The following is a 51,213-nucleotide window of genomic DNA, read 5'->3' as shown; positions in this document are numbered from 1 at the left end:
CACGATCCATGGCCGCGACTGTCGTTTCCCCACGAACAGCCCAACGACCACCCAAGCTGAAAGTCACATGATCAACAACTTCTGTTAGGACCTCTAAGGGTGCAGCTCCAGGCTGATGTGCGGGGACAGCGCACGGAGGAAGTCCGCCGCGTCGAAGACCTCGCCCGCGGAGACGACCCCGACCGCGGCGGCCCGCCCGTCGAGGACACGGCCGAGCGCTTCCACCACCAGCGGCGCGGTCACGGCGTAGATGTCCTGTCCCCGGGCCACGGCGCGCCGTTCGGTGTCACCCGAGCGCACCAGGACGTCGACGAGGAAGGTCTGGGCGGATCTCCCGCGCTCGTCCACCGCGGCCGGCGTCGGCGTGTCCGGGGCGGCGATGTCGCGGGCCGCCTCGACCGTCATGTAGGTGCGCACTTCGGGAATGGTCAGATGGCTCGGTATGGTCACGACGTCGGCCATCGTGAACTCCGCGATCACGGGACGCGGTCCCACGGGGTCGGGGAAGGGCCAGTCCTGGGTCCGGGTGGCGTCGTTCGTGTACTCCAACCGCCCGCCGGTGTAGCGCACCCGCCGGCCGTCGCGCCGCTGCCGTGAGACGGCGCCTGCCGTGCGGGTGCCGGCGGTGGGATGCCAGTTGCTCAGTCCGTAGGCGATGTGCGCCTCGTCGGCCACCGTCCAGTCACCCATCGCGGCGGAGGCGAGCAGGTCGCCGAGTCCGCCGAAGAAGGCCATCGCCGGGACGATCACCGCCCCCGCGTCCCGGGCCCGGTCGGCGAAGTGGGCGAAGGTGTCGGCGTTGGCCTCGATCTCGGCCGCCACGTCGAGGTACGGGAGCCCCGCCCGCAGGGCCGCCTCGATCACCGGTGCGGCCGTCACGGCGAAGGGGCCGGCACAGTTGATCACGGCCGCCGCTCCGGCCAGCGCACGGTCGAGCGAGGCCGGGTCGTCGACCGACGCCGGGCGGGCTTCCAGCCCCGTCTCGTATGCCAGCTCCTTCAGCTTCCCGACGTCGCGACCGGAGAGGACCGGGCGGAAGCCACGCTCCCTCAGCTCGTCCACCACGAACCGCCCGGTGTGCCCGTACGCGCCGAACACCGCCACTGTCTGGCCCGACTCCATGAGTTCTCTCCTGTACTCGAACGACCCTCTGCGCTCTGACACGAACATCCTCACGAGAATCGGCGCCCGCCACTACCGTCCGGAACGCCATGGCCCATACAATTCCGGACATGACCACTGTCGCGCTGGCCGCCACCGACGGCATGCTGCACTTCGAGCTGTCCTTGGCGTGCGAGGTCTTCGGGACCGGCCCGGCGGGCATGGTCGATCCCTGGTACCGCCTCTCGGTCTGCGGCCCGAGCGCCGTGCGGGTCGGCCGCTTCCGGCTGGAGCCCGACCACGGACTCGACCGCCTCCCGCACGCCGACACCGTGATCGTGCCCGGGTGGGCCGACATCGACCAGGATCCGCCGGCCGAACTGATCGACGCGGTGCGCGAGGCCCACGAGGCCGGCGCGCGTGTGGCCTCCCTGTGCACGGGCGCCTTCGTGCTGGCCGCCGCCGGCCTGCTGGACGGCAAGCGCGCGACCACGCACTGGGCCCACACAGCGGAGCTGGCCCGACGCCACCCACGGGTGACGGTGGACGCGGACGTCCTCTACGTGGACAACGGCAGCGTGCTCACCTCCGCCGGCAAGGCGGCGGCCATGGACCTGTGCCTCCATCTCGTCCGCCTCGACCACGGCTCGTCGGTCGCCAACAGGCTCGCCCGCCGCCTGGTCGTGCCGCCCCACCGGGACGGCGGGCAGGCGCAGTTCGTGACCACTCCGGTCCCCGCCCCGGACAACCACCCGCTCGCCGAGCTCTTCCCCTGGGTCCTGCAGCGGCTCGACCACCCGCTCACCGTCGAGGACCTGGCCCGCCAGGCACGCATGAGCTCGCGCCACCTGGGCCGCCACTTCAGGTCGGCGACCGGCACCACCCCGCTGCAGTGGCTGCTCACCCAGCGCATCCGCCACGCGCAGGAACTGCTGGAGACCAGCGACGACACCATCGACGCAATCGCGACGGCAACCGGCATGGGCACCGCCACGACGCTGCGCCGGCACTTCCACCGGACGGTCGGTGTGCCGCCGGACGCCTACCGCCGCACCTTCCGCTCGCAGACCCGGCTCGCCCGGACGGCGCCGGAACCCACCATCGCCGTTCGCCGCCCCTAGGGCCTTCCCGTCCAATCCGGCGCGCCCCGTCCAATCCCGTGACCGCTTCGCCCGACGGCGAACCACCCCGTCGAGCCGACCGACGTTCGCCAGGCGTGCGAACCACCCAACTCCCCACGGGGTTCGGCGTGATGTGGCAGTATCCGCTGGCATGACGCCCTCAGCCGTGTGGTCGTTCCTGTCCGGTCGTCGCCTGTTCGTCGCGCTGGTGGCGCTGGTCGTGTCGGTCGCCTTCGGCACGAGTGATGCCGGCTCGATGACCGGGGGTCCGGACGTGTCGAGGGCCGCCGCGACGCCCGATCGCGCTCGCTACGACGTGACGCTGCGCTCCGACGCCGACGGCAGCCACTGGACCGGACGGCAGCGTGTGTCGTTCCGGAACGCGTCCGACCGTCCGCTGCGCGAGGTGTACCTCCGTCTGTGGGGCAACGGCGAGGACCAGTGCGGTACACCCGATGCGCGCTCCCCCGTCACGGTCTCGCACGTGGACGGTGGCACACCGGGTGGTCTCGCCGTGCACTGCACGGCCCTGCGCATCGCTCTGCCGGAGCCGCTCGCCCGCGGTCAGCGGACGTCCGTCGCCTTCGACGTCTCCATCACCGTTCCCGACCGCAACGCCCGCTTCGGCCGCGAGGGCGCCTACCGCTTCCTGGGCAACGCGCTGCCGGTGCTCGCCGTGCGTGACGCGAAGGGCTGGCACCTCGACCCGTACGTGGCGCTGGGTGAGAGCTTCTACGCCCTGACGGGCGACTTCCGGGTCCGTCTCGACCATCCGTCGGAACTGAAGGTTCCCGCGACCGGTCACACCCGCGCCCTTCCGGGCGGTCCCGGCCGTACGGTCACGCTCAGCGTCGCGAAGCGGGTGCGGGACTTCGCCTGGGCCGCGGGTCCGTTCCGTACGGCGACGGAGACAACGCCCGGAGGCGTGCGGGTGAAGTCGTACTGGACGCCCGACACCCCCGCCGCCGGCGTGCGCCTCAACCGCGTGGACGCCGTCGCCTCGATCAACCGGTTCGGCAGGGAGTTCGGCCGCTACCCGTACGGCGAGATCGACCTCGTGATGACCAGCCGCTTCGGCGGCGGCATGGAGTACCCCGGCCTCGTCCTCCTGGGCACCACCGAGGAGGGCAGCGCCGTCGTCCACGAGGTGGCGCATCAGTGGTGGTACGGCATCGTCGGCAACGACGAGTACGCCTCACCCTGGCTGGACGAGAGCTTCGCCCAGTACGCCAACGCCCGGTACTACGGCTGGGACACCCGCGACTGCTGGTCGGACGTCTACTGGCCCGACGACAGCACCGCGCTGACCGGCTCCATGGCCTACTGGTCACAGCACCCCGGCGAGTACCACCTCGTCTACACGGCCGGGCCCTGCGCCCTGGCCGACCTCGAACGCACGCTCGGCGCCGGCGCCATGGCACGTCTTCTCAAGCGATACGCCCAGGACCACTGGTACGGCGTCTCCACCACCGCCGACTTCAAGAAGGCCGCCCAGGCCCTGACGGACGAGGACCTCGGCCCCTTCTGGGAGACCCACCGCATCCGCTGACGGCCCGTCCCGCAATATGCCGAGCCGGGCCGGAATGGCGGATTGGCAACCGTGTGCGGTGGGCAGGGTGCCCAATGGTGTCATGCACACGACTCCCCTTCCCCCACAAGGAGGTCGATCATGCACGTCCGTACCCTGACCGGCGGCCTGACCGCGGCTCTGCTGGTGTCCCTTCCCCTGCTGAACGGCCAGGCCGTGGCCGCCGAACCGACCGGTGGCACCACGCTCCCCCTGTCCGCCGCCCGGGTGCTCACCTACGACGCGAGCGGCTCCGCGGAGTTCGCGTCCGCGGTCGACCGGGGCGCGGCGATCTGGAACGAGAGCGTCGACGGCGTGGAACTGCGTCCCGCCACGTCCGGGCAGCGCGCCAACATCCGGATCCTCGCCGACAACGGCTGGCCGCGCGCCCTGCCCACCTCCCTGGGCAACGGCACCGTCTACATCGGACGCCAGGCCGTGAACCAGGGCTACAACACGGTGCGCATCTCGTCCCACGAACTCGGTCACATCCTGGGCCTGCCGGACCGCAAGCCCGGCCCCTGCTCCAGCTTGATGTCGGGCTCCAGCGCGGGTGTCCCGTGCACCAATCCCTACCCGAACGCGGCCGAGAAGGCCGAGGTCGAGGACAACTTCTCGGCAGGCTTCTCGGCGGCCTCCCGGGCACCGGTGCCGACGCCGCGGGCCGTCACGGTCGGGGACTGACCGGGCGCACGGGCCTCGCCGCACCAGCCCCGGTACACCCACCGCGAGCCCCGCCCCGGCCTCCAGGGGCGGGGCCCCCTCGGGGCGCCCGCGGGTCGGCACTGGGGCACCGCCGGATCCGGGCCTAGGATCGGAGGCGTGGACATTCCCCATGACCTGATCGTCCTTGAGCGGGCGGCGGACGAGCAGCGTGCGCGCCTCGCCGGACTCGAGGGCGAGGAGTTCGACGTGCAGCACCGGGCCTGGCAGGAGGCCGCCCAGGCCGCACAGGCGGCGATCGCCGATCACGCCACGGTCAGCGGCCAGTCGGCGGAAGCCGTCGAGAGCGCGGTCAAGCGCGCCATCCGACGGACGGAAGAGGACCCCGCCGAGTAGTCCGGCCCCCGGCACCCGGGACGAGGCACTCCGCCGCCGGTCGCGGGGTGAGGGCGGCAACCGCCGGGCCGTGGCCGAACGCCGGCCTCCCGGGCCGGACACCACGGGCCGACGCCGGCCTCATACCCTGAGCGGAAGGACACTGTCTGCGTCTTCCAGGAGAGCTCCTCGGACACCCCCACCGCTGCCCGCTCTCCTGGAGGACCATTCCGTCGTCGCCAGCGGGACTCTGCACCATCCGCCTCTGCCGCGCCGTTCTCAAGGCGGACGGCACACTGGCCAGCCCGTCATGAGCTGGATGGACGAGCGCGTCGGCCTGCCGTACACGGACACCGGCCCGGAGGCCGCCCGCGTCACGACCAGTTCCGGCTACATCAGTCACCGGACGACGGGGAACTTCCGTGGCACGGCGGCCGACTACGCGGGCATGCGGCCCCTCGCCCCGGACACCTGGCGGTGGACCGACGACGACGCGGAGATCGCCGAGCTCGGCACGCGGCGCGAGCTCCTCTCCGACCTCGTGCTGCCCGGCGACGTCCTCGGAGAGGTCACCGATGCCGCGGCGCGGCGCGGCACACGGGCATCCCCGCCGGCGTACCCGTGGTCGCCACGGCCAACGACAAGGCCTTCGAGGCCCTGGGCCGCGGACTGCGCATCCCCGACACACTCCTCGTCTCACTCGGCACGTACGTGGCGGGCATGGCGACCGGGCCCCGCAACGTCACGAACGTCACCGACTTCTGGGTCGACTACGCCTCCGTGCCTCGTTCCTACCTGTACGAGTCCGGCGGAGTGCGGCGCGGCATGTGGACGGTCAGCTGGTACCGCGACCTGCTCGGCGAGTTCCACATCTACCGGTCGATCCTCGAGGCCCTCGCGATGACGATCCACGACACGACGGCACGCATGGCGGAGGAACTCGGCACCACCTACCGCGAGGTCATCGTCTCAGGTGGCGGCTCACGCTCCGATCTGATGATGCGGATCCACGCCGACGTGCACGGCGTCCCGGCCCGCCGCGCCGAAGCGTCCAGTGCCGCGCCGGCGAAGTCTTCCTCCCGAACCGGGACGACCACGACCTCTACCGCCGTCTCGGGGCGGTGTACCGGGACGTCCGCGACCACACCGACGCGCTCTACCGCCGTACGTACGACATCTTCGGTTGAGCGGAGCCGTCGGCTAGCCGGGCGTGATCACCACCGTGACCGTCCGGTTCCTCGCGGCGGTCTCGTGCGCCGCGTCGCGCTGGTCCGCGCTGGCCGTGGTGAAGGCCGTGAGGGGCTTGCCGCTGGCGGCGCTCAGCTCCCGGGCGGCGATGAGAGCACGCCAGAGGGAGAGGACGGAGCCGCCGCTGGTCGGGGCGCCGGGCACGGTGGCGGTCTGGCCGTAGATCTCGACACGCACCGTCCGCCCGGCCAGACGTTCGCCGAGTCGGGTGAGCCGCTCGGCGCCGGTCGGGGTCAGCCGGGCACCCTCGGAGAAGAGCCCGTCGGTGAAGGTGACCTCCACGGAGCTCTCCCGCACCACCGGGCTGATGCCCGGTGCCCGCAGCGTGTCGGCCAGCGCCGTGGCCGCCTCCGTCCGGCGGGCCGTCTCACGGACTTGGTCCCGTGCCCGCTCGGCCCGGCGCTCGGCGTCGAGGCGCTCGGCGAGCTGTTCCGCGCTTTCGGCCCGCGACGGACCCGGCTGCGTCGTGCCCGCGCCAACGCCGTCGGTGAGGACGACCGCGCAGGCCGTGACCGCGGCCACGGCGCAGACCGCGGCGGCCAGTGCCGTACCGGCGCGGTGCCGGGAGAGTGCCGCTCGCGGGCCGCGTCGGCCGAGCCGGTCGATCCTCGCCAGCCCGGCCGAGGCGGCCGGATCCCCCGGTCGCCGTTCCTGGACCCGATGCCAGTACTCCGCCGACCGGGCCAGGTCTCCTCGCTGCGCGTACACACGGGCCAGCAGGTCGAGTACGTCCCGATGCGTCGCGACCCCGGGCTCGTCGGCCTCGTGCAGCAGGCGCAGGGCACCATCCGGGTCCCCGGAGCGGGCCGCCGTCCGGGCACGCGAGACGAGCAGCGCGACCCGGAGCGACTCGGCGGCAGGGGCCGTGGCCCCGGCTTCCTCGACGCCGGGTTCCGGACGGCCCGGCCGCGCGCCGTCCGTCACCGTGCCGTCCCCGCCGGCGGACAGGATCGCGCCGGGCGGGACACCCGTCGGGATTCGGGATGTGGACACCGTCGACTCCTTGTGGGCTGACTAGTTGATGCCGCCGGAGAGCCGCTCGGCCTCCTCGGCGGCTCCCGGGGGCAGCAGTCGGCGCAACCGCTCGTTGACACCGGCGAGGGCGCGGCGGTCGCCGGCGGCGACGGCGCGGCGGCCCTCCAGGATCGCGGCGTCCGCCTGGGCGCGGGAGAACATCTCGTCGCGCATCTCGACCAGCGCGTGGAAGACGGCGTACTCCCACTGGTCGGTGCGGCGCAGCAGTTCGACATGGAATTCCCCGGCCCGCTTGATGAGCCGCCGCAGGTCCGCCGGGGTCGCGTCGTCGCCGAGCGAACTGGCGCGGTCGCGCATGCTCTGCAGCTCCCGCCGGTCCGACGGGCCCCCGCCGACCTGCTCGACGATGTCCTCGCAGGCGCTGAGCAGATCCCACAGTTCGCGTTGCAGTCCCGGGATCTCGATCGCCTCCTCGATGTCGTCGAGCTGTGCCTCCACATCGCGGATCCGCCGGTCGCTGGTGACGGCGGCGCCCGTGTCGACGGCCGCCGCGTCGACCTCCTTGCGCAGCTGGGGGATGGTCTTCTGATCCGAGAGGTCCTCCAGCCGGGTCCGTGCCTGCTCGGAGTGGATCTCCTCGGCCTGGTCCTGGAGGAGGTGCGCCCGCTGTTCCAGATCGTGCAGGCGGTCCACGAGTTCGGAGTGTTCGGGGGCGAGCAGCTCGGATCGGTTGATACTCGCCTCGAACTGCTGCTCGAGCAGGGGGATGTCGGCGGTGACGAGGACCTCGCGGTTGCTCGCCTGGATCTCGAAGGTCACCTCGACCTCGCTCTGGGCGGGCAGGTCGATCCGGATGTCGCGCGGGCGGATCTCGAGCAGCCCCACCCGGGTGTTGCGGTCGGCGCGCCTGCGCTCGCCCTCCAGCAGCGGGATGCGGATGACGGCGTCCGGCTGGGTGCGGCGCAGCGGGATGGTCGTCCGGTAGGGCTTGGTCACCTGGGCCGGCAGTGTGGTGCCCTTGCGCAGCAGCGGGTCGAAGGTTCCGTCGGCCTTGCCGATGCCGAGGGTGCCGGTGAGCACCGCGTCGCCGGGGACGACGGCCGCGTGGGTGATGGAGAACGTGTCCCCTGCCAGGTTCCGCCGGGTGCCGGAGTTGTCGGTCAGCTCCACGGTGAAGCGCGACCTGGCGTCGGCGTCGATGGCCACCTCGGTGTAGAAGGTGCCGTCCGCGCCCAGTTCGGTGCTCGGGCCCCGGAACGGCGGCCGACCGTCGGGGTTGCTGAGGGTGACGGTGAACCGGGCCCAGTCCACCGCGCCACCGCTGCTCACCTTGCCGGAGACCGGGATACCGGTGGTGTCGACGGACTGTGCCGGATAGTGGAGCTGGATCGCGAATTCGCCCGGCGCCGCCTTGTGCGGCTTCTTCGGCAGCCGGACCGTACGGGCGAACACGGCGGCTCCGCGCGCGACCACGGTGGTGGGATCCTGGCTGTGGTCGAGGCGGATCCCGGGGCCTTCGACCGGATCGGCGAGCAGTTCGCGCAGCCCGGGGCTGAGCGTGGCTCCGCCGACCAGGAGCAACCGGTCGATGTGGTCGGGGCGCAGCGAGCTGTGGGCCAGCGCGTCCCGGCAGAGCCGGATGGCGCGCGTGTAGAACGGCAGCGCCAGATCGTCCAGGGCGCCCCGGGTCAGGGTGAATTCGAAGGGCTCGGTGCCGCCGCTGCCGTCGTCGAGGTCGGCGGAGATCTCGACCGAACCGGCGCGGGACAGCGCGATCTTGGCGTTCTCCGCCTCCAGCTTGAGCTTGGCGAAGTTCTTGCGCCAGCGACGGCGGTTGTTGCGGCTGAAGTCCGCCAGGCCGAGGTCCCGCCGCACCGCGGGGGCCAGCAGGTCGTCGACCAAGGCCCAGTCGATGAGCTTGCCGCCGAGGTAGGGGTCACCGGCGTGCTGGATCAGCTGCAGCTCGCCGTCGCGCTTGCTCATCAGGGCCGCGTCGAAGGTGCCGCCACCCAGGTCGAACACCATCCAGTGGGCGGAATCGGAGGTGTCCTGCACGCCGTAGGCGATGGCGGCGGCGGTCGGCTCCTGCACCAGCGGGCAGTGCTCGCCGAGCCCGGCGAGGGCCGCGGCGGAGCTGGTGGCGTTGTTCTGGTTCAGGGCGAAGGAGGCCGGGACGGTGATGACGGCCGCCTCGGGCTGGTAACCGTACTCGTGTGCGGCGTCCTGCCGCAGGGACTTGAGCACCTCGGCGGAGAGCTCCTCGGGCGTGAGCGAGATGCCCGTACGCTCGAAGAGGCGGCCCGCGCCCGCCGCCCCCATCTCCAGTTTGAACTCGGCGTACGCGTTGTCGGGATCGCTCTCCGTGCGTTCCCTGGCCCGCCTGCCCACGTGGATCACCCCCTCCTTGGGGACCCACACGGCCGAGGGCGTGAAGTCCCAGCCGTCGTTGTTCTTGATGACCCGAACACCGTCGTCCTCCGCCACCGCGATGGCGCTGTTGGTGGTGCCGAGGTCGATGCCGAAGTCGATGGTCTCGCGCATGGTCGTTCTCCTTGGTCACGTGCCAGGGTGTGGTTCGGGTGCGGGCCTGCCGACGATGACCTGGCCCATCCGGATCCGTTCGCCACGGAAGTAGACCGACGGCCGTACGGTCTCCAGCACGACCTCGCGGTCCAGTTCCGGTTCGTCCTGGAACACCAGGACCTCCAGGGACTGTCCGGAGTCGAACGGCTTGCCGTCGTGCTCCTGGATCTCCAGCCCGTCGTCGGCGAGCGCCTGACGGCTCGCGTGGACCTGTCGGCGCACTTGCCGCAGGTCGGCCGCGGAGAGGGGGCCGGTACCCTGGTCGAGTTTGCGCTGGGCGCGCCAGAGGCCGATGGCCGCACCGAGCAACGCGTCCGTTCCGGCGCCCTCCGGGGTGCGGGCCCGCTCCGCGAGGGCTTCGGCGGCCTCGACCTCGGCGAGCACGGCCGCGGCCCAGTCGGCCTGGGCCGGCTCCAGCAGCGGCCGGGGGACGCGGAACTCGGGCGGGTGTCTCAACTGGCCGAGCAGGGCGCGCACATCGCGTACTCGCCGGTGGACTCGGGGTGTCATCGGTACCTCCTCCTGGCCCGGTGGATCCGGAACCGCGCGTACCACTCCGTGAGCTTCTCGGCGGCGCCGTAGAGCAGGCCCACCACGAGGAAGGCGCCGACTCCCGCTTCCCACCCCCTGTTCACCCACAGCGCGGTCACCGCACCGATCATCAGGGCGACGAACAGGCACCCCCACCATTCACCGCCCGAGACGGTGGACGACTGCCCCGAGGCGGCGCCCGTGGCAACGCCCCCCAGGGACCAGTCGTAGATGACGTTCCAGTTCTCCTTGAATTCCCTCACGTGGCGTTCCGGCGCGATTTCGTACGCCCTCTCCGCGAGTTCGACCACCGTCCTCTTCTGCTCGGGGCTCGGCCGGACGGACTGGTGGTAGCCCAGCATCGCCACCGCGAGGTTGCCCACGCCCACCGCGACGATGTGCGCGACGTCGTCGTACCGCCAGTCCGACACGAAAGCCCGGAATTCCCCGAACCGTTCGAACGCCGGGAGCACCCTCTGCCGCACCATCAGGTCGGCGTCCCCGAAAAGCCGGGCGTCCTTCTTCTCGTTCGTGGCCCGCAGTGCGTCGATGACGTCCTGGACCGTCTCCTCCACCGTCTCCTCGAAGAGTTCGCCGAAGAGCCCCGAGAACGCCCTGTGTTCCGCCCAGCCCGCGCAGACCCGGGCAAGCCGCGGCCGGAAGTCCGGGTCGGCGGCCAGTTCCCGGAACGGGGAGACGAGGAGGCCGGGCAGCGCGGCGAGGAAGTCGTCCGCCGTGTGCTCACCCAGCCGGGGATCGTCCAGCTCCGTGAGCCGGTGGGCGATGTGCCGGCGGAATTCGGCGCGTTCCAGCAGCAGCCCCCAGCCGCCGGCCGCGCCCTGCCAGAGCGTGTCCCGTCCGTCCGTGGCGGCGTGGACTCGTCCGGTCTCCGCCTCCAGCGCCATCGCGTGGAAGCGCACCGCGTCGTCGTGCTCCTCGTGCACGGACGCGGGGCAGCCGCACCCCGGCCCGGGTTCGCCCCACAGCCACAGGAGTTCGTCGACCAGCCGACGCCTGGGGTCCTGGAACTCCTCGAACGCGGCCCGGACTTCCTCTTTGCGGTACCCGCCCGCGATGGGTGAGTCCGGATCCGCGGGCCGGGTGCCCTCGACCGCGAGCCGGGCCTCCAGCCGCTGCCGGTGCTGCCGGACGGCGCGCCCTTGCGCCTTCGCGGGGAGCCCGGTGACGGCGAAGGCGTTGTCGCGGTACAACCGCGCCCCCGCCAGATCCGTGAAGCGGGACAGGTTTCCGGTGCCGTTCCGGGCGTCGGACGGCTCGCCCCTCCGGTCGCCCGCAGTCGTCTTGTCCATCCGCTCTCCATACGTCCGCTGCCCGTACGTCCGTTGCCGGTGCGTCGCACCCCTCACATGACCACCCCCCGGCGCCACGTCATCAGCCGAGCCATGTGCCGTTCCCGGAGCCGGGGATGCCGGCTGACGGTCTCCTCCAGCTGATTGGCGGCATCGGCCAGTCGTCCCGGCATCCGGGAAAGCTCGATGACCGCTCGCACCCGCTCCTCGACGGACCGCTCCACCGCCGCCCCGTGCGACGGCGGTCCCACCCCCGCCGACGGCCGTAAGGCCTTGGCCCGTTCGGCGACCTCACGGGCCGTGGCGGGCCGGTCCGCCACGTCCACGTGCAGCATGTCGGCGACCAGGCGGTCCAGTTCGGGTTCCACGCCGTCGTTGAACGCGCTCGGCGGCAGCAGTGGCTGGTTGAACCGCTCCAGAGAGAAGGACTGCACCGGGTCGCCGCCGTTGTACGGGAAGTGGGCGGTGAGCAGGAAGTACGCGATGGTGCCCAGCGCCCAGACGTCCCCGGCGCACGAGTAGCCCGTGCCCCGGCGCAGCACCTCCGGCGGCATGTAGGCGACGGTCCCCTGGGCACTGGCCGCCATCGTGCCCGGGTCGGTCTCCTTGGCCAGACCGAAGTCGCTCACCTTCACTCTCAGTCCGGACTCGTCGTAGGTGATGAGCACGTTGGCCAGCGACAGGTCACGGTGCACGATCGGGTGCTGCCGTTCATGTGCGACGGCGAGCCCCTCGGCTGCCTGCCGCAGTACGGCCGCGGCCTCGCCGACCGGTACGGCGCCGGAGTGCGAGTCGACCAACCGCTCCAGGCTGCCGCCGGCCACGTACTCCATGGTGATGTAGCCGCGCATCCCCTCGGAGGTCTGCACGGTGCCCGCGTCGAACACCCGGATGATGTTGGGGTGTCCCAGGGTGGAGAGGATGCGGGCCTCGTCGAAGAGCCTGGAGGTCGCCTCCAGCGAGGCCACGTGCTTGAAGATCTTCAGCGCCTGCCAGCCGAGGATGTGGTGCCGTACCCGGTACACCTCGGCGAACGCGCCCTCGCCCAGCCTGCGGTCCACGACGAGCGCCGAGTTGATCCGCTGCGCACGGATCAGCAGTGTCCCCTCCACGCCCGTCGTGTCCCCCGTCATCCGCCGCGCCCCTTCCGTGCCCTCGGTCGGCGCCACCGTGACACGCGCCTCCCGGGAGGGGTCCCGGGAGGCGCGCCGGTTCAGGAGTGGGTGACCTCGATGCGGGAGATGCGGACCTCGCCGTGGTTGTCGTCGGCGCACGGCTCGGAGTTGTCGCAGTTGGCCTGCGTATAGGCCCCTGCCTTGAAGTAGTTGGTGTCGCCGTCGTGCGCGATCGTGGTCTCCAGACGTCCGTTGTAGTACACGGCGATCCGTCCGTTCTCGGCCACGAACTCGGCCTCGAACTCGGTGCCCAGGTCGTAGTCGTCGGTGACGAGGTGGTGGTGCCGGTCGTCGCCGTCGGTGATGTACAGGCTGCTGCCTTCGAGACGGAAGACGGTGACGTCGTCGTCCCCGCCGTGGACCTGCGCGCCGACCAGGTACGGCCGCTCGGCGGGCAGCGCCGTGAACGCCTCCCTGACCACGAGCGTGTGGGTGCCGTCCGTGGTGGACCAGGCGGCCTCGTCCTCGCCGCCGTCGGTCATCTCGCGCAGTTCGGCGCGCGGGTAGCTGGAACCTCCGGTCGTCACGCCGTTGACGGCGGCCCGGAAGCTGACCGCGTCGCAGCCGGATCCGGTCCGGAACCAGGGCTCGGCGGAGTAGGTCGCCAGCTCGGGCTGGGTTATCTCGGTGGGATCCTCGTCGTCGCCCGTGGGCAGGGTCAGCTTCCAGTCCGTCAGGTCGAGGACGTCGGCGGGGTGCGCGCACCGGGCAGCGGCCGCCCGCTCGTGCGCGGCCCGGGTGTCGGCGTGGGCGTTCAGGGTGAGCGTGGCGGTCGTGACGGCCGCGGTGATGCCGGCGAGCACGGCGGTCCGGGTGCTGGGCATGGCGGGTCTCCTCGCGTCGGGGTGTTCGGTACGGCCCGAACGCGCACGGTAGGCGCCCCTGTCGGGACCCCTCCCGTGCTTCACGGTCCCGGGTCTGTCCACGCTGCGCGCGACTGATGAAGGCTCTGGGTAGAGACTGTGTGCGGCCCGCCGTGCACAGTAGGTTCGAGGCATACGCGCGGCCCCGGACCGTGGCCGTGTGCGTACCGGACTCGACCGAGAGGGAAGATCCGTGCGTTCCGGTGAGGAGTTCGCCGACCGCTATGTCCTCAAGGAGGTCATCGGCGCGGGACGGGGCGGCGACGTGTGGCTGGCCCACGACACGGTGGTGGGCCAGGACGTCGCACTCAAACCGGAGCGGACGGACGGCGAGAGCGAGACCGCGCTGCGGCGGCTGCTGGGCGAACCGCGTGCCATGGCCAAGTTCCGTGACCATCCACACGTGGTGACCCTTTTCGACGTGGTGACTGTCGAGCAGGACGGGCCCGGGTCGCGGACGTACTGGTTCGTCATGGAGTACGTCCCCGGCGGCGGCCTGGACCGGTGTCCCACGGTCTCTCCCGAGCGGGCGGCCCGTATCGGCGCCCAGCTCGCCGACGCGCTGGCCGCCCTGCACGAGGCGGGCATCGTCCACTGCGACGTCAAGCCCGCCAACATCGGCGTCACCCGGCACGGGACCGCGAAGCTGCTGGACTTCGGCGCCGCTCACCGGGTCGGCGGCACCGAGACCATCACGGTCGACGGCCCGTTCAGCTTCACCCCGGACTTCGCGGCCCCCGAGCTGGCCCGGGGCAACCTCCCCCGGCCCGCCTCGGACGTGTTCTGCCTCGCCGCGACCCTCTACGCGCTGGTCACCGGAGCGCCCCCGCGCGGGGGCGCGCCCGACGACGCCGCCGCACCCGCCGGGACGGCCAAGGACGGGGAGGAGTCGGAGCGCCTGCGGTACTGGAAGGCCGAGCAGGGCGTCGTCGAGCTGGACTCCGCCGCCGTGGGTCCGCTGTATCCCGTGCTCACCGCCATGCTGCGCCGCGACCCCCGGCAACGCCCCTCCGCCGCCGAGGCCGGGCGCCTTCTGGAGCAGGCCGCCGGATCCGAACCGGCATCCTCCCGAGACACGGCCACGACCGTCACCGGACGTCGAGGGTGGCGGCGACCCCTGATCGCGGCCGCCCTGGCCATCAGCGCCTTACTGGTGCTGGGGCCGGTCCTCGTCCCCGGCACCGACGGCGGCAGGGCCACGCCCCAGCCGGGCCAGAGCCGGCCGGCGGACGCCTCGGACGGCGAACCGCACGCACTGGTCGGCGATCCGCACACGGCCGACGTGTGCGCCCTGGCCGACCCCGCCGCGCTCGACCGGTTCGGCGACGCGAGGGTGGACGCGGACTACGGAAACTTCGACCGCTGCGACATGCTCGTGCACGTCGACGACAAGACCCGGATCGACGTCTCGACGCGCCTCCTCGAAGGCCCGCCCCCGGAGGGGACGACGCCCTCCCGCACCATCGGGCGGATCGGCATCCGGGAGGAGGAGTCGGGGGGCGAGGAGTGCAATCTGCTCCTGACGTCCGACGCCGAAAGCACGCTGGTCCGGGTCCGCGTCAACATGGGCAGGGGCTCCGTGGTCGGCGGCACCGCAACCCTGTGCGCGGTCGCCGGCAAGGCCGCCGAGAGCGCCGCCGAGGTCCTCGACCGGGGTCCGCTCCCCCGCCGTTCCCCGCCCTACCCGCGCACGTCGCTGGCCTGGGCGAACGCCTGCGCTCTGCTCGACGCCAAGGCGCTGTCCGCGGTTCCCGGCCTCAAGGTGGACGTGCCGGACGTCGGCATCGTGAACTGGAGCTGCGAGTGGTCGAGCGACGTCGACGAACTGGATGCCGAGGTGGCCTTCTTCCGGGACCAGCCCAGGTCCGCGGCGGACGGCACGGCCCTCAGCCTCGCCGGATACCGCGCCGTGGCGGAACCGGGTGACGACGGGGACACCTGTTCGGTCTTCGTCGAGTACCGCAGGTACAGCGGCCACAACGCCGAGACCGCCGCCGAGATGGTGCGTCTGGACATCACGGGGCAGCGGCCCATGGACGAGCTCTGCGGGATGGCGAAGGACCTCGCGGCCTCGGCCGCGGCGGAACTCCGGGCGCGATGACGTAGCGCCGGTCCACTGCTCCGCCGGCCCCTCATGACGTGGGGTCGGGCCAGGGTTCGTCGTCCTCCATCAGCTCCAGGTCCGGCGGCACGAGCGTCGTCGACTCCACCAACCCCTTGATCAGGTTGTGCAGCAGGCTGTTGTCGCCCGGGCGGCCCTGCGACTTGTCGTGCAGCAGCGGATACCGGAAGCCGGTGCGGTGCAGGCGGTGGCGTACGACCTCGATCCGGTGTTCGATCCTGCGCTCGGTCCAGTTGGCACCGGGGTGCAGGTAGCCGAGCTGCTTGGCGGCCGTGGCGTACGTCAGGGGGCGCGGCTCCTCCTCGTACAGCAGATATCGCTGGCCGAGGACGACCAGCAGCAGCCGTTCGTCGTCGTCGAGCGCCCACGTCTCCGGCCGGACGGTCTCGGCGCGGCGCCGCGACACCGGCCCCTGGTCGTCGTGGCCCGCCACGTACAGCTCGACCAGATGCTCGCGGTAGCCGGAGCCCTTCACGAACAGCGGGGTGTAGCCGGTGGCGAGCGGGATCGCTTCGGAGCTGAGGTGCATCATCCGGCCGCGGGGCAGCCGGACAAGCTGCTGCCCGGTGTTGCGCAGCCACCACAAACCCTGACGGTATGTCAGCTCGCCGTGCCGACGGCTCACCCGCAGGTCGTCCACGCCCACCCCCAGGTCCACATCGGGCTTCTCGCCACGCCCGAAGCAGACCGTCAGCCCCGGGCGGGGCGGCGCGCTCAGCTCACCGGTGACCGTGCGGGCGTGCAGAGTCCCGGGCGTGGTGGGCGCGACACCGCGCGCGAGGCTGGCGGAGAGGGGCATCGCTGGTCTCCTCGGTTCTCGGCGTACGGCGTGCCGACCAGTGTCCGCCCCCTCCGCGGGACCCCTCCCGAACCGGGCCGCGTCCGTTCCCGCGTCCCGCGTCCCGCGGCCGGGCACGGGGCTAACATGGCGTCCCGTGATCGTATGGCTCAATGGCACCCATGGTGCGGGCAAGACAACGACCAGTGCACTCGTGCAGCAGTTGATCCCGGATTCGCGGGTGTTCGACGCCGAGAAGGTCGGCGAGACACTCATGGACATCACGCCGGGGCTGCCCGAGACGGACAACTTCCAGCACTGGCCGCCGTGGCGGCCGCTCGTCGTCGAGACCGCCCGCCGCGTACTCGACTACACCGGCGGCACTCTGGTGGTGCCCATGACCGTCCTGGTCGAGCGGTATTGGCGCGAGATCAGCACGGGCCTCGCCCAACATCGCATCCCAGTACGGCACTTCGTCCTCCACGCTGACCAGAAGACCCTCCGCGGGCGCATCGAGGGGGCCTCTCCCGTGCCCTCCCCCTTCCGCCTCAGGTACCTCGAGCCTTACGCCGAGGCGGCCCGTACATGGCTGCACGGCGAGGCCGAGGTCGTCGACACCACGCACCTCACGCCCGCCGAGGCGGCTCTGCGGATCGCGGGGGCCGTCAGGAGTTGAGGTCCGCCGCAACGCGGGCACATTATGTTGATCTTGTGCAGCTTCGCAGTCGACCCCATGGAACCCGGACGAGGCGGCCCATCTCGCTGGGCGGCGCCAGGCGGCGCCGTGATAGCACGGAGTACCAGATGGGAAAGGGCTCACGATCATGGGTATCTTCAGCCGTCGCCAGACCGCCGTCATCGAACAGACCCCGGCTGTCGACACCGGCGTCTCAGGCGCGAAGGCCGCGGCCCGGGGTGTCGCACTCGACCCCGCACTTCGCGCGCTGACCGGGCGATGGACCATCGACCGACCGCACAGTCGCATCGGATTCTCCGTGCGGCACGCGATGGTCACGACGGTGCGAGGAGCTTTCGCCGACTACGACAGCGCGTTGTACTTCGACGGAGCCCGGCCCTCCGAGTCGGGGGCCGAACTCGTCATCCGGGTCGCCAGTGTCGACACGGGCGTGGAACAACGGGACGCGCACCTCATCGGCCCCGACTTCTTCGATGTGCGCCGCTACCCGGAGATGGCCTTCCGCAGCACCTCCACCGTCCACGAGGGCGGCGAGACCTTCCGCATGACCGGGGACCTGACCATCCGCGACGCCACCCGGCCCGTCGAGCTGCAACTCGACTACCTCGGCTCGGTCATGGATCCGTTCGGCGCCGAGCGGGCCGGCTTCGACGGCACCACCACCATCGACCGTACGGAGTGGGGCCTGGTCTACAACCAGCGCCTGAAGGCGGGCGGCACCATGGTGAGCGAGAAGGTCCGACTGCAGTTCGACATCTCCGCGATCCGGTCGGGGTCATAGGGCCGGGCGCGGTGCCCGCTACGTGAAGCGCTGGTTGTCCGAACCGTCGCAGTTCTGGATCCGCAGCGGCTCGCTCGGGCCGGCCAGGGTGAGGCAGAGCCCTCGCGCGGACGCCGGCCGGATCGTGGCCCCGTCACGGACGAACTTCTGATGCGTCCCGCCGTGGCAGTTCCACAGGACCAGGCCCGTGCCGGCCGGATACCTGGTGTCGGGGACGTCCAAACAGCGGTCCTGGGTCAGCTCGGTATGGATGGTGCCCCGAGCCGGGTCGTACCACCAGCCCTGGTTGCGGCCACCGTGGCACTCCCAGCCGAGGACGCGGGTGCCGTTGGCGCTCTCGGCGGCGTCGACGTCCATGCAGGTGCCGGTCGCCCGGTTGGTCAGCGGTCGGTAGGCCGTGTCCCAGGCGTACGGGAAGAGGACCGGGTTGCCGGAGGAGTCGACGTCCGCGCAGCTCGCCTCGTCGGCATCCGAGCCGTACAGCTGCGTGAGGCAGGAAGCGAAGGCGGCGTGGCCGCGCTTGTTGGGATGGAAGGACTGGCGGAGGGAGTTCTCGTCCGGCGTGCCGGGCTTGGAGAGGTCGATGAAGGCGCCCCGGGCCCAGGTGTCCTCCATGCAGACCTCGTGGCCGTGGAAGAGCCGTGAGTTGTCGAGGTAGATCGCGCCCGTGTCGGCCGCGGCCTCGCGCATTCCGCGTTCGAAGGCGGGGACCGCGCTGTTGCGGCCCCAGACGGTGTCGGAGTCGTAGCCCAGGCCGCCGCAGGCGAGCTTGCCGGAGAAGGCCGGGTTGTCGCGGAAGTCGGGGCCGATGGGGCTGGGATAGCCCATGACGACGAGTTTGTAGTCGCCGTCGGCGTAACCGGCGTCCCTCATCACGCTCTTCAGGTCGCGCACGGTCTGCTCGACCTTGGGCACGAGAGCGTCGACGCGGTCCTGCCAGCCGGTGGCGTACTTGGCTTCGCAGGGGCCCTGGAGGAGGAGGTAGCGCGTGACGCAGTCGGTCATGACGGGGCCGAACTGGAGGTCGTCGTTGGCTCCGGCGACCAGCAGCACCATCTTGACGCGGGTGTTGCGCGCCTTGATCGCGAGGCTGTCGCTCTGCACCAGTTCGTCGGCATACTGCTTGGTCCCGCCGATGCGGATGTTCCCGGTGTACGCGCCGGAGCAGGACACGTTGAGCGTGAGGTCGGCGGGGATCCCGGTGCGGTGGATGGCGGCGTCCGGCGAGCGGTGGCACCAGTTGTCGGGGCCGTTGGTGCCGGGTTCGTAGGTGCCGATTCCCTCGCCCGAGATCTCGCTGTCGCCGAGTGAGATCAGGCTGGTCTTGCGGTCGCCGAGAGGTCGTTCCGCCGGATTTCCGTACAGCTCGGTCGCCTCGGCCGCGCGGATGGCCTCCAGTTCGGGGGAGAGCGGTACGGAGGAGACGGTCTCGGCGGAGCCGGGCCGGGCGGCCTGCGCGGGGGCGGCGGCGGTGAGGGATCCGCATGCCACCGCCACCACCGCGGCAGCCGCCGTCAGCCAGTGGTGTCTGTGCCGTTTGCCCTTCACTGCACCTCCTGGTGGGTTGAGGGGTTACCAGGGGTTGTACTGACCGGTAGGCGGCGTGGGAATACTTGAAACAAGACAACTGCTCAACTTTTGCGCTCGCCCGCGGCTCGTCGGCAGCCCGTCCGCGGTTCGCCCTCGGGTCATCGTGGCGTGCGCGGAGTCACGACGACGGTGACATGCGCGCCGGGCCGCGCCCGCACGCGCGCGATCGCCGCACGGTCCTCCGGCAGTACGGGTGTGACGGTGCGGGTGGCGCCGGTCGACTCGATGCGCCAGCCGCCCGCCCGGGGCGGCACGGAGATCTCGGTGACACCGCCCCCGGCCCGGTACGACAGCCGGAAGGCTCCGCTGTCCGGCTCGTACACCTCGGCGGTGACCCGGCCGGCGACCGCCGGAGCGTACGGCGCCGCGGTTTGCTCCTTGTTGGTCCGGAAGCGTCCCTCCGCGTCGACGGCGCAGTATCCGCCGCCGTAGCACCACACGTAGCCCGCCCAACCGGAGCTGTAGCGGTTCAGGGACGACAGGGCGTCACGGTAGAAGCGCCTCATGTTGGGCAGGGAGTTGTTGAGCGGCCCCCACTCCCCCACCACGACGGGGACGCGGTACTGGCGCGGATAGAGGGTCACCGCGGACTCGTACGCCTCGATCCAGCCTGCCGAAGGGTCGTAGTCGGCGCCCGCCTCCATCGCCGTGTTGTAGAAGTGGGGCGCGTAGACGGCCTTCGGGTCGTCGATCCGCCCCAGACCGGTGGGGACGCCCTCCCCCACGATCGGGGTCGGTTCGAAGAAGATCCAGGAGTCGTCGTCGACGGAACGTACGGCGTCGGCGAGGCGGTTGTACAGGGGGGTGAGCTGATCGCGCTCTATGCGCCGGGCCGCCGTCGGCAGGTCCTCGCCCTGTCCGATCTCGCCCATGGGCTCGTTGATCAGGTCGTAGCCGAGGACGGCCGGATGGTCCCCGAGGCGTCCGGCCAGCACCCGCCACATATCCGCCTGCGCGCGCCGCAGGTCCGGGTCCTCGTAGAGGTGGGTGAACGCACGCTGCACGGCCGGTTCGAAGTACTCGGCGAACCAGTCGTCGGGGTGCGGTTGGAACGGCAGCCCGTCGGTCCTCGTCGCCCACTCGGGGATGCCGCGGTGCCCGAACGCGGGCCCGAAGACGTCCTGGTGCGCGTCGATGAGGACGTGGACGCGGTGCTTGTGCGCCCAGTCCAGGACGCGCTCGATCCTGTGGAGGTACCGCTCGCTGTAACGGCCCGGCTCGGGTTCGAGGTCGTCCCAGAAGACCAGCAGCCGCGCGAAGTTGAAACCCCGGGCCCGCAGGTCCCGGAAGTGACGCTCGCCGATCGCGGACAGAGCGGCCTCGCCGCGGTGGGTCTTGTCCTCGACGTTCCAGCCGCGCAGGGTCAGCACGCGGCCCCGGTCGTCCGTGAGCCGGGGTATGCCGAGGGGCGGGTCCCGGTGGTCCTCGGCGGCGGCCTTCGCCTGGGCGGTTCCGGTGGACAGCAGGACGACGCAGACGAGCGCGGCGCACAGACGGCGGTACATGGGGCCTCCGGCACGGTCGGTCGACAGTGCCGCAGATCACATCAGGAAAGCTGAGGATTGTTCAAGAGTGCGGGTGCCGAAGCCCGCCGCGGCCCGCCTCGGCGTCTCAGTCCTCCGCGATCAGGGCGGGAGTCGACCGGGTGAGCACCTCGCCGTGGAAGAAGGCGGGGCTGCGCCGACGCATCACGCACATGATCACCACACCGAGTGCGAGCAGCCCCACGCCGATCACGAAGACGGAGCCGACCCCGAGGACGGACGATCCGCTGCCGTAGGCGGGGTCCCACATGTCGGCCAGCGTCTTGGCGAAGACGGCCGCGAGCAGGACGCCACCGACGACCGGGAAGAGCCCCTTGAACATCAGGTCGCGCCCGGACTTCAGCAGGTCGGCGCGGAAGTACCAGGCGCAGGCGAAGGCCGTCAGCGCGTAGTAGAAGCAGATCATCAGGCCGAGTGCGTAGATCGTGTCGACCAGTACATGCTCACTGACCAGTGACATCACCGTGTAGAAGACGCCCGTGGCGATGCCCGCGGTGACCGTGGCACGGCCCGGGGTGCGAAAGCGCGGGTGGACCCGGGCGTAGGAGGCGGGCAGTGCCTCGTACGTCGACATGGCCAGGACCGTACGGGCGACGGGGATGAACGTCGTCTGCAGGCTGGCCGCCGCCGAGGCGAGGACCGCGACGAACAGCAGGACGCCGAGGCCCGGGCCCATCACGGGGCCGGCGAGGGCGGCGAAGACGTTGTCCGACGTGTCGGGGTTGGCGAGTCCGAGGCCCTGGTCACCGGAGCCCACGGCCATCTGCGCGGCGACGCCCGTGGCCAGATAGGAACCTACGAGCACGATCATGGCGACGAGCGCGGCCCGGCCCGGCGTACGGCTGCTGCCGCTGGTCTCCTCGTTGGCCGTCAGACAGGCGTCCCAGCCCCAGTACATGAAGATCGACAGCGAGAGGCCCGCCGTGAAGGCGGCGAACGACTGGACGGCGAACGGGTTGAGCCACGACCAGGAGAAGTCGGCGGAGGTGGGGAGATCAGCGCTTCCGGCCTTCGAGAAGGCCATTGCCACGAAGACGGCCAGCACCAGGAGTTGCAGCGCCACCAAGGCGTACTGCAGGCCCTTGGTCGCCGTCATCCCGCGATAGCTGATCACCGTGGCGATCGCGATCAGCGCGAGGCAGGTCACGATGTGCACGAACTTGTTGCCGTCCAGTTCGGCCACCGAGGCACTTCCGGTGATCTCTCCCGCGAGCAGCCAGAAGTACGAAGTCGCCACGCCGGCCAGGTTCGACAGCACGATGATGGTGGCGATCACCAGGCCCCAGCCGCACATCCATCCCACGCGCGGACCGAAGGCCTGCACCGTCCAGGTGAACGACGTGCCGCAGTCGGGCATCGCCTTGTTCAGCTCGCGGTAGGCGAAGGCGACGAGCAGCATCGGCAGGAAGCCGGCGAGGAACACCGCCGGCATCTGCACTCCCACCTCGCCGGCGGTCGAGCCGAGCGTGGAGGTGAGGCAGTAGACCGGGGCCACGGTGGAGACGCCGATGACGGCACTGCCCATCAGGCCTACGGAGTTCCCGTTGAGGCCCTTGGCGCGCATACCTTCGGCGGAGGCACCGTCGCCCGGCTCGGGGGCCTCCAGCCGCACGTCGAGCTGAGTCATGAACAAGACGTTAAGTCCTGCGGTTTCCGTGGTGGCTGTTCCGTGACCCGCCCTGCCATGACTCACTTCACCATCCAATTACAGGCCGACCCCGAGGTTCTGCCTGCACTACCTAGGGGAATGACCCACATCACTCGCATCTCCCAAAGGGCGAGCGACGGCTGTCCGATATTCGGTTATCGCAGAAGTGGCCGATTCACGACGTTCGGGCATGCCGCATGACCTGCGTCACACTTCCGCCAGTGGCAGGGGGGACGTGCTCACAGGCGGGCCGGCGCGCCCGCGCGCTTGTAGGAGCGCATCAGGAGCGAAGTGTCGCCGAGTGCAGTCCAGGCACGCCGCTGAAGGCGCGGGCCGCGAACGTCCGCAGCTCGGCCATGGAGGCGTGGCTCGCGTAGCCGAGGACGTTCGTGCGCCCGGTGGTCAGCGCGAGATGGCGTACGGACGGCTCCCGCGCGAGGACGCGTACGGCCTCGCCCACCGCGCCCGGGTGGACGGTGAGCCGGAAGCGGGCCTCCACCGGGTGGCCGAGGACGGCCGGCTCCGCGAGCAGGCGCAGACGCAGCGCGTGCGAGGTCATCAGCCGGGCGAGGCGTCGCCGGGCCGTGGTCTCGCCGACGCGCAGCTCGCGGGCGAGACGGCTGAACGGTATCCGCGCGTCCTGTTCCAGCAGCGTGACGAGGGTGTGGTCGAGGGCGTCGAGCGGAGGCGGGTCCGGCAGGGGGCGGCCCTCGCTGAGCGTACGCCGTACGGAAGTGGGCTCCGGATCGAGCGGTGACCAGTCGTTCGCCGTGAGAAGGAGCCGCAGGACGACGGACGAGTGGACGTCCCGTACGACCTCGATACGGCCGATCCCCTCGTCGACGGCGGTGAACAGCTGCTCGTGATCGTGTGCCTGGAGTTCGGCGAAAACCTGGAGATCGCCGGTGGCGACCTCTACGGACCAGACGTCGGGCCGCCTGGCCAGGGCCGTCGCCGTCTCGTGCACGCGGCCCGGCAGGCAGGTGACGGCCAGCTCGGCGACGATGCCTTCTCCGAGGTACTCGGGCACCAGCGCTGCCGTGAACCGTACGAGGCCGGTGGCGGTCATGCGTTCCAGACGGCGCGCGACGGCGCGCTCGTGCACACCGACCCGGGTGCCGACGTCGGCGAGGCCCGCACGGGGCTCGCGGCCGAGCACGCGCAGGATCACCCCGGACTGCGGGGCCCTCCATCCCGAACCGCGGCCGGCCTCGGTCCGGTTCATGGGTCGCGCAGAGCAGTCCGCCGACCCTGTACAGGGCGCGGCGGCGGGAACGACGCCGTAGGGGCGGCCCTGCGGGTGGACGTCCCGCAGGGCCGCTCGGGTCTGTCAGACGTCGTAGCGGTCGGTGGCGAAGAGACGGAGGTTGTCGGCGACCCAGTCGGAGGTGTGCCGGAGCCCTTCCTCCAGCGAGACCTCCGGCTGCCAGCCGGCCCAGTCGCGGGCACGGGAGTTGTCGGAGAGCAGGCGCTGCACTTCGCTGCCCGCCGGGCGCAGCCGGGCGGGGTCGACGACGATCTCGGCGTCCCGCCCGGACGCGGCGATGAGTGCCTCGGCCAGGTCGCCGACGGAGATCTCCTGGCCGGTGCCGAGGTTGACGGCGTGCCCGACGGCCCGGTCGCAGGCGGCCAGGGCGAGGAAGCCGGCGGCGGTGTCGGTGACGTAGGTGAAGTCCCGGGTGGGGGCGAGTGAGCCGAGGCGGATCTGCCTGGTGCCGGAGTGCAGTTGGGACAGGATCGTGGGGATGACCGCGCGGGCGGACTGCCGGGGGCCGTAGGTGTTGAAGGGGCGGACGACGGTGACGGGGAGTTCGAAGGCGTGCCAGTGCGACAGCGCCGTCATGTCGGCGCCGATCTTCGAGGCCGAGTACGGCGACTGCGGCTGCAGCGGGTGGTCCTCGCTGATCGGTGCGGTGCGGGCGGTGCCGTAGACCTCGCTGGTGGAGGTGTGCACCAGGCGGCGCACCGCGTGCCGTCGGCATGCCTCGGCGACGTTCTCGGTGCCGACGACGTTGGTCTGGACGTAGGCGCCCGGGGATTCGTAGCTGTAGGGGATGCCGATGAGGGCGGCGAGATGGAAGACGGTGTCGCAGCCGGCCACGGCGTCCATCACCCGGCCCGCGTCGCGGACGTCCCCGGCGAGCGTCTCGACCGGGCTGTGCGGGTCGGTGAAGTGGTGGGCGAGGTGGCCCTTCTCGGCGTACGGCTTGTAGTGGACGAACGCGCGTACCTCGGCGCCGCGGGCGACGAGGAGGTCGACCAGGGCGGAGCCGATGAATCCCTCGGCTCCGGTGACCAGGACGGTGCGTCCGGTCCAGTCGAAGTCGGCGGGGGTGGGCGGGGCGGGGGTCCGCGGGATGGTCATGCCGGGGTCTCCGTGTCGGTGTGGTGTGCGGGCAGGGGTGAGTGGCCCGGGTGGGCCGGGCCGCCCGGGAGCGGTGCCGTTCGGCCGGACAGGCGCAGGACGTGCGCGGCCAGCAGGTCGGCGGCTCGGGCGTGGGTGCCGGGGTGGGCGGCGGCGGCCATGGCGGCCAGCCGGGACGGCTCGGCCAGCAGCGGCTCGACCAGGGTGGCCAGCCGGTCGGCGTTCGTCTCGGCGTCGGGCAGCAGCAGGCCGGCGCCGACGTCGGTGAGGACGCGGGCGTTGTGGGTCTGGTGGTCGCCGGGGGCGTACGGGTAAGGCACCAGGACGGCGGGGGTCCGGGTGGACGCCAGTTCGGCGACGGTCGACGAACCCGCTCGGCACACGGCCAGATCTGCGGCTGCGTACGCGAGGTCCATCCGGTCGAGGTAGGGGACGGCCGTGGCGACGCGGGCGGCCCCGGACTGGGCCAGCTGCCGCCGGGTGTCCTCCAGCGCGGCCGGACCCGTTTTGATCAACAGGTGGACGTCGGTGCGGTGTCGCCAGTGCCGCGCGAGGCCGGTCGCCGCGGCGGTGAGCCGGGCGGCGCCCAGGCTGCCGCCGTTGACCAGCACCAGCCGGCCGTCGCCGGGGACGCCGAGTGCGTGCCGGGCGGCGGCCCGGAGTCCCGGGCGGTCCAGGGCCGCCAGCTCCGCGGCGATCGGCATGCCCACGGTGTTGGCGTGCCGGCCGCGGGAGAGGTGTTCCCGGGACTCGTCGAAGGCCAGGGTGATCCGGTCGGTCAGCATGGCCGCGAACCGGTTCGCGCGGCCGGGTACCGCGTTCGACTCGTGGATCACGCTGGGCAGACCGGCCATCCGGGCCCCGACGATCACGGGTGCGCTCGGGTAACCGCCCATGCCGACCGCGACCTGCGCGCCCTGCTCGCGCAGGATCGCCCGGCACTGGGCACCGGACCTCGCCAGCGCGGCGGGCAGCAGGAAGCGTTTCGCGCCCAGCGACGGATCGAAGGGGATCATGTCCACGGTGTGCAGCCGGTAACCGGCCTCGGGGATGAGCCGGGTCTCCAGCCCGCGTGTCGTGCCGACGAACGAGACCTCGGCATCGGGTACGGCGCGCCGCAGCGCGTCGGCCAGTGCCAGGCCGGGATAGATGTGGCCGCCCGTGCCGCCGGCGCCGATCACCACCGACAGGCGGGACTGGGGTGTTCGCGGTATTCGCGGTGTCCTCATGGAGGGTCACGCTGCTGACGCGCTCTAAGAGAGATCTAAGAAGCGGCGCCCTCGGACCGGCGCTTCGCTGCGGGGCCGCCACGCTGGTCGGACGGCATAAGAGGGCTCTCAGAAATGCTTTGGCAGGCTGGTGCCGTGGCGAAGCGAATTCTGGTGGTGGACGACGAGCCGGAGGTGCGGGCCGCCGTCGAGGACGGCCTGACCGTCGAGGGGTACGCGGTACGGGGCGCCGCCGACGGTCTGGCGGCGCTGTCGGACGTGGCGGTCTGGCAGCCCGACGTGATCGTCACCGACGTTCTGATGCCGGTGCTGGACGGCCTGGGGCTGTGCCGTCGGCTGCGTGCGATCGGGGATCGTACGCCGGTTCTCGTGCTGACCGCGTTGGACGCGGTGAGCGAGCGGGTCGACGGGCTGGACGCGGGCGCCGACGACTATCTGGTCAAGCCCTTCGCGCTGGACGAGCTGACCGCCCGGGTGCGGGCGCTGCTGCGCCGGGCCGCCCCCGAGGGCCCGGACGACGGCGGCCGCCTCGCCTTCGCCGACCTGGAGGTGGACCCGGAGACCCGCACCGGATGGCGCGGGGGGCGTGCCATCGAGTTCAGCCACACGGAGTTCGCGCTGCTGGAGCAGTTGCTGCTGCACCCCGGCCAGGTGCTGCCGCGCGCGGTGCTCTTCGAGCTGGTCTGGGGCCGCGACTTCGGTCCCGACTCCAACTCCCTCGCGGTCTACGTGGGCTACTTGCGGCGCAAGCTGGAAGCGGGTGGCGAACCGCGCCTCGTGCACACGGTGCACGGCGTGGGGTACCGGCTGGACGCGGCATGAGCGGGCCGGAAGGGTCCGGCGGCGGAGGGTCGTGGCGTGCGCTGCTCGGCCGGCTGCGCGACCGCGCGCCCCGTCGGCTGCGTACCCGGCTGGCGCTGGCGGCCTCCGCCGCGGTCGCGCTCGTCGTGGTCGGTGTGTGTACGGCGGCCTTCCTGGTGCTGCGCTTCAAGCTCCACCAGCAGCTCGACCAGAGCCTCGCCCAGTCTGCGAACCTCGTCGCACGCCAGGAACAGGTCTCGGCTCCGGGTGTCGTCCGGGCGGAGTGCCGCTACCTGGGCGCTCCGGCCTGCGCGCAGATCGTCCCGCGAGACCCCGCCGACGATCCCGCCGAGCCCTACGCCCTTCCGGTCTCCGACGGGACGCGTGAGGTCGCGGCCGGCCGGCGGGAGCCCTCGTACCGCGCCATCACCGTCGCCGGTCATCCGGCCCGCATGCTCACCACCACCTACGGTGACGGCAGAGCCGTGCAGGTGGCGCTGCGTTCCGACGTGGCCGACCGGGGCGTGCGCCAGGCGGCCTGGCTCCTGGTGGCCGTGGGGGCGGCCGGTGTCCTCGCGGCGGGCGGCCTCGGCTACGGCGTCGCGCGCACGGGGCTGGCACCGGTCACCCGGCTGACGGCCACGGCGGAACGGGTGGCCGCCACCCGGGACCCGCGGCACCGCATCACCTTGCCCGGCCCGGCGCCCCGCGGCCCTGCCCGCGACGACGAGATCACGCGGCTCGCGGCGACGTTCAACACGATGCTGGAGGAGCTGGACCGCTCCGTCACCGCCCAGCGGCGGCTCATCGCCGACGCCTCCCACGAACTGCGCACCCCGCTGACCGCCCTGCGGACCAACGCCGAACTCCTCGCCCTCGCCGACCGGCTGCCCGTGGACCGGCGGGAGCGGGCCGCCGGCGCGCTGGTGCGTCAGCTGACGGACGTCACGAACCTGGTGAACGACCTGATCGAGCTGGCCCGCGACGAGGAACCGCGTCCGCTGCTCGAACAGGTCGATCTGGCCGGCCTGACCCGGCACGCCGTGGACACCGCCCGGGAACGCTGGCCCCAGGTCCGTTTCGACCTCCGCACGACCGACCGGGCATCCGGCGTCCTGCGCCCCGGCATCCCCTCCCGACTGGCCCGTCTGCTGACGAACCTGTTGGACAACGCGGCGAAGTTCAGCCCGCCGGGCGGCGAGGTCGAGGTGGTGGTCGACGACCGGGAGCTGACCGTCCGGGACCGCGGGCCCGGTGTCGCACCCGGGGACCTTCCCCACATCTTCGACCGCTTCTACCGCGCCCCCTCGGCCCGCTCGCTGCCCGGTTCCGGACTGGGGCTGGCGATGGCCCGCCAGATCGCCCGCACGCACGGCGCCACGCTCACCGCGGAACAGGCTCCCGGCGGCGGTGCGCTGTTCCGCGTCTCCTTCGGTCCCTGGCCGGAAGCCCCGCGTGCGCGGGTCACAGAGTGAGGCCCGCTCCGTGGGGGAAGACGGGATCGGCCGTGTCGCTCGGGACGTCGACCTTGCCGGAGACCTCGTCCTCGCTGTGGCCGAGGCGGTCCAGGAGGAAGTGGACCCGGTAGCTGGTGACGCAGGAGACGCCTGCGAAGACCAGGAAGCGGCTGGCGAAGTTCCAGGCGAGGTCCGGGTGCCGCTTCGGGCCGACCCCTGGCCGAGGGCGGAGCCCCGGTCGTCCTCCGGGACGATCTGCGCGACGCGCAGCGCGAGCGTGACCATCACCGGTGTCAGCAGCGAGAGCATCACGCCGAACTGGGCGAAGGCGAGGCCGAGAACCAGCCGCGCGGGGGCCGGCTGAGGGGTGCTGAGGGGCCGGGGCGGGGGGCTCGGCGCCCGGCGCGGCGTCGGGGATGACGGCCATGACGGCTCTCCAGAGGGGAGGGGGACGGCTTCCCCGCCGTCCGGCGACCACACCGCAGACGCAGACGCAGAAACAGAGTAGTCAGTAGGTTTTATGAGTCGCTTGAACCACACTCCATGAGGGCTTGCCGGAACGCGGATTAAGGTGATGGACATGGACCGCACCCAGGGCGCCAAGCCCCGTAGATCCGCAGCCCGCGGCAGTTACGCGGTGGGCGACGAGCGCCGTGCCCGCATCCTCGACGTCGCCGTCGAGCACTTCGCGCAGTGGGGCTTCCACGCCTCCTCGCTCGCGCGGATCGCCAAGGACGTCGGCATCACCCAGGGCGGTCTGCTGCACCACTTCCGCGGCAAGGAGGACCTGCTCGTCTCGGTCCTGCGGCACAGCGACGAGCAGGACGCGGCGCGGTTCTTCACCCGGGAACCGCAGTCCGCCGTCGAGGCCTTCGAGGCGCTGGTCGACCTCGCCGAGCACAACGCGGCGCGGCCCGGCCGCACCAGGATGTTCAATGTCCTGGCCGCGGAGGCGGGCGAGCGCGGCCATCCCGCTCACGGCTACTTCCTCCGCCGCTACGACACGGTGATCGGCAAGATCACCAAGTCACTGCGCACCGCCGTCGATCGCGGCGAACTCGAACGGGACACCGACTGCGAAGGCCTCGCCGCGGAGATCGCCGCCGTCATGGACGGGCTGCAGTTGCAGTGGGCGCTCGCCCCGGGGTCGTACGACATGGCGGGCCGACTGCGGACCTACCTCGACCGCTTGCTGCGCGGCGTGACCGTCGACGGCTCCGGCCTGCCCGCCCACGCCTGAAGCGCTCGCGCGTCGACGCCCGCCTCCGTGACGGCGTGCCACCGTCTGGGCGGGCGTGGTCTGCGGGGCATAGCCTGCGGCACAGTGTCACGTACGTCAGCTGTCTCAGGAGGTACCGCATGCCTCAGCTTGTGACGTCTCGGGAGTTGGACGTCATCGTGGACCACCGGCTGTTCGGCCTGGTCGACGAGGAGGGCCAGGAAGGCGAGCGGCCGGCGTCGCCGCGGTCGGTCGGCAGTTTCGTCAGTTCCAACGCCACCATGCTCTACATCGGGTCGGACGCGGACATTCTCAACGCGCGGTTGCGGCTGGAGGCATGGGACGGACCGGCGACCGCCTTCGCGGACGAGTGGCCGTCGACGGAGGTCTTGTCGCTGGACCTCCCCTCGGGCCGGTTCCTGGTGGACGAGATCGCCGCCGGAGGCAAGTCGGACGTCTTCCGGCTCCCGCATGCCGGCAGGTGGCGGGCGCGGGTGGGGTGGCGGGAGAACGCCCCTGCCCCGGACGGCGGCTTCGCGGAGCCGGGCGGCTGGGCACTGGTCCAGTTCTGGCCGGACGCGGGCTGAGACGGACCGATCCGTGTGCGGGGCCCGGCCTCGTCGGCCGGGCCCCACACGACCACCGCTCAGCGGTCAGCGGATGGGGATGTGGAACGCGTCCTGGTCGAGCAGCCGGTCGACGTCGTACCAGCGGCCGAGGCGCCGCCCGGCTTCCTGGTTGACCTCACTGTTGACCCATCGCGCCGAGTAGTGACGCTCGTACTGGGCGCCGCCGTACGGTTCGTTGGGGAACAGGTGTCGTCCCGCGCCCTCGTAGGTCGAGGCCATGGGGTACTCGTCGCAGTCGTACGGACCCTGGTTCTCCGGAAGGGTCGCCTTGAGGTCCTGCATCGCCTTGGTGGCGCAGAAGTTGCGGACGATGCGGCGGTTCTCGTCGTACCGGAAGCTCTGCTTCTCTCCCTTGGCCTGTGCGAGACGGTGGATCGGGTCGCCAGGTGTGCCGCCGGCCAGGTGCTTGTCCGCCTGCGTGGGCATCGTGGCTCCAGGGTTGGCCCGGGCGTCTTCCAGGTGGATGGCGACGCCGGCCACCTCCGCGTCGGACTTCGTGTAGGACATGCCCGGCACCGCCCGGTCGAACACGGACCCGAGCTTGTGCGACTGGAGGTACCACGCCGAGTCGAACCGCATGCCGCCTTCGGGGCTCTCGGTATCGATGATCTGGAAGTACCAGGGCAGATCGAACTCGTACTCGATGTGGAACACGCCGGTGGCGATCTGCTCCCCCCACAGCGGGTCGGAGCTGATCGCCTGGGAGGCGATGTCGAAGTACGCCTCGTCGTTCACGCGCCACTCGTTGATGGTCTTCTCGGTCTCCTCGTTCTCGTGCGCGTAGCAGGCGTGGTCGTCGTTGAGGTTGGAGTCCTCGTCGGTGTAGGTGCCCTCGCACTCGATGGCGGCACTCAGGTCCGCTCCGGAGCCGGCGAACGGGCCGGTGGTGACGATGTTCTCGACCTTGAGCCGGAAGTCCGCCCAGCGGAAGTTGGGATGGTCCTCGTGTCCGCCCACTTTGCCGTAGCCGATCAGCGTGTTCGTCGAGGAGTAGACGCCGCTGATTTTGCATTGCGGCGGGAAGAGCCCGCATTCGAAGGCGGGCATGAACAGCAGGTGCTTCTGGCAGTACGAGTAGCGGTTCTTGATCCACCCGGCGTCCTGCGATGCCGCGTCGGAGTTGGCGCCGCACTCCTCCCAGTTGGTGTAGTCGTAGATGTCGGCCGGGATGCGGCCGTTCGGGAACCGTGAGGAGTCCACCACGTAGCTCGCCGGGTCCGCGGCGAGGGCCGCCTTCTTCGACATCTGTGAAGGGCCCGCGGACGTCGACGGCTTGATGCCCAGCCGGTCGAGATTGCCGCGCTTCGTCACTTCCTCGACGAGTTTCTCCGGGTCGGCGATGAGCGCCGGGTCGGATATCACGTACGGGGTGATCTTGTAGGTGGTCTTTCGGTCTTCCTGCGGGCTCTGCGCCTGGGCCGGCAGGGCGCCGACCAGCAGCAGAGCCGCGGCGGCCAGACCTGTGAAGGCCGCCTTGAGGCGTAAGGATGTCACTGCGCTGTTCCCCCTGTGAGTGCAGTAGGCGTGCGATACGCCAGTACAAACCCACGGAATGATCGTGTACAGGTCAAGTACGGCCAATGGTCCGGCACAGCGGACTCGCCCGAGAGCCAGCTCAACGCCTTTCGCACTGCGTGTCCGCGTGTCCGAAAAGCAGGGGACCGATCGGGCCCGGGGACGGCCCGCGAGACTCTGATCAAGGTCTCGCAGGCCGCCTCCTGCCATGCCCGAGTGGTGCGGCTACCTCTGGTCGACCGGTAGGGCCAGGTCGGTGACCTGGTACTTCTTCGGGAACGCGCCTATGTCCGTCGCCTTGCCGGCCAGGATGTCCACCCCGTACAGGCGGTAGGTACCGGCCGAGCCGATGGCGGCGAAGCCGTGGTTCATGCCCGTGGCCGGGCTGTAGTAGATGTCGAAGCCGGCGTCCAGGCCCGCGTCGACGCCGAGGTTGCCGGTGGGAGCGTGGGTTCCGGCGTTGGCCGGAGACTGCAGCGAGATCCGGTCCGCCATAGTGTCGAGGTCGAACAGAGTCGTCGCGGTCCCCGCGCTGAGGTCGTTGTTGGTGTAGGCGGCGCCGGTGACCCCCACGGCGGTGGACGGCGGGCTCGTCGGGTTGGTGAGTGTGCCGTCGACGGTGGTGGTTCGCGGGGCCGCCGGGTCGTCGATGTTGTGCCGCAGGTTCTGCCCCGTGTCGGAGATGACCCGCAGCCGGTTCGCGGCCGGGTTGAAGTCCACACCGAAGGCGGTGCCGGAGAGCGCGACCGTCAGCTGGGAGGCCTTCGTCGCTTTGGCGTTCATGGTGTTGAGCGTGTAGATGCCGCCCTTGTCACCGACGCCGTACAGCCTTTCGTTCTGGACCCGGAAGTCGATTCCTACGAGCCGGGTGTCCCGGGACAGACCGGAGACCTTCCCCAGCGACCAGGCCTTGGCCGGCTTGTCGACGTTGAACTCGACCAGACGCTGGTCGCTGGTGAGACCGATCGCGGTCAGTTCTCTGTGCGAGGACGCGGCCGGCGTGCCCGGGGCTGCGAGTGCCGGGACGGCGCACAGGGCGGCGAGGACCAACCCGGCCGTCGCGACAGTACATTTACGCATCTCTTGTTCCCTCTCAGGAGGCCTCGGTCTGAATCGCCGAAGGCTCTGAAGGGGATCCGTCGCCGGCCGCTGGGCGGACTGGCGGCGACCGCGAGGGCCACCCGTCTGGCCCCCGTCCGCGTACAGCGCGTGATCTGTGCTTCGGGGCCGGCAGACGTCAGGCGTAGTGGCGGTACACGGCCTGGGCCACGCAGGCGGGCTTGTCGCTGCCTTCCGTCTCCACGGTGAACGTCAGCGGCATCTGGACACCGTTGCCCTTGACCTCCTGCACGGCGCCGACGGAGCCGTGCAGGCGGATCCTCGCCCCGACGGGGACGGGGCTGGGAAAACGGACCTTGTCCAGGCCGTAGTTGACGCTCATCGATACGCCAGTGATGCCCAGCAGCTCACCGAAGAGCGGGATGATGAGGGAGAGGGTGAGGTAGCCGTGGGCGATGGGGCCGCCGAAGGGACCCTTCTCCGCCTTCTCCGGGTCGGTGTGGATCCACTGGTGGTCGTCGGTGGCGTCGGCGAAGGTGTTGACCCGTTCCTGGGTGATCTCTCGCCATTCGGTGCGGCCGAGGTCGGCTCCGCTGAGGGACTTGAGCGCGTCGAGGCCGTTCGCGGTGGTGGGCATGAGGGTTCCGTTCCTCTCGGTGGGGCGGGCATGGGTGAGGCGGGCCGGCGGAGGCGCGTCCTACGGGCGGAAGCGATGGCCGGCGGAGGCGCTCGCGTAGCGGTCGCGCACGACGGGCTTGACGATCTTCCCCGAGGCCGTGCGAGGCAGGGTGTCCGTGACGACCACGGACTTGGGGATCTTGTACTTGGCGAGCCTGCCCCGCAGGTGGCCGAGGATGTCCGGCTCGTCGGCGACGGCTCCGGGCTTCAGGACGACGACGGCGCGGCCCACTTCGCCCCAGGTCCGGTCGGGTATGCCGATGACCGCGCATTCGCTGACGGCCGGGTGGGTGAGGAGCATGTCCTCGACCTCCGCCGGATAGACGTTCTCGCCGCCCGAGACGAACATGTCCTTGACCCGGTCGACGATGTAGGCGAACCCGTCGGCATCGATACGGGCGACGTCGCCGGTGCGCAGCCAGCGGCCGTCGGTCAAGGCGGCCTCGGTGTCGGCGGGCCGGCCCCAGTAGCCGGTCATGACGTTGGGGCCGTGGACGAGGATCTCGCCGCGGTCTCCGGGTTCGGCGTCGCGTCCGTCGGGCAGCACCACGCGGGTGTCGGTGAAGAAGTGCGGGACTCCGGCGGAACCCGCCTTGGCCGCGGCCTCCGCCTTGTCCAGGAAGAGGACTCCGGGGGACGCCTCGGTCATGCCATAACCCTGGCTGAAGGCCAGTCCGCGGGCGAGGTAGGTGTCGATGGTGCGGGTGGGCACCGGTGCGCCGCCGCAGCTGACGGTGCGCAGGCTGGACAGGTCCGTCGTCGCCCAGCGGGGCAGGGCAGCCATCGCGTCGTACATCGTGGGGACGGCGAACATGTGGGTGACGTGCCGGTCCTCGATGGTCTCCAGCACCCGCTCGGCGTCGAACGCGCCGAGCAGCACCACCCTGCCGCCCTTGAGGAGGGTGGGCAGGCACGTCATGTTGAGACCCGCGGTGTGGAACAGGGGCGCGACGACCAGGGTCACCTCGTCCGCGGCGAGGTCCGTGTCGACGAGGACATTGACGCTGTTCCAGGTGATGTTGGCGTGGGAGAGGACCGCTCCCTTGGGCCGGCCGGTGGTTCCGGAGGTGTACATGATCATGCAGGGGTCCTCGGGGGCCACGGTCTCGTCCAGGGGGTCGGTCCCGCCGGCCGTGAGCAGTTCCTCGTAGCCGAGGGCGCCGTCGCCGGGCCCGTCGAGCGCGACGCGGTGACCTACGCCGGCCTGGCCGGCGGCGGCGCGGGCGGCGTCGGCCTGCTCCGGCGCGTGGACGAGGACGGTGCTGCCCGAGTCGGACAGACCGTACGCCAGTTCCGGGGCGGCCAGCCGGATGTTGAGCGGGACGAAGACCGCACCGAGTACACCGGCCGCGAACAGCGTCTCCAGGAAGGCGGGGTGATTGGGCCCCAGGTAGGCGATCCGGTGGCCGCGTTCCACGCCCAGTGCGCGCAGGGCGTGGGCGAGGCGCAGGACGCGCTGGTGCAGTTCGCGGTAGGTCCAGGTGCGGTCCTCGTGGACGAGGGCGGTCCGGTCGGGTGTCTTGCGGGCCCGGCGGGCCGGCCACGAGCCGATGCCTTGGTTCAACACGGCGACTCCTTCAGTCCCTGGTCAGACCGAGCAGACGGGCGGCGTTCTCCTTGAGGATCTTCGGCCGGACCTCGGGCTTGATGTCGAGCTTCTCGAAGTCCGCCAGCCACCGGTCGGGGGTGATGACCGGGTAGTCGGAGCCGAAGAGGACCTTGTCCTGGAGCAGACTGTTGGCGTAGCGCACCAACTGCGGCGGGAAGTACTTCGGCGACCAGCCGGACAGATCGATGTGGACGTGCGGCTTGTGCGTGGCCACGGCGAGGGCCTCGTCCTGCCAGGGGAACGACGGGTGCGCCAGGATGATGCGCAACTGCGGGAAGTCCACGGCCACGTCGTCGACGAGCATGGGGTTGGAGTACTTCAGCCGTATCCCGCCCCCGCCCGGGACGCCGGCGCCGATACCGGTCTGGCCGGTGTGGAACAGGGCCGGCACGCCGAGTTCCTCGATGGCCTCGTACAGCGGGTAGGCCATCGGGTCGTTGGGTGAGAAGGCCTGGATGCTGGGGTGGAACTTGAAGCCCCGTACGCCGTGCTCCTCCACCAGGCGGCGCGCTTCCCTGACTCCGGCCCGGCCCTTGTGCGGGTCGATACTGGCGAACGGGATGAGCACGTCGGCGTGGGCGGTGCAGCTCTCGGCGATCTCCTGGTTCGAGATCCTCGGGTGCCCGGTGGCGTGTTCGGCGTCCACGGTGAACACCACGGCGGCCATGCGGCGTTCGCGGTAGTGGGCGGCCATCTCGTCGATCGTCGGCTGCCGGTGGCCGTGCGCCTTGAAGTACTCCTCCGAGGCACCGAACAGTTCGGGGCTGAGCGCCCCGTGGCCGTCCTTGGACACCTCGGCATGGGTGTGCACGTCGATGGCGGTCAGCCGGTCGAGATCCAGGGTGAGGTCGCCCATCTCAGGCCCCCGGCGCCTGCGGAGCCGGAATGCCGTACGTCTCCGGCTCGGCGCCGACACCGCCGGTCCACTCCTCGGCGATGGCGTCGGCGCTCCAGCCGCCGTCGGCGAAGGCCACCGCCTTCTCCTTGGGGTGTGCCCACAGCGCCAGCCGGTCACCGCCGATACCGATGGCCTGCCCGGTGATGCCCTTGGAGGCGTCCGAGGCCAGGAAGGTGATCAGCGAGGCGACGTCCTCGACCGTGCCGAGGCCCTCGTCCCTGCGCACCCAGTCCGGCAGCGGATCGCCGGTGCGCTCGGCCTCCTCGATGACCGGCGCGAACGCCGGGACGGTCTTGGTCATCTCGGTGGCCGCGACGGGCACGACGGCGTTGACCGTGATCTCGGCCCTGGCCAGCTCCATCGCCCAGGTCCGCGCCATCGCCACGATGCCCGCCTTGGCGGCGGCGTAGTTGGTCTGACCGAAGTTGCCGCGCTGTCCGGCCGGCGAGGAGACGAGGACGAGACGGCCACCGGTGCCCTGCTCCCGCATGCGGGTGGCGGCCGCCCGGGCGCAGGTGAAGGTGCCGCGCAGGTGGACGCGGACGACGGCGTCGAAGTCGTCGTCGGTCATCTTCCACAACACGCGGTCACGCAGGATGCCGGCATTGGTGACCAGCACGTCCAGGCGCCCGAATTCCCGCACCGCCGCGTCCACCAGCTGCTGAGCCGCCTCGCTGTCGCCCACGGCCGCCACGACACCGGCCGCCTTGCCTCCTTCCGACGTGACGGTGGCGACGGCGGCGTCGACCGCGTCCTGGTCGACATCGTTGACGACGACGGCGGCTCCCGCCGCGGCGAGCGCCCGGGCGTACCCGAGCCCGAGGCCGCGTCCGCTGCCCGTGACGACGGCGACTTTCCCGTGCAGATCCATGGAGGGTGCCTCTCGTGTGGAGGGGAGGAGATGTACGTCCGGCGCAGGCCGGGATCGACAGGAATCCTGATGAACAACAGCCTTCAGTCTGGTAATCAACAGGATTCCTGTCAATGCCCTAGGGTGAGACGTACCGCCGCACCGGCGGTATCCAGCGCAGGAGCCACCCGGAGGGCCCCGCCCGGACCATCACCACAGGAGGACCAACGTGAGCCCTTCGCTGCTCTACCTGGTCAAGAGAACGGAGTTGGCGGTGCGCGCCCGCCTGGACGAGCTGCTCAAGCCGGCGGGCATCACGGCGTTGCAGTACACCGCCCTCACCGTGCTGGAACGGCACGACGGCATCTCCGCCGCGCAACTCGCCCGCGACTCCTTCGTCACCGCCCAGACCATGGCCGACATGGTCCGCGCGCTGGAGAAGCGCGGCCTGATCCGCCGCGAACCCAACCCCGACAACCGCCGCGAGCGCCTGATCCTGCTCGCCGACGCGGGACGCCGACTCCTGGCCGAGTACGCCGAGCCGGCCCGCGGACTCGAGGAGCGCATGGTCGCCGACCTGAACGCCGAGCAGGTCGACCTGTTCCGGGACGCCCTGAATCACGCGTGGCGGTCACTTTCCTGAGCCGCGTGTGCGACAGACGCCGCCGGTGACCGGTGCGGGCACACCGGTCACCGGCGACACGACCGCCGCTACCTGAGCGCGTACATACGGATGGCGACGACATCCTCGCCCTCCGGGCGAGCGAGGCCGACGAAGACCGTCTCGGCGAGCCAGCGGTGAGCGGGTGCGTCCGTACGGAAGACCGGTGACGTCCGGTAGTAGTGACCGGCCTCCGTGACCTGCAGGTCCCCGTCGAACTGGTCCGGACTGTCGGCCTTCGGCCGGTAGTAGCCACGGTTGACGATGTCGATCACGGCACCGTCGTCGGCCTGGAGCAGATAGCGCGCCTCCAGCTCACAGACCTCCCCCCGCGTGCTGCTCCAGTCACCGCCACCGGGCAGCACCTTCCCGCGCAGGAGAGGCCCGTCCACGCTGCCTCCGACGATGGGCGTGAACTCGGCGACCTCCCCGTCACCGTGGCCGATGTGCAGCGTGCCGGTCACTTCGGCACGGATCTCGAAGGCGAAGACGAGGGCGGGAGTGAAGGACATGGCACTTCTCCGATTCTCCAGGCGGGATGACGTGCTCATTCAGCGTGCGTGATCGTCGTGCAGCGCTCTTGACTCGTTAGCTCACCAGATGCAAGCGTGTTACGCAACAGCGTTATATGACGTTCGTTTACGACGGTCCGCCGACAGTCTCACCTCCCCGTCGCGGGCCTCCCCCTTCCCTTTCCTTTCTCACTCCTCTCGGCAAGGAGCATCGCCATGGCTGCGAAAAATCGAGTGCTGACGGGGCTCGTGGGCGTGGGGCTGCTGGCCTCGACGGCATGCACCAACTCCTCGAACGGAGCCGGCGAAACACCCGGGAGCGCCGACCGGCTCACCACCACCACCGAGCCCGGGACCGCCGAGGTCGACCGCGTGACCTGGGCGCTTCCCTACGGCGAGCCCACGACCCTGGACCCCGCGAAGGTGGGCGACTACTCACCCCAGACGGTGGGGGCGAACCTCTGCGACACGCTGACGCGGATGAACGCCGACTTCTCACTGAGCCCCGGACTCGCCCGGAAGGTCAGCTGGACCGACGACCGCACCCTGGTGCTCGACCTGCGCTCCGACGTGAAGTTCTGGGACGGCTCCCCGATGACGCCACAGGACGTGATCCACAGCCTCGAACGGCAGCGGGACCCGAAGACGCAGGCGCTCTACGGGAACTACCTCGCGGCCGTGACGTCGATCAGGGCCACCGGCCCGCACCAGGTGACCCTGCGCACCAAGACCCACGACCAGACCCTGCCCAAGGCACTGTCGACCTCGTTCGGCGCGGTGAACAAGAAGGCGTACACCGAGAAGGCGGGTTCCGCCTACGGCAGCGCCAAGGGCGGCCTGATGTGCACAGGACCGTTCGAGCTGGGTTCGTGGAAGTCCGGCGACAGCATCACCCTCGAACGCAACGACGCCTACTGGGATACCGGGCTCCAGCCCAAGGCGGCCGAGGTCACCTTCAAGTTCATCACCAACAGCAACACGCTCACCAGCGCGCTTCTCTCCGGTGAGGTGGACGGCACCTACGAACTGCCGCCCAGCAGCGCCACCGCGCTCGCCAAGGCCGGCAGCGGCACCATCCACCTCGGTCCCTCCACCCAGAACGTGCTGCTGATCCCCGCCAACGGGCAGTCGCCCGCCGCCGACCGCGCGCTCCTGGACGCCCTGTCGCACGTCATCGACCGCGAGGCACTGATCAGGAACGTCTTCGGCGGCGACGCCACCACCCTGAAGTCACTCGTCCCGCCGCTCACCTGGAGCGGGGACGAGGCGGCCGCACAGTACGACGCCGCCTACGAGAAGCTGCCCGCCGCACCGAAACCGGACGTGGAGCGGGCGAAGCAGCTGCTGGAGCAGGCCGGTCCGGTCTCCCGGCCCTTGGTGGCCGCCATCCCCGCCGGTGACCAGCGTGGTCTGCAGGCGCTGACGTTCCTCCAGGCCGCGGCCAAGAAGATCGGCGTCGACATCGAGATCAAGCAGCTCCAGCCCACCGAGATGTCCTCCCTCTTCTACGACCCCTCGGTCCGCGAGGGCCTCGACCTCGTCCTGACCTTCGGATATGTCAGCATGCCGGACCCGGCGTCCTACGTGGCCGAGAGCGTCACCCCCCGTGGCCTCTTCAACTGGACGAACTACGACAACCCCGACGTGACCCGGCTCCTCGACCAGGCACGCACCTCTTCCGACCCGGCGGCGACGGCCAAGGCGTACGCCGAGGCCCAGGCCCTCTTCACCCCCACCACCCCGGTGGTCTACCTGGCCACCACGCACGAACGGATGTTCATGAACAAGCGCCTCAGCGGCGCACCCACGTCATTCGCCTACATGAGCATGCCATGGGCCGCCCACCTCGGCGGCACCGGCAAGTGACCCGCATACCCTCATCACAGGAGACAACGATGACCGACACTCCGGGCGGCAAGCCGCTGTGGGACCGTTCGGCTGCCGAGCTGGCCGCCGGAATCCGTGCGAAGGACTTCTCCGCGACCGAGGTCGCCCAGGCCTTCCTCGCGCGTATCGAGGAGACCAACCCGGCGCTCAACGCCCTGGTGGACATCCGTCCCGAGGAAGCGCTGGTGCAGGCCGCCGCTGCCGACGCGGCGGTCGCCGCGGGCGGTGAGCTGCCCCCGTTGCTCGGTGTCCCGGTCTCCACCAAGATCAACACCTCGCTGCGCGGATACGCCAGCTCGCACGGCGTCGCGGCCTGGGCCGGCGCCGTCGCCCAGGACGACGCCGTGTGCGTCGCCGGTCTGCGCGAGGCCGGGGCGACCCTGCTCGGCCGCAGCAACAGCCCGGCCTTCGCCGTGCGCTGGTTCACGGCCAACGACCTGCACGGCAGGACGCTCAACCCGTGGCACTCCGGCCACACCCCGGGCGGCTCCTCCGGAGGGGCCGCCGCCTCGGTCGCCGCCGGGATGACCCCGATCGCGCAGGGCAACGACATCGGCGGCTCCGTCCGCTTCCCCGCGTACTGCTGCGGCGCCGTCGGCCTGCGCCCCACCGTGGGGCTGGTCTCCGGTGTGGAGCCGCGCGGCGCGGAGGAGTTCGACAGCCCGATGTCCTTCCAGACGATGGCGGTGCACGGGCCGCTCGGCTGGACCGTCGACGACGTCCGCCGCGGTCTGCACGCCATGGTGACCCCGGACCTCAACGACCCCGTGGGCCTGCCGGCACGCCCGCCCCTGGGCGAGCCCGGCCCGGTCAAGGTCGCGATCGTCCGCGACGCGGGACTGGCCAAACCGCACCCCGCCGTGAACGCCGCCATCGACGACGCGGCCCGCTGGCTCGGCGAGGCCGGCCACGAGGTGGAGGAGATCGAACTGCCGCTGCTCGGCGAGGCCGCCCGGCTGTGGTCGCTGCTGCTCTACCAGGAGTTGCGGACGATGATGTCCGAGATCGAGCGGTTCGGTGACGATTCCGTACGCGTCTCGCTCATGTCCTCCTTCGCCGCGGCCGCGGAGATCTGGGGCGAGCATCCCAGCCTCACCGAGTACATCAAGGGTTACGCCCGTCGCGGCACCCTCATCAGCCGCCTTCAGCGGTTGCTGGGCCACGACCGCATCGTGCTCACGCCGGTCTGCGCCGAGCCGCCCTTCGAGCAGGACGCGGATCTCGCCGGCGACGCCCGGCTGAGCGAGCTGCTGGCCGCGCAGTGGCCGATGCAGGCGGTCCCGGTGCTCGGCTTCCCGGCGATGTCCGTCCCGACCGGCATCAGGGACGGGCTCCCGTCCGGCGTGCAGCTGATCGGCGGACGCTTCCAGGAGGACCTGCTGCTCCACGTCGCCTCGGCGATCGAGGCCCGGGCTACACGGACCCGGCCGTCGTTCGCCGGCAGACAGACCGGCTGACTCTCCTCGTAACTGCCTGGCCTCCGGTCCGGGAAGAAGACGTCTGCCCCGCCCCTTCCGGGGCGGGGCGAACGTCTTCTCGCGTCGAGGCATGCTTCGCGTGCCCCCGTCAGGCGGCAGCTGTGCCCGCCCTTCTCCGCGGTCTCCAGCCCGGCTTGGGAACGGACTCGATCAGACGCTGGGTGTACGGATCCTGTGGGCTGCCGAGGACGGTTGCGACCGGACCGTGCTCGACGGCCCTTCCCGCCCGCATCACCAGCACGTCGTCACTGATGTGCCGGACTGCCGCGAGGTCATGCGTGATGAACAGCAGGGCGGTCCCGGTGTCCGCGCGGATCCGCGCGAGCAGGGCCAGGATCTGCGCCTGGATGGAAACGTCCAGGGCCGCGATCGCCTCGTCCAGGATCAGCACCCGCGGCTCGGCCGCCAGTGCGCGTGCGATGGCGACGCGCTGACGCTGTCCGCCCGACAGTGCCTTGGGCAGGGAACGCGCCTGCCGGTCGTCCAGGCCCACCATGTCGAGCAGCTCCTCCACCCGGTCCCAGAGCTGGTCCGAGGGCAAGCGCCGGTGCAGCAGGACCGCCTCGGCGACGGCGTCGCGCACACGCTGGCGCCGGTCGAGGGACGAGTAGGGGTCCTGGAAGACCATCTGGATCCGCCGGCCGCCGGCGCGTCTCTCGCGCGATCGTGTCCGTCCCGGCCGCCGCTCGTCGCCCGCGACGACGACGTGTCCGCCGCTGGGTGTCTCAAGTCCGGCGATCATGCGGGCGGTGGTCGTCTTGCCGGAGCCCGACTCGCCGACGACCGCCAGGGAGCCGCGCTCCGGGAGCGAGAAGGTCACGTCGTCCACCGCGACGAAGTCGCCGAACACCTTCCGCAGATTGCGCACTTCAAGCATGTCTGCCGGCCTCCTCGGGCGAGTACGTGTGGGGGAAGTGGCAGGCCGCCGTGCTGTCACCGGCGGAACGCGGTAGCGGTCGGTCGCTGCGGCACAGCTCCCGCACACGGGGACACCGGGCGCTGAAGGCGCATCCTCGGGGCACCTCGAATCCGGACAGGGGCCTGCCGGAGATGGAACGCAGCTCCGCGTCGGCGGTGTCGACCGAGGGGCGGGAGGCGAGGAGGGCTCTCGTGTACGGGTGTGCGGCACAGCCTCGCAACCGGTCGGCGGGCAGTTCTTCCACCGTCGTGCCCGCGTACATCACCGCGACCCTGTCGCACACGGCGGCCGCCAGTTCGAGGTCGTGGGTGATGAACAGCATGGCGAGCCCGCGGGCTTCGCGGGTCTCCCCGATGATGGCCATCACCTCTTCCTGCGTCGTGACGTCGAGCGCGGTGGTCGGCTCATCGGCGAGCAGCAGCCGCGGTTCGGCGGCGAGCGCGGCGGCGATCATGACGCGTTGGAGCAGGCCGCCCGACAGCTCGTGGGGCCGTTGCCGCATACGCCGCTCGGCGTCGGCGATGCCGACTTCCCGCAGGATTCCCGCGACTTTCGTGGTCGCGGCGGCGACCGGAACACCGCGTGCGGTGGTCAGCCCCTCCACGAGGAAGTCGCCGACGCTGCGGGCCGGGTTGATGTGAGCTCTCGGGTCCTGGAACACCATGGCGACATCGGCGGCACGGAACGCGCGCAGGCGCTCCGGTTTCATGGCCGGTACGGACTCCCCCGCGAACAGCAGGTCTCCGTGGATGCGCGCGCCCTTCGGCAGCAGTCCCAGTACCGAGCGTGCCGTCAGGGACTTGCCCGATCCCGACTCGCCCACCAGAGCGACGGCCGTTCCCTCCGGGATGCTCACGTCGGCGCGGTGGACGACGGTGCGCACGGCCCCGTCGAGGGGCAGGTCGATTCTGAGCGCGTTGATCTGGAGCAGCGGTGGTGAACTCATGCGTTCTCTCCGAGCAGACGTCGGGACAGCCCGGTTCCCAGCAGGTTGAACGCGACGACGACGACCAGGATGGCGAGGCCCGCGTACAGCGACTGCTGTGGATGACCGGCGAGGATCGAGGGGGATCCGTTGGACACCATCAGCCCCCACTCCGGGTCCGGTGGCTGGCTGCCGAGTCCGAGGAAGGAGATCGCGGCGACGTCGAGCAGGGCGTACCCGAAGCCGATGGTGGCCTGGACGAGGACGAGCGGCAGCAGGTTCGGCAACAGGTGCCGCAGCCAGATGCGAGTGGTGGGGGCGCCGAGGAGCTGCAGTGCCGATACGTACGGCAGGTTGCGTTCCTTCATCGCGGCCGATCGGACCACGCGGGTGATCAGGGGCAGGTAGGCGATCGACAGGGCCACGATCGGCGCGGTGAGCCCCGCTCCGAAGACGGCCGCGACGAGGACGGCCATGATCAGGCCCGGGAAGCCGAACACGACGTCCAGAGCGCCCGAGACGAATCGGTCGATCCAGCCGCCGAACCAGGCGGCGGCCAGTGCGAGGAGGGTACCGAGTGTCGTGGAGACGGCTATCACCACGGCGGGGGCGGCCAGGCTGGCCCGGGTACCGGCGATCAGCCGGGACAGGATGTCGCGTCCGGTGTCGTCCGTGCCGAGCAGATGGGCCGCGGACGGACCGGCGTTGACATTCAGCGGGTCGACGGCGTTCGGATCGTGCGGAGCGATCAGCGGCCCGACCACGGCCAGCAGGACGAACAGGGCGACGACGCATCCGGCACCGAGCGTCAGGTGGTCCCGGGGGCGTCTGCTCCGTGGCTCGGTGGTGGTCCGGGTGAACAGGGCGGAAGTCATCGGGCCCCCTTCTGTGCGGCTCGGGGGTCGAGTGCGACGCTGACCAGGTCGACGGTGGTGTTGATGACGACGAACACGACCACGAAGATCAGTGACACGGCCTGGACCACGGCCATGTCCTGCTTGGAGGCCGCCTCGATCATGAGAGCTCCGAGTCCGCCTGTGCCGAATGCCTGCTCGGCGACGGCGGCGGTGGCGATGAGGCCGGCGATGCCGACGCCGGACACCGCGAAGACGGGGGCCGATGCGTTGTGCAGCACGTGCCGTCTGATCACCGTCCATTCGGGCACGCCGCGGCTGCGTGCGGTCTCCACGTGCTCCGAGCGTGTCTCCGCGCGGACGGCGGTACGGGTCACCTGGGCGACGTAACCGATCCAGGTCATCGCCAGCGCGAGGGCGGGCAGCGTCAGGTGGGAGAGGGTGCCGGTCAGGCCCTCGCCGGAGCCGTAGACCGGGAACCACGGGAGCTGGACGGCGAAGAGCCAGATGAGCAGGACCGACATGATGAAGGTCGGCACCGCCATCGCGCCCGCGGTGAGGGCCGTGGTGAGCGATTCCGTGCGGCCGCCGCGCAGCGCGGCGACGGTGCCGATGGCGGTGCCGACGGTGAGGACGAGGACGGAGGCATACCCGACGAGGGCAAGGGTGTCGCCGGCCCGCGCGCCGATGAGGTCGGCGACGGAGTCGCGGTAGACAAGGGACTGTCCGAAGTCACCGTGCAGGCAGCCGCTCAGCCACTGCCAGTACCCCTGGATGAACGGATCGTCCAGGTGGTACTCCTGGCGGATCCGCGCCAGGACCGCGGGGTCGGGGTCGCGGCTGCCGCCGACGAGCAGGGTGGCGGGGTCTCCGGGCGTGAGGAACATGGCGCCGTAGATCGCCAGGCTGGAGACGAGCACGGTCACGACGAGCATGCCGAGCCGGGTGACGAGGAAGCGGAGGTTCATCTGGGGTCACCTCCTTCGCCGCTCGCGGGCAGGACGGTCAGGCGCAGACGGGAGGGGTGGGCGGGACCGGTCCGGAGCGTCTGCAGGCTCGCCTTGGGAGCGGTCGTGAGCCATGGGCTTTCCAGTGAGCCGGAGTTGGGCAGGTGGTTCGGGAAGTCGCTGCCGGCGATCATCAGGGCGAGTCGGTGACCCGGGCGTACTCGGTAGCCGGTGTGGCCCAGGGCGATCTCCACCTCCCTGGGCCCGTCGGCCTGCGCACAGCCGCGCACGATCAGGCGCGCCGTGCCGTCCGGTGCGAGATCGAGGAGGCGCACGAACACGTCGAACGTCGGTGCCGTGCTCTCCACATGCAGCACCGCGTGCACGGGCCCGGCGAGGTCGAGTGGTGTACCGGAGGCGGTGCTCGTGAACACGAGGACGTCGTCCCGGTCGAGTGTGCGGCGCTCGTCGGCGTGGTCGCGCAACTGCATGAAGGTGTCTGCCGCGGCCGACGGCACGAGATCGTCCGGGTCGTAGCGCCACTGGGCCGACTCCGGTCCGTCGGCCGCGTCCGGGGCGAGCTTCCCACCGGGGGCCGTGCCGGCCGCCGCGGCCGGGTCCGTCAAGTACAGCTCGGTGAGGGTGGCTTCGGGCAACGGCCAGGTGGAAGCGGTGCGCCAGCCCTCGTGGCCGAGCTTCCAGCGCACGCGGGGCAATGACTCGGGCCGGGCGACGCCTTTGAGGAAGACGTCGAAGAACTCGACGGCAGGACCTGTGTAGGAGTCGAGCATGCGCTCCAGGGCGGCGTCGTCGACCAGGTGGTCGGCGTCGCGTGGCACCGGGGCGTTCTCCAGGAAGTAGTTCTCGTGGTCGATCGTGTCGGCGATCAGATACTGCACTGCCGCCCACCCGGGACGCCGGGCCAGTTCGGTGTAGTCGCGCATGTGGGCGATACCGAGGTTGTCGAACCAGCCCACGCAGTGCAGGACGGGCACCGGTCGCGCCTCATAGGGATGAGGCCCGTTGTACGGAGCGAGGGGGATGCCGCCGACGACGAGGTCGAAGCCGGCCGAGCGCTTGCCGATCGCGGCGAACGCCTCGTCGTACGCGGCGACGAGCGGACGCCTCGTGAGATCGACGTCGAACTCATAGGTGTCGCCGTCCGTCCAGACCTGCGCCTGATAGGTGGCTCCTTCCAACCACAGGGGCTGCGGGCCGGAGCCGGTGTCGTAACTGGCGACACCAGGGCCGTTGTTGGTGCAGGTGACCCGGGGGACGATCGCGCGGAGAGCGGGATGCTGGCTGGAGACCGCCGACCACTGGGTGAATCCGTAGTAGGAGTCGCCGAACATCCCGACGGTCCCGTCGGACCACGGCTGGCGGGCGATCCATTCGAGGGTGTCGTACCCGTCGTCCACTTCTCCGGTCCAGCCGAGCGTCTGACCCTGCGAGCGGAACTTGCCGCGGACGTCCTGGACCACCACGACGTAGCCGCGCGCCGTGAAGCGTTCCGCGATCCGGTCGAAGAAGACGTACCGGCTGTTCTTGTCGTACGGCAGTCGGGCCAGCACGCTCGGTGCCGGACTCCCTGGGTCGGCGCCGTACACATCGGTGGCCAGCAGCACTCCGTCACGCATGCGCACCATGTGCTGCTGCGCGTGCGACGGGACGGGCTCCGGGGTGACGCGCTGGATGGCAAGGCTCATGAGGCCTCCACGGAAGCAAGGTGAAAAAACAACGTGATATAACAGAGTTGCATTTAGCTTGTTCAGCGTCAACCCCCCTCTGAGCTAGGTTGCTGCCATGCCGATCGACGTCGACGAAGTCCAGCGCCGCAAGGCAATCGCCCAGGCGACCCTCGCTGTTGCCGCCCGTGAAGGGGCGAGTGCGGTCACCATCCGTGCCGTAGCCAAGGAGCTCGGCGGCTCCACCGCGATGGTCACCAACTACGTGCCGACACGGACAGCTCTGATCACCAACGCCGTCCGCGCGGCCGAGTCCCGGTGGCGGACCGACCTGGAAGCCCGCCTGGGCGATCTGGTCGGCGTGGATCGGCTGCGGGCGACAGTGGAGTGGCACCTCAGCACGGAACCCGAGGACCTGCTGTTGCGGACACTCTGGGTCGAGATGCTCTCGTCGGCGCACAACGACCCCGCCGAGGTCGACCGACAGGAACCGCGTGAGACACGCCAGGAGTTCCTCGAAGCGTCGACGGCCGCGGGAATCGCGGATGCCGGCCTGGCCGCCGACGTCCTGTCGCTACTGACTCGCGGCTACTACGTCTCCACCATGGAGGAACCGGCCTACTGGACACCGGAGCGGGCCACCCGGGTGGCCAGGGCAGTCGTGGACGCCCTCATCGACGACTGAGAAGGCCTGGTGCGCATCGGTGAGATGACCGATGTGCGCGAGGCGTGGCTGTCGTCATAGTCCTCGGGAGATCGTTCGCGGGCGGCCGTTGTGCGCCCGGTTTTCGAAAGGGACCTTCCATGGACACGTATGCGGATCTGGTGTTTCTCGGCGGACGGGTGGTCACGGTCGACGCGGAGTTCTCCGTCGCCTCGGCCCTGGCGGTGACTGGCGGGACCATCAGTGCCGTCGGTGGGCGGGACGACGTCGCGCCGCTCGTCGGTCCCGGTACCCGGGTGATCGACCTGCGCGGGGCAACGCTGTTGCCGGGTATCAACGACTCCCACCTGCACGGATGCGCGTTCGGCATGGCGACGCCACCGCTCTCCGTCGACCTCGGCCATCCTGCCGTGTCCTCCCTCGCGGACGTGGCCGAGGCGGTGCGGGTGGCCGTCGGGCGAGCCCCGGGCGGGCGGTGGATCACGGGGCACGGCTGGGACACCGGTTACCTGCAGGAGTGCGTCTCCGATCCGTCGCGGCTGCCCTCGCGGTACGACCTGGACGACGTGAGCCCGGACCACCCCGTCGTCCTGTACTCCTTCTCCGGGCACGCCACCTGGGTCAACGCCAAGGCGCTGGAGCTCATCGGGATCGATCGGCACACCGTGGCGCCGCCCGGCGGGGCCATCGTCGTGGACGAAACCGGGGAGCCGACCGGACTGCTCCACGAGGGCGCCCAGGCCCTCGTCCAGAACGCACTGCCGCCGCTCAGCCGGCAGGAGCGGACCGACGCGATCAGGTCGACCCTCGCCACACTCGCCCGGCTCGGCGTGACCAGTTACACCGAGCCCGGGCTCGGCCCCGGTGGCGACGGCATCATGCGGGGCGCGCTCGGCGCGCAGACCCTCGACGTCTACCGTCGGCTGCTGGCCGACGGAGAACTGACCGCCCGCGTAGGCGTCCTGCTCCTGCCCACCGGAATGGCCGGCACCGCCGAGGAGTTCACCCGCGTCCTCACCACCCTCGGCGCATCCGGAGAGTCCGGCGACACCGATCCGCGCCGCCTCGCCGTCCACGGGGTCAAGGTCTTCGCCGACGGCGTCGTCCCCAACAAGACGGCCTGGATGAACGAGCCGTACGTCGGCGGCGGCTGCGGCTCCCTGTGCGTCGGCGGCGAGAACGACACCGAGCGGACCGCCGGGATCGACACCATGATCCGGCGTGCCCACACCGCCGGATACCAGTTGGGCGTCCACGTCACCGGCGACCGGGCCGTCGACACCGTCACGGACGCCTTCGCCGCGGCCGTGGCCGAGTATCCGCGACCCGACGCCCGCCACTACGTCATCCACGGCGACTTCCTCACCGCCCACAGCATGAAGGTCCTGGCCGCGCACGGCTTCGGCGTCAACATGAACCCCACCATCAAGTGGACCGTCGCCGACATGGAAGAGGAGTTCGTCGGTGCCGAACGGGCCGCGTACGCGTGGCCCTACCGTGACGCCATCGACGCCGGCGTGCGGGTCGCGAGCGGGTCCGACGCCCCGGTGACGTTCCCGGACTGGCGCCAGGGCGTCGCCACCATGGTGCTGCGCGAGTCGAAGGCCACCGGCCGGGTCAGCGGCCCCGAGCAGCGCATCGGCCTGGCCGAGGCGATCCGTACGTACACGATCGACGCGGCCTGGCAGGACTTCGCCGACGACTGGAAGGGCTCCCTGGAGCCGGGCAAGGTCGCCGACCTCTGCGTACTCGACGGGGACCTGCTCGGCGCCGACCCCCACGACATTCCGGAGATGCCCGTGGTGTTCACCGTCGTGGAAGGGCGGGTCGTGCACGACATCCTCCGCGATTGACGTATCCCGGGCACGTGATCATCCTTGGTGGATGGCAGCGGAGCGGAGCACGGCGGACATCCTGGACGCGGCCGTCCACGTCCGTGCGGCCGCCAGGAGCGCCACCAGCGGCGCGACCGGCGTCGGCGCGGTCCTCGCGGCGCTGTCGGAGGTGATGGCGTACGACCACGCCTCCCTGGCCCGGTGGGATCCGCTGCGCCGACGCCACACCACCCTGGCGGGAAGCTACCCGGACGACGCCACGACCTACATCGAGACCCGTCTCCATCACGACCCCGTGTTCCCCGTGCTCCGCGGCCCTGCCCGGGGCGGCCTCTGGCTCAGGGATGTCCCCGGGCGACTCCTGGCCGCCTCCCCCGGCTTCCAGGGGGTGCTGCGTCCCCTGGGTGTCGAGGACGGTGTGGCCCAGTGCCTGTTCGCCCCCGACGGCCGGTACGTCGGCATGCTGAACGTCAGCACCCGCCGTCCACGGCGCACGTCCGATCCGGCGCGCGCCGTGGTCACCCTGCTCACCGAGGCCCTCGCCGCGGCCGTCGGCTCCCCGGCGTGCGCACCTCCCCAACGGGTCGCCGCGGACGCGCGGCGGCCCGGCGGCCTCTCGCCCCGGGAACTCCAGGTGCTGGCCGAACTGACCACCGGCCGCACCAACCGTGAGATCGCCGAGCGGCTCTACATCACGCCGCGCACCGTGGGGACCCACATCGAGCACATCCTCGCCAAGCTCGACCTGCCCAACCGCGCGGCCGCCGCCGCCAGAGCCGCCGCCTGGGGCATCGAACCCTCCGGCTGAGGCACCTCCGCCGGCGGTCCCGAGACCGTGTGCCGACAGAACCTAGGCAGAGGGACGGGTGACCACGTTGATGTTGAACGTGTGTGCCCCCAGGCCACCGGCGATGCCCATGAAGAGCAGGGCGAAGTGCTCCTGCCCGCGTGCGGTGTTGATGCCGCCGATGTCCAGTTGGGACGACGAGGGCCAGCCGAGGTCGGTGAGCAGTCGGCCGGTGGTCCGCTTGGCTTCGGCGTCATCGCCGGAGAGGAAGACGGTGCTCGGACCGGCGAGACCGTCCGGGGCGGTCATCACGGTGGAGTCCATGGTGCACAACGTCTTGACGACGGGGGTTGAGGGGAAGGCCTCCTGAATCTGTTCCCCGAGACTGCCGTTGGGGTGGGAGAGCTCGCTGAAGTCGTCGGAGAGGCCGACCCCGACATCGATCAGCAGTGTGCCGGCCAGGGCCGATGCCCCGATGGAGTGCAGCAGGTCCACGGAGACGGTCCCCGGAGTGGCGTTGACGAGTACCTCCGCGTGGGCGGCCGTTTCGTTCAGGCTCGCCACGGGGAGGCCGAGGTCCGTCCGGTCCCCGGGCCGGCGCGAACCGAGGAGCACATCGTGTCCTGCGGCGCTCCAGCCATGGGCCAGTGCTCGGGCGACGTTGCCGGTACCAAGAAGTCCTATACGCATGGTGAGACGCTAGCCATTGTCGCCGGGGCGGCGAATCGGACCACGGCCCCTGGTGGACCGGAACCAAAGACCTAGTTCTGTGGTCGCTCCTCTCTACCGGCTCCGCCATCGACGCATCCATTGCAACCTCTCGGTTGCACTGGATGACGGAAAATGCAACCATCGAGTTGCAGTGAGAGATGCGAGGGAGAAGACCATGAACGACACCACCCACACGGGCGCGGAGCTCGACGAGCTCGACCGGATCGCCCGGCAGATCGACATCGACGCCCCGGCCGACCGGGTATGGGAGCTGGTCGTACGGCCCGGCTGGTACATCAATGACGGCGCGGTCGAGGACGAGCAGGACCTGCGCCACGAGGGCGACGTGGCCGTGGTGCGCCATCCC

General features: G+C 70.9%; 45 protein-coding genes and 1 pseudogene (1 of these 46 cut by a window edge). 19 read left to right on the top strand and 27 right to left on the bottom strand.

The annotated features are described in order from the left end of the window. Nucleotides 1-93: 93 nt before the first annotated feature. A complete protein-coding gene (locus tag ACFW48_RS34365) occupies nt 94-1,122 on the bottom strand; it encodes a saccharopine dehydrogenase family protein (protein WP_386321912.1) in 1,029 nt (342 codons plus the stop codon). Nucleotides 1,123-1,232: 110 nt separating this feature from the next. Between ACFW48_RS34365 and ACFW48_RS34360 the strand changes: the two genes are divergently transcribed. The 5 genes and pseudogenes from ACFW48_RS34360 to ACFW48_RS34340 all read left to right on the top strand — a co-directional run. Beyond that, nucleotides 1,233-2,222, top strand: coding sequence for a helix-turn-helix domain-containing protein (locus ACFW48_RS34360; protein WP_386321910.1), 990 nt, complete (start codon nt 1,233-1,235; stop codon nt 2,220-2,222). A 256-nt stretch (nt 2,223-2,478) separates the two neighbouring features. Next, entirely contained in the window at nt 2,479-3,771 is a 1,293-nt protein-coding gene (locus tag ACFW48_RS34355) for a M1 family metallopeptidase (RefSeq protein ID WP_386321922.1), read from the top strand. Nucleotides 3,772-3,891: 120 nt separating this feature from the next. Next, nucleotides 3,892-4,473 carry a snapalysin family zinc-dependent metalloprotease gene (locus ACFW48_RS34350; RefSeq protein ID WP_386321908.1) on the top strand — a complete coding sequence of 194 codons (582 nt, stop codon included), beginning with the start codon at nt 3,892-3,894 and terminating at the stop codon, nt 4,471-4,473. 138 nt (nt 4,474-4,611) lie between these two features. Further along, the gene (locus ACFW48_RS34345) at nt 4,612-4,848 is read left to right on the top strand and encodes a hypothetical protein (protein ID WP_386321906.1); all 237 of its coding nucleotides are present in this window, start codon (nt 4,612-4,614) and stop codon (nt 4,846-4,848) included. A gap of 699 nt (nt 4,849-5,547) precedes the next feature. After that, nucleotides 5,548-5,823 (top strand): annotated as a pseudogene (locus ACFW48_RS34340) (FGGY-family carbohydrate kinase); the annotation flags it as partial. A gap of 204 nt (nt 5,824-6,027) precedes the next feature. Here the strand turns inward: ACFW48_RS34340 and ACFW48_RS34335 are convergent. The 6 genes from ACFW48_RS34335 to ACFW48_RS34310 form a co-directional block, all read right to left on the bottom strand. Continuing rightward, a complete protein-coding gene (locus ACFW48_RS34335) occupies nt 6,028-7,068 on the bottom strand; it encodes a tetratricopeptide repeat protein (protein WP_386321904.1) in 1,041 nt (346 codons plus the stop codon). Between the two features lie 21 nt (nt 7,069-7,089). After that, nucleotides 7,090-9,591: an Hsp70 family protein gene (locus tag ACFW48_RS34330; RefSeq protein WP_386321903.1), complete on the bottom strand. Its 2,502-nt coding sequence runs from the start codon at nt 9,589-9,591 to the stop codon at nt 7,090-7,092. A 15-nt stretch (nt 9,592-9,606) separates the two neighbouring features. Beyond that, the gene (locus ACFW48_RS34325) at nt 9,607-10,143 is read right to left on the bottom strand and encodes a hypothetical protein (RefSeq protein WP_386321901.1); all 537 of its coding nucleotides are present in this window, start codon (nt 10,141-10,143) and stop codon (nt 9,607-9,609) included. Continuing rightward, nucleotides 10,140-11,474, bottom strand: a complete 1,335-nt coding sequence (locus tag ACFW48_RS34320; protein WP_386321899.1) for a hypothetical protein — start codon at nt 11,472-11,474, stop codon at nt 10,140-10,142. The genes ACFW48_RS34325 and ACFW48_RS34320 overlap by 4 nt, the downstream gene beginning before the upstream one ends. Before the next feature lie 53 nt (nt 11,475-11,527). Beyond that, nucleotides 11,528-12,607, bottom strand: coding sequence for a protein kinase (locus ACFW48_RS34315; RefSeq protein WP_386321897.1), 1,080 nt, complete (start codon nt 12,605-12,607; stop codon nt 11,528-11,530). Between the two features lie 80 nt (nt 12,608-12,687). Then, entirely contained in the window at nt 12,688-13,473 is a 786-nt protein-coding gene (locus tag ACFW48_RS34310) for a polysaccharide lyase family 7 protein (protein ID WP_386321895.1), read from the bottom strand. Between the two features lie 232 nt (nt 13,474-13,705). Here ACFW48_RS34310 and ACFW48_RS34305 point away from each other — a divergent pair, with 232 nt between their 5' ends. Next, on the top strand, nt 13,706-15,613 hold the full coding sequence (locus tag ACFW48_RS34305) for a serine/threonine-protein kinase (protein WP_386321893.1): 1,908 nt from the start codon (nt 13,706-13,708) through the stop codon (nt 15,611-15,613). A 31-nt stretch (nt 15,614-15,644) separates the two neighbouring features. Here ACFW48_RS34305 and ACFW48_RS34300 read toward each other — a convergent pair whose 3' ends face one another. Next, the gene (locus tag ACFW48_RS34300) at nt 15,645-16,433 is read right to left on the bottom strand and encodes an FHA domain-containing protein (RefSeq protein ID WP_386321891.1); all 789 of its coding nucleotides are present in this window, start codon (nt 16,431-16,433) and stop codon (nt 15,645-15,647) included. A gap of 136 nt (nt 16,434-16,569) precedes the next feature. Here ACFW48_RS34300 and ACFW48_RS34295 point away from each other — a divergent pair, with 136 nt between their 5' ends. Continuing rightward, the gene (locus ACFW48_RS34295) at nt 16,570-17,088 is read left to right on the top strand and encodes an ATP-binding protein (RefSeq protein WP_386321889.1); all 519 of its coding nucleotides are present in this window, start codon (nt 16,570-16,572) and stop codon (nt 17,086-17,088) included. 148 nt (nt 17,089-17,236) lie between these two features. Continuing rightward, nucleotides 17,237-17,890 (top strand): YceI family protein, encoded by a 654-nt coding sequence (locus ACFW48_RS34290; RefSeq protein ID WP_386321887.1) that lies wholly within the window; start codon nt 17,237-17,239, stop codon nt 17,888-17,890. 18 nt (nt 17,891-17,908) lie between these two features. On the opposite strand, the gene ACFW48_RS34285 is transcribed toward ACFW48_RS34290, so the two are convergent. From ACFW48_RS34285 to ACFW48_RS34260, 6 genes are all read right to left on the bottom strand, one after another. Then, nucleotides 17,909-19,438, bottom strand: a complete 1,530-nt coding sequence (locus ACFW48_RS34285; RefSeq protein ID WP_386321885.1) for a ricin-type beta-trefoil lectin domain protein — start codon at nt 19,436-19,438, stop codon at nt 17,909-17,911. 140 nt (nt 19,439-19,578) lie between these two features. After that, on the bottom strand, nt 19,579-20,985 hold the full coding sequence (locus ACFW48_RS34280; protein WP_386321883.1) for a cellulase family glycosylhydrolase: 1,407 nt from the start codon (nt 20,983-20,985) through the stop codon (nt 19,579-19,581). A gap of 106 nt (nt 20,986-21,091) precedes the next feature. Continuing rightward, on the bottom strand, nt 21,092-22,651 hold the full coding sequence (locus ACFW48_RS34275) for an APC family permease (protein WP_386321881.1): 1,560 nt from the start codon (nt 22,649-22,651) through the stop codon (nt 21,092-21,094). Nucleotides 22,652-22,952: 301 nt separating this feature from the next. Further along, nucleotides 22,953-23,897, bottom strand: coding sequence for an Lrp/AsnC family transcriptional regulator (locus ACFW48_RS34270; protein WP_386321880.1), 945 nt, complete (start codon nt 23,895-23,897; stop codon nt 22,953-22,955). 105 nt (nt 23,898-24,002) lie between these two features. Continuing rightward, entirely contained in the window at nt 24,003-25,037 is a 1,035-nt protein-coding gene (locus tag ACFW48_RS34265) for a GDP-mannose 4,6-dehydratase (protein ID WP_386321879.1), read from the bottom strand. Further along, nucleotides 25,034-26,266, bottom strand: a complete 1,233-nt coding sequence (locus tag ACFW48_RS34260; protein WP_386321877.1) for a glycosyltransferase — start codon at nt 26,264-26,266, stop codon at nt 25,034-25,036. The genes ACFW48_RS34265 and ACFW48_RS34260 overlap by 4 nt, the downstream gene beginning before the upstream one ends. Before the next feature lie 114 nt (nt 26,267-26,380). On the opposite strand from ACFW48_RS34260, the gene ACFW48_RS34255 reads away from it, so the two are divergent. From ACFW48_RS34255 to ACFW48_RS34240, 4 genes are all read left to right on the top strand, one after another. After that, nucleotides 26,381-27,088 carry a response regulator transcription factor gene (locus ACFW48_RS34255; protein ID WP_386321875.1) on the top strand — a complete coding sequence of 236 codons (708 nt, stop codon included), beginning with the start codon at nt 26,381-26,383 and terminating at the stop codon, nt 27,086-27,088. Next, on the top strand, nt 27,085-28,542 hold the full coding sequence (locus tag ACFW48_RS34250) for a sensor histidine kinase (RefSeq protein ID WP_386321874.1): 1,458 nt from the start codon (nt 27,085-27,087) through the stop codon (nt 28,540-28,542). The genes ACFW48_RS34255 and ACFW48_RS34250 overlap by 4 nt, the downstream gene beginning before the upstream one ends. A 562-nt stretch (nt 28,543-29,104) precedes the next feature. Next, entirely contained in the window at nt 29,105-29,764 is a 660-nt protein-coding gene (locus ACFW48_RS34245) for a TetR/AcrR family transcriptional regulator (RefSeq protein WP_386321873.1), read from the top strand. 119 nt (nt 29,765-29,883) lie between these two features. Beyond that, nucleotides 29,884-30,330 (top strand): hypothetical protein, encoded by a 447-nt coding sequence (locus ACFW48_RS34240; RefSeq protein ID WP_386321872.1) that lies wholly within the window; start codon nt 29,884-29,886, stop codon nt 30,328-30,330. A gap of 66 nt (nt 30,331-30,396) precedes the next feature. On the opposite strand, the gene ACFW48_RS34235 is transcribed toward ACFW48_RS34240, so the two are convergent. From ACFW48_RS34235 to ACFW48_RS34210, 6 genes are all read right to left on the bottom strand, one after another. Beyond that, nucleotides 30,397-31,866 (bottom strand): hypothetical protein, encoded by a 1,470-nt coding sequence (locus ACFW48_RS34235; protein ID WP_386321870.1) that lies wholly within the window; start codon nt 31,864-31,866, stop codon nt 30,397-30,399. A gap of 246 nt (nt 31,867-32,112) precedes the next feature. Next, a complete protein-coding gene (locus tag ACFW48_RS34230) occupies nt 32,113-32,967 on the bottom strand; it encodes a DUF4394 domain-containing protein (RefSeq protein WP_386321868.1) in 855 nt (284 codons plus the stop codon). Between the two features lie 157 nt (nt 32,968-33,124). Beyond that, nucleotides 33,125-33,583, bottom strand: a complete 459-nt coding sequence (locus ACFW48_RS34225; protein WP_386321867.1) for a MaoC family dehydratase — start codon at nt 33,581-33,583, stop codon at nt 33,125-33,127. Between the two features lie 60 nt (nt 33,584-33,643). Beyond that, on the bottom strand, nt 33,644-35,191 hold the full coding sequence (locus tag ACFW48_RS34220; protein ID WP_386321865.1) for a long-chain fatty acid--CoA ligase: 1,548 nt from the start codon (nt 35,189-35,191) through the stop codon (nt 33,644-33,646). A 10-nt stretch (nt 35,192-35,201) separates the two neighbouring features. Further along, complete coding sequence (locus ACFW48_RS34215; protein ID WP_386321920.1) at nt 35,202-36,074, bottom strand: amidohydrolase family protein; 873 nt, start codon at nt 36,072-36,074, stop codon at nt 35,202-35,204. A 16-nt stretch (nt 36,075-36,090) separates the two neighbouring features. Next, nucleotides 36,091-37,002 (bottom strand): SDR family oxidoreductase, encoded by a 912-nt coding sequence (locus ACFW48_RS34210; RefSeq protein WP_386321863.1) that lies wholly within the window; start codon nt 37,000-37,002, stop codon nt 36,091-36,093. Between the two features lie 208 nt (nt 37,003-37,210). Here ACFW48_RS34210 and ACFW48_RS34205 point away from each other — a divergent pair, with 208 nt between their 5' ends. Next, nucleotides 37,211-37,624, top strand: a complete 414-nt coding sequence (locus tag ACFW48_RS34205; protein WP_386321861.1) for a MarR family winged helix-turn-helix transcriptional regulator — start codon at nt 37,211-37,213, stop codon at nt 37,622-37,624. Between the two features lie 68 nt (nt 37,625-37,692). Here ACFW48_RS34205 and ACFW48_RS34200 read toward each other — a convergent pair whose 3' ends face one another. Beyond that, the gene (locus tag ACFW48_RS34200) at nt 37,693-38,154 is read right to left on the bottom strand and encodes a DUF3237 domain-containing protein (protein WP_386321859.1); all 462 of its coding nucleotides are present in this window, start codon (nt 38,152-38,154) and stop codon (nt 37,693-37,695) included. Nucleotides 38,155-38,370: 216 nt separating this feature from the next. Between ACFW48_RS34200 and ACFW48_RS34195 the strand changes: the two genes are divergently transcribed. Beyond that, on the top strand, nt 38,371-40,020 hold the full coding sequence (locus ACFW48_RS34195; protein WP_386321858.1) for an ABC transporter substrate-binding protein: 1,650 nt from the start codon (nt 38,371-38,373) through the stop codon (nt 40,018-40,020). Between the two features lie 29 nt (nt 40,021-40,049). Further along, complete coding sequence (locus tag ACFW48_RS34190) at nt 40,050-41,498, top strand: amidase (RefSeq protein ID WP_386321857.1); 1,449 nt, start codon at nt 40,050-40,052, stop codon at nt 41,496-41,498. A gap of 109 nt (nt 41,499-41,607) precedes the next feature. Here ACFW48_RS34190 and ACFW48_RS34185 read toward each other — a convergent pair whose 3' ends face one another. Genes ACFW48_RS34185 through ACFW48_RS34165 form a run of 5 tightly spaced genes read right to left on the bottom strand, consistent with a single transcriptional unit; the run spans nt 41,608 to nt 46,870 of the window. After that, nucleotides 41,608-42,396: an ABC transporter ATP-binding protein gene (locus ACFW48_RS34185; protein WP_386321855.1), complete on the bottom strand. Its 789-nt coding sequence runs from the start codon at nt 42,394-42,396 to the stop codon at nt 41,608-41,610. Further along, nucleotides 42,389-43,384, bottom strand: a complete 996-nt coding sequence (locus tag ACFW48_RS34180; RefSeq protein WP_386321853.1) for an ABC transporter ATP-binding protein — start codon at nt 43,382-43,384, stop codon at nt 42,389-42,391. The genes ACFW48_RS34185 and ACFW48_RS34180 overlap by 8 nt, the downstream gene beginning before the upstream one ends. Then, nucleotides 43,381-44,238 carry an ABC transporter permease gene (locus ACFW48_RS34175; protein ID WP_386321851.1) on the bottom strand — a complete coding sequence of 286 codons (858 nt, stop codon included), beginning with the start codon at nt 44,236-44,238 and terminating at the stop codon, nt 43,381-43,383. Before ACFW48_RS34175 ends, ACFW48_RS34180 begins: the two co-directional genes overlap by 4 nt. Beyond that, nucleotides 44,235-45,185 carry an ABC transporter permease gene (locus tag ACFW48_RS34170; RefSeq protein WP_386321849.1) on the bottom strand — a complete coding sequence of 317 codons (951 nt, stop codon included), beginning with the start codon at nt 45,183-45,185 and terminating at the stop codon, nt 44,235-44,237. Before ACFW48_RS34170 ends, ACFW48_RS34175 begins: the two co-directional genes overlap by 4 nt. Further along, nucleotides 45,182-46,870: a CocE/NonD family hydrolase gene (locus tag ACFW48_RS34165; protein WP_386321848.1), complete on the bottom strand. Its 1,689-nt coding sequence runs from the start codon at nt 46,868-46,870 to the stop codon at nt 45,182-45,184. The genes ACFW48_RS34170 and ACFW48_RS34165 overlap by 4 nt, the downstream gene beginning before the upstream one ends. 97 nt (nt 46,871-46,967) lie before the next feature. Here ACFW48_RS34165 and ACFW48_RS34160 point away from each other — a divergent pair, with 97 nt between their 5' ends. The 3 genes from ACFW48_RS34160 to ACFW48_RS34150 all read left to right on the top strand — a co-directional run bounded on the left by ACFW48_RS34160 (nt 46,968) and on the right by ACFW48_RS34150 (nt 50,156). Next, nucleotides 46,968-47,534: a TetR/AcrR family transcriptional regulator gene (locus tag ACFW48_RS34160; protein ID WP_386321846.1), complete on the top strand. Its 567-nt coding sequence runs from the start codon at nt 46,968-46,970 to the stop codon at nt 47,532-47,534. Between the two features lie 119 nt (nt 47,535-47,653). After that, nucleotides 47,654-49,366, top strand: a complete 1,713-nt coding sequence (locus tag ACFW48_RS34155) for an amidohydrolase (protein ID WP_386321844.1) — start codon at nt 47,654-47,656, stop codon at nt 49,364-49,366. A 31-nt stretch (nt 49,367-49,397) separates the two neighbouring features. Next, entirely contained in the window at nt 49,398-50,156 is a 759-nt protein-coding gene (locus ACFW48_RS34150; RefSeq protein ID WP_386321842.1) for a LuxR C-terminal-related transcriptional regulator, read from the top strand. A 42-nt stretch (nt 50,157-50,198) separates the two neighbouring features. Here the strand turns inward: ACFW48_RS34150 and ACFW48_RS34145 are convergent, their stop codons facing one another. Further along, nucleotides 50,199-50,825, bottom strand: a complete 627-nt coding sequence (locus ACFW48_RS34145; protein ID WP_386321840.1) for an NADPH-dependent F420 reductase — start codon at nt 50,823-50,825, stop codon at nt 50,199-50,201. Nucleotides 50,826-51,021: 196 nt separating this feature from the next. Between ACFW48_RS34145 and ACFW48_RS34140 the strand changes: the two genes are divergently transcribed. Continuing rightward, a protein-coding gene (locus ACFW48_RS34140) for an SRPBCC domain-containing protein (protein ID WP_386321839.1) crosses the window boundary here: on the top strand, nt 51,022-51,213 show its beginning. Its footprint extends 306 nt past the window's final position; only the first 192 of its 498 coding nucleotides appear in the window; its start codon is at nt 51,022-51,024; the stop codon falls past the right edge of the window.

It is taken from the genome of Streptomyces sp. NPDC058812 (assembly GCF_042744565.1).
Classification (GTDB): Bacteria; Actinomycetota; Actinomycetes; order Streptomycetales; family Streptomycetaceae; genus Streptomyces; species Streptomyces thinghirensis.
This window is presented reverse-complemented; position numbering and strand designations above follow the sequence as displayed.

What these genes read in the sequence shown, in the direction of transcription:
- ACFW48_RS34365 (WP_386321912.1), bottom strand. Translation starts at nt 1,122, where the DNA reads ATGGAGTCGGGCCAGACAGTGGCGGTGTTCGGCGCGTACGGGCACACC.
- ACFW48_RS34360 (WP_386321910.1), top strand. Translation starts at nt 1,233, where the DNA reads ATGACCACTGTCGCGCTGGCCGCCACCGACGGCATGCTGCACTTCGAG.
- ACFW48_RS34355 (WP_386321922.1), top strand. Translation starts at nt 2,479, where the DNA reads ATGACCGGGGGTCCGGACGTGTCGAGGGCCGCCGCGACGCCCGATCGC.
- ACFW48_RS34350 (WP_386321908.1), top strand. Translation starts at nt 3,892, where the DNA reads ATGCACGTCCGTACCCTGACCGGCGGCCTGACCGCGGCTCTGCTGGTG.
- ACFW48_RS34330 (WP_386321903.1), bottom strand. Translation starts at nt 9,591, where the DNA reads ATGCGCGAGACCATCGACTTCGGCATCGACCTCGGCACCACCAACAGC.
- ACFW48_RS34325 (WP_386321901.1), bottom strand. Translation starts at nt 10,143, where the DNA reads ATGACACCCCGAGTCCACCGGCGAGTACGCGATGTGCGCGCCCTGCTC.
- ACFW48_RS34320 (WP_386321899.1), bottom strand. Translation starts at nt 11,474, where the DNA reads ATGGACAAGACGACTGCGGGCGACCGGAGGGGCGAGCCGTCCGACGCC.
- ACFW48_RS34315 (WP_386321897.1), bottom strand. Translation starts at nt 12,607, where the DNA reads ATGACGGGGGACACGACGGGCGTGGAGGGGACACTGCTGATCCGTGCG.
- ACFW48_RS34310 (WP_386321895.1), bottom strand. Translation starts at nt 13,473, where the DNA reads ATGCCCAGCACCCGGACCGCCGTGCTCGCCGGCATCACCGCGGCCGTC.
- ACFW48_RS34300 (WP_386321891.1), bottom strand. Translation starts at nt 16,433, where the DNA reads ATGCCCCTCTCCGCCAGCCTCGCGCGCGGTGTCGCGCCCACCACGCCC.
- ACFW48_RS34290 (WP_386321887.1), top strand. Translation starts at nt 17,237, where the DNA reads ATGGGTATCTTCAGCCGTCGCCAGACCGCCGTCATCGAACAGACCCCG.
- ACFW48_RS34280 (WP_386321883.1), bottom strand. Translation starts at nt 20,985, where the DNA reads ATGTACCGCCGTCTGTGCGCCGCGCTCGTCTGCGTCGTCCTGCTGTCC.
- ACFW48_RS34275 (WP_386321881.1), bottom strand. Translation starts at nt 22,651, where the DNA reads ATGACTCAGCTCGACGTGCGGCTGGAGGCCCCCGAGCCGGGCGACGGT.
- ACFW48_RS34270 (WP_386321880.1), bottom strand. Translation starts at nt 23,897, where the DNA reads ATGAACCGGACCGAGGCCGGCCGCGGTTCGGGATGGAGGGCCCCGCAG.
- ACFW48_RS34265 (WP_386321879.1), bottom strand. Translation starts at nt 25,037, where the DNA reads ATGACCATCCCGCGGACCCCCGCCCCGCCCACCCCCGCCGACTTCGAC.
- ACFW48_RS34260 (WP_386321877.1), bottom strand. Translation starts at nt 26,266, where the DNA reads ATGAGGACACCGCGAATACCGCGAACACCCCAGTCCCGCCTGTCGGTG.
- ACFW48_RS34255 (WP_386321875.1), top strand. Translation starts at nt 26,381, where the DNA reads ATGCTTTGGCAGGCTGGTGCCGTGGCGAAGCGAATTCTGGTGGTGGAC.
- ACFW48_RS34250 (WP_386321874.1), top strand. Translation starts at nt 27,085, where the DNA reads ATGAGCGGGCCGGAAGGGTCCGGCGGCGGAGGGTCGTGGCGTGCGCTG.
- ACFW48_RS34245 (WP_386321873.1), top strand. Translation starts at nt 29,105, where the DNA reads ATGGACCGCACCCAGGGCGCCAAGCCCCGTAGATCCGCAGCCCGCGGC.
- ACFW48_RS34240 (WP_386321872.1), top strand. Translation starts at nt 29,884, where the DNA reads ATGCCTCAGCTTGTGACGTCTCGGGAGTTGGACGTCATCGTGGACCAC.
- ACFW48_RS34230 (WP_386321868.1), bottom strand. Translation starts at nt 32,967, where the DNA reads ATGCGTAAATGTACTGTCGCGACGGCCGGGTTGGTCCTCGCCGCCCTG.
- ACFW48_RS34225 (WP_386321867.1), bottom strand. Translation starts at nt 33,583, where the DNA reads ATGCCCACCACCGCGAACGGCCTCGACGCGCTCAAGTCCCTCAGCGGA.
- ACFW48_RS34210 (WP_386321863.1), bottom strand. Translation starts at nt 37,002, where the DNA reads ATGGATCTGCACGGGAAAGTCGCCGTCGTCACGGGCAGCGGACGCGGC.
- ACFW48_RS34200 (WP_386321859.1), bottom strand. Translation starts at nt 38,154, where the DNA reads ATGTCCTTCACTCCCGCCCTCGTCTTCGCCTTCGAGATCCGTGCCGAA.
- ACFW48_RS34195 (WP_386321858.1), top strand. Translation starts at nt 38,371, where the DNA reads ATGGCTGCGAAAAATCGAGTGCTGACGGGGCTCGTGGGCGTGGGGCTG.
- ACFW48_RS34190 (WP_386321857.1), top strand. Translation starts at nt 40,050, where the DNA reads ATGACCGACACTCCGGGCGGCAAGCCGCTGTGGGACCGTTCGGCTGCC.
- ACFW48_RS34185 (WP_386321855.1), bottom strand. Translation starts at nt 42,396, where the DNA reads ATGCTTGAAGTGCGCAATCTGCGGAAGGTGTTCGGCGACTTCGTCGCG.
- ACFW48_RS34180 (WP_386321853.1), bottom strand. Translation starts at nt 43,384, where the DNA reads ATGAGTTCACCACCGCTGCTCCAGATCAACGCGCTCAGAATCGACCTG.
- ACFW48_RS34175 (WP_386321851.1), bottom strand. Translation starts at nt 44,238, where the DNA reads ATGACTTCCGCCCTGTTCACCCGGACCACCACCGAGCCACGGAGCAGA.
- ACFW48_RS34170 (WP_386321849.1), bottom strand. Translation starts at nt 45,185, where the DNA reads ATGAACCTCCGCTTCCTCGTCACCCGGCTCGGCATGCTCGTCGTGACC.
- ACFW48_RS34165 (WP_386321848.1), bottom strand. Translation starts at nt 46,870, where the DNA reads ATGAGCCTTGCCATCCAGCGCGTCACCCCGGAGCCCGTCCCGTCGCAC.
- ACFW48_RS34160 (WP_386321846.1), top strand. Translation starts at nt 46,968, where the DNA reads ATGCCGATCGACGTCGACGAAGTCCAGCGCCGCAAGGCAATCGCCCAG.
- ACFW48_RS34155 (WP_386321844.1), top strand. Translation starts at nt 47,654, where the DNA reads ATGGACACGTATGCGGATCTGGTGTTTCTCGGCGGACGGGTGGTCACG.
- ACFW48_RS34150 (WP_386321842.1), top strand. Translation starts at nt 49,398, where the DNA reads ATGGCAGCGGAGCGGAGCACGGCGGACATCCTGGACGCGGCCGTCCAC.
- ACFW48_RS34145 (WP_386321840.1), bottom strand. Translation starts at nt 50,825, where the DNA reads ATGCGTATAGGACTTCTTGGTACCGGCAACGTCGCCCGAGCACTGGCC.